At 59.2% G+C, this 57,671-nt stretch carries 43 protein-coding genes and 7 pseudogenes; 25 read left to right on the forward strand and 25 right to left on the reverse strand.

Annotated elements, in window-relative coordinates; translation table 11 throughout:
* The coding region (locus B5E41_RS10185; protein WP_141098757.1) for a PAS domain-containing protein at positions 1 to 451 on the reverse strand (451 nt) is incomplete at its 3' end.
* A gap of 458 nt (positions 452 to 909) precedes the next feature.
* Between B5E41_RS10185 and B5E41_RS10190 the strand changes: the two genes are divergently transcribed.
* Positions 910 to 1,632 (forward strand): LuxR family transcriptional regulator, encoded by a 723-nt coding sequence (locus B5E41_RS10190; RefSeq protein ID WP_088393274.1) that lies wholly within the window; start codon positions 910 to 912, stop codon positions 1,630 to 1,632.
* A gap of 66 nt (positions 1,633 to 1,698) precedes the next feature.
* On the opposite strand, the pseudogene B5E41_RS10195 reads toward B5E41_RS10190, so the two are convergent.
* The 5 genes and pseudogenes from B5E41_RS10195 to B5E41_RS10215 all read right to left on the reverse strand — a co-directional run.
* Positions 1,699 to 2,152: pseudogene (locus B5E41_RS10195) on the reverse strand (DDE-type integrase/transposase/recombinase); the annotation flags it as partial.
* Positions 2,153 to 2,934: 782 nt separating this feature from the next.
* Positions 2,935 to 3,528, reverse strand: coding sequence for a carbonic anhydrase (locus tag B5E41_RS10200; RefSeq protein WP_088393276.1), 594 nt, complete (start codon positions 3,526 to 3,528; stop codon positions 2,935 to 2,937).
* Positions 3,529 to 4,088: 560 nt separating this feature from the next.
* Positions 4,089 to 7,736, reverse strand: coding sequence for a hydantoinase B/oxoprolinase family protein (locus B5E41_RS10205; protein ID WP_088393278.1), 3,648 nt, complete (start codon positions 7,734 to 7,736; stop codon positions 4,089 to 4,091).
* 89 nt (positions 7,737 to 7,825) lie between these two features.
* A complete protein-coding gene (locus tag B5E41_RS10210; protein ID WP_088393280.1) occupies positions 7,826 to 9,100 on the reverse strand; it encodes an MFS transporter in 1,275 nt (424 codons plus the stop codon).
* Between the two features lie 145 nt (positions 9,101 to 9,245).
* Entirely contained in the window at positions 9,246 to 10,055 is an 810-nt protein-coding gene (locus tag B5E41_RS10215) for a putative hydro-lyase (protein WP_088393282.1), read from the reverse strand.
* A 107-nt stretch (positions 10,056 to 10,162) separates the two neighbouring features.
* On the opposite strand from B5E41_RS10215, the gene B5E41_RS10220 reads away from it, so the two are divergent.
* Entirely contained in the window at positions 10,163 to 11,065 is a 903-nt protein-coding gene (locus tag B5E41_RS10220; RefSeq protein ID WP_088393758.1) for a LysR family transcriptional regulator, read from the forward strand.
* 500 nt (positions 11,066 to 11,565) lie between these two features.
* On the opposite strand, the gene B5E41_RS10225 is transcribed toward B5E41_RS10220, so the two are convergent.
* The 5 genes and pseudogenes from B5E41_RS10225 to B5E41_RS32135 form a co-directional block, all read right to left on the reverse strand.
* Positions 11,566 to 12,792: an ATP-binding protein gene (locus tag B5E41_RS10225; protein WP_088393760.1), complete on the reverse strand. Its 1,227-nt coding sequence runs from the start codon at positions 12,790 to 12,792 to the stop codon at positions 11,566 to 11,568.
* Positions 12,793 to 13,355: 563 nt separating this feature from the next.
* The gene (locus B5E41_RS10230; RefSeq protein ID WP_088393284.1) at positions 13,356 to 14,537 is read right to left on the reverse strand and encodes a Fic family protein; all 1,182 of its coding nucleotides are present in this window, start codon (positions 14,535 to 14,537) and stop codon (positions 13,356 to 13,358) included.
* Positions 14,538 to 14,713: 176 nt separating this feature from the next.
* Positions 14,714 to 15,268, reverse strand: a complete 555-nt coding sequence (locus B5E41_RS10235; protein WP_088393762.1) for a hypothetical protein — start codon at positions 15,266 to 15,268, stop codon at positions 14,714 to 14,716.
* 124 nt (positions 15,269 to 15,392) lie between these two features.
* Positions 15,393 to 16,064 (reverse strand): MreC domain-containing protein, encoded by a 672-nt coding sequence (locus B5E41_RS10240; RefSeq protein WP_088393286.1) that lies wholly within the window; start codon positions 16,062 to 16,064, stop codon positions 15,393 to 15,395.
* Between the two features lie 348 nt (positions 16,065 to 16,412).
* A pseudogene (locus tag B5E41_RS32135) lies at positions 16,413 to 16,658 on the reverse strand (sunset domain-containing protein); the annotation flags it as partial.
* Between the two features lie 855 nt (positions 16,659 to 17,513).
* Between B5E41_RS32135 and B5E41_RS10250 the strand changes: the two are divergent.
* The 7 genes from B5E41_RS10250 to B5E41_RS10280 all read left to right on the forward strand — a co-directional run bounded on the left by B5E41_RS10250 (position 17,514) and on the right by B5E41_RS10280 (position 27,095).
* Positions 17,514 to 18,191: a hypothetical protein gene (locus B5E41_RS10250; protein ID WP_141098758.1), complete on the forward strand. Its 678-nt coding sequence runs from the start codon at positions 17,514 to 17,516 to the stop codon at positions 18,189 to 18,191.
* Positions 18,188 to 19,042, forward strand: a complete 855-nt coding sequence (locus tag B5E41_RS10255; protein ID WP_088393290.1) for a Tle-like phospholipase domain-containing protein — start codon at positions 18,188 to 18,190, stop codon at positions 19,040 to 19,042. The genes B5E41_RS10250 and B5E41_RS10255 overlap by 4 nt, the downstream gene beginning before the upstream one ends.
* The gene (locus B5E41_RS10260) at positions 18,946 to 20,799 is read left to right on the forward strand and encodes a hypothetical protein (RefSeq protein ID WP_141098759.1); all 1,854 of its coding nucleotides are present in this window, start codon (positions 18,946 to 18,948) and stop codon (positions 20,797 to 20,799) included. The genes B5E41_RS10255 and B5E41_RS10260 overlap by 97 nt, the downstream gene beginning before the upstream one ends.
* A 135-nt stretch (positions 20,800 to 20,934) precedes the next feature.
* Positions 20,935 to 23,040, forward strand: a complete 2,106-nt coding sequence (locus B5E41_RS10265) for a type I secretion system permease/ATPase (RefSeq protein WP_245303079.1) — start codon at positions 20,935 to 20,937, stop codon at positions 23,038 to 23,040.
* A complete protein-coding gene (locus tag B5E41_RS10270) occupies positions 23,037 to 24,497 on the forward strand; it encodes an HlyD family type I secretion periplasmic adaptor subunit (RefSeq protein WP_088393294.1) in 1,461 nt (486 codons plus the stop codon). Before B5E41_RS10265 ends, B5E41_RS10270 begins: the two co-directional genes overlap by 4 nt.
* Positions 24,498 to 25,242: 745 nt before the next feature.
* On the forward strand, positions 25,243 to 25,692 hold the full coding sequence (locus tag B5E41_RS31240) for a hypothetical protein (RefSeq protein WP_141098760.1): 450 nt from the start codon (positions 25,243 to 25,245) through the stop codon (positions 25,690 to 25,692).
* Entirely contained in the window at positions 25,692 to 27,095 is a 1,404-nt protein-coding gene (locus B5E41_RS10280; protein ID WP_176439370.1) for an ImmA/IrrE family metallo-endopeptidase, read from the forward strand. Before B5E41_RS31240 ends, B5E41_RS10280 begins: the two co-directional genes overlap by 1 nt.
* 201 nt (positions 27,096 to 27,296) lie before the next feature.
* Here the strand turns inward: B5E41_RS10280 and B5E41_RS10285 are convergent.
* Positions 27,297 to 27,770, reverse strand: a pseudogene (locus B5E41_RS10285) (Tn3 family transposase); the annotation flags it as partial.
* Positions 27,771 to 28,063: 293 nt separating this feature from the next.
* Here B5E41_RS10285 and B5E41_RS10290 point away from each other — a divergent pair.
* Positions 28,064 to 29,053: a hypothetical protein gene (locus B5E41_RS10290; RefSeq protein ID WP_088393300.1), complete on the forward strand. Its 990-nt coding sequence runs from the start codon at positions 28,064 to 28,066 to the stop codon at positions 29,051 to 29,053.
* 134 nt (positions 29,054 to 29,187) lie between these two features.
* Here the strand turns inward: B5E41_RS10290 and B5E41_RS10295 are convergent.
* The 4 genes and pseudogenes from B5E41_RS10295 to B5E41_RS32765 form a co-directional block, all read right to left on the reverse strand.
* Positions 29,188 to 30,839, reverse strand: a pseudogene (locus B5E41_RS10295) (ParB/RepB/Spo0J family partition protein); the annotation flags it as partial.
* Between the two features lie 598 nt (positions 30,840 to 31,437).
* A pseudogene (locus tag B5E41_RS10300) lies at positions 31,438 to 32,610 on the reverse strand (IS256 family transposase).
* A gap of 358 nt (positions 32,611 to 32,968) precedes the next feature.
* Positions 32,969 to 33,652: a peroxiredoxin-like family protein gene (locus tag B5E41_RS10305; RefSeq protein WP_088393302.1), complete on the reverse strand. Its 684-nt coding sequence runs from the start codon at positions 33,650 to 33,652 to the stop codon at positions 32,969 to 32,971.
* A pseudogene (locus tag B5E41_RS32765) lies at positions 33,639 to 33,820 on the reverse strand (hypothetical protein); the annotation flags it as partial. The gene B5E41_RS10305 and the pseudogene B5E41_RS32765, both read right to left, overlap by 14 nt.
* Before the next feature lie 348 nt (positions 33,821 to 34,168).
* On the opposite strand from B5E41_RS32765, the gene B5E41_RS32140 reads away from it, so the two are divergent.
* Positions 34,169 to 34,357 (forward strand): hypothetical protein, encoded by a 189-nt coding sequence (locus B5E41_RS32140; protein ID WP_082240411.1) that lies wholly within the window; start codon positions 34,169 to 34,171, stop codon positions 34,355 to 34,357.
* Positions 34,358 to 34,504: 147 nt separating this feature from the next.
* Positions 34,505 to 35,644, forward strand: coding sequence for an ROK family transcriptional regulator (locus B5E41_RS10315; RefSeq protein WP_088393304.1), 1,140 nt, complete (start codon positions 34,505 to 34,507; stop codon positions 35,642 to 35,644).
* A gap of 29 nt (positions 35,645 to 35,673) precedes the next feature.
* On the opposite strand, the gene B5E41_RS10320 is transcribed toward B5E41_RS10315, so the two are convergent.
* Positions 35,674 to 36,720 (reverse strand): Gfo/Idh/MocA family protein, encoded by a 1,047-nt coding sequence (locus tag B5E41_RS10320; RefSeq protein WP_088393764.1) that lies wholly within the window; start codon positions 36,718 to 36,720, stop codon positions 35,674 to 35,676.
* A 339-nt stretch (positions 36,721 to 37,059) separates the two neighbouring features.
* Here B5E41_RS10320 and B5E41_RS10325 point away from each other — a divergent pair, with 339 nt between their 5' ends.
* From B5E41_RS10325 to repC, 9 genes and pseudogenes are all read left to right on the forward strand, one after another.
* The gene (locus B5E41_RS10325; protein ID WP_088393306.1) at positions 37,060 to 38,358 is read left to right on the forward strand and encodes an extracellular solute-binding protein; all 1,299 of its coding nucleotides are present in this window, start codon (positions 37,060 to 37,062) and stop codon (positions 38,356 to 38,358) included.
* Between the two features lie 260 nt (positions 38,359 to 38,618).
* A complete protein-coding gene (locus B5E41_RS10330; RefSeq protein ID WP_064813139.1) occupies positions 38,619 to 39,548 on the forward strand; it encodes a carbohydrate ABC transporter permease in 930 nt (309 codons plus the stop codon).
* Positions 39,545 to 40,387 (forward strand): carbohydrate ABC transporter permease, encoded by an 843-nt coding sequence (locus B5E41_RS10335; RefSeq protein ID WP_064807917.1) that lies wholly within the window; start codon positions 39,545 to 39,547, stop codon positions 40,385 to 40,387. The genes B5E41_RS10330 and B5E41_RS10335 overlap by 4 nt, the downstream gene beginning before the upstream one ends.
* 43 nt (positions 40,388 to 40,430) lie before the next feature.
* On the forward strand, positions 40,431 to 41,669 hold the full coding sequence (locus tag B5E41_RS10340; RefSeq protein ID WP_088393308.1) for an ROK family transcriptional regulator: 1,239 nt from the start codon (positions 40,431 to 40,433) through the stop codon (positions 41,667 to 41,669).
* A 42-nt stretch (positions 41,670 to 41,711) separates the two neighbouring features.
* Positions 41,712 to 42,556: pseudogene (locus B5E41_RS10345) on the forward strand (sugar phosphate isomerase/epimerase family protein).
* A 22-nt stretch (positions 42,557 to 42,578) separates the two neighbouring features.
* Positions 42,579 to 43,640: an ABC transporter ATP-binding protein gene (locus B5E41_RS10350; RefSeq protein ID WP_088393310.1), complete on the forward strand. Its 1,062-nt coding sequence runs from the start codon at positions 42,579 to 42,581 to the stop codon at positions 43,638 to 43,640.
* Between the two features lie 241 nt (positions 43,641 to 43,881).
* A complete protein-coding gene (gene repA, locus B5E41_RS10355; RefSeq protein WP_064813145.1) occupies positions 43,882 to 45,090 on the forward strand; it encodes a plasmid partitioning protein RepA in 1,209 nt (402 codons plus the stop codon).
* A gap of 70 nt (positions 45,091 to 45,160) precedes the next feature.
* Complete coding sequence (gene repB / locus B5E41_RS10360) at positions 45,161 to 46,135, forward strand: plasmid partitioning protein RepB (protein ID WP_088393312.1); 975 nt, start codon at positions 45,161 to 45,163, stop codon at positions 46,133 to 46,135.
* Positions 46,136 to 46,346: 211 nt separating this feature from the next.
* A complete protein-coding gene (gene repC / locus B5E41_RS10365) occupies positions 46,347 to 47,648 on the forward strand; it encodes a plasmid replication protein RepC (protein WP_088393314.1) in 1,302 nt (433 codons plus the stop codon).
* On the opposite strand, the gene B5E41_RS10370 is transcribed toward repC, so the two are convergent.
* Positions 47,641 to 48,120 (reverse strand): ProQ/FINO family protein, encoded by a 480-nt coding sequence (locus B5E41_RS10370; protein ID WP_088393316.1) that lies wholly within the window; start codon positions 48,118 to 48,120, stop codon positions 47,641 to 47,643. The genes repC and B5E41_RS10370 overlap by 8 nt on opposite strands.
* Positions 48,121 to 48,353: 233 nt before the next feature.
* On the opposite strand from B5E41_RS10370, the gene panC reads away from it, so the two are divergent.
* Positions 48,354 to 49,289 (forward strand): pantoate--beta-alanine ligase, encoded by a 936-nt coding sequence (gene panC / locus B5E41_RS10375; RefSeq protein ID WP_088393318.1) that lies wholly within the window; start codon positions 48,354 to 48,356, stop codon positions 49,287 to 49,289.
* Complete coding sequence (gene panB, locus B5E41_RS10380) at positions 49,286 to 50,107, forward strand: 3-methyl-2-oxobutanoate hydroxymethyltransferase (protein ID WP_064812342.1); 822 nt, start codon at positions 49,286 to 49,288, stop codon at positions 50,105 to 50,107. The genes panC and panB overlap by 4 nt, the downstream gene beginning before the upstream one ends.
* Positions 50,108 to 50,153: 46 nt before the next feature.
* On the opposite strand, the gene B5E41_RS10385 is transcribed toward panB, so the two are convergent.
* Positions 50,154 to 51,068 (reverse strand): hydrogen peroxide-inducible genes activator, encoded by a 915-nt coding sequence (locus B5E41_RS10385; protein WP_064812343.1) that lies wholly within the window; start codon positions 51,066 to 51,068, stop codon positions 50,154 to 50,156.
* A 142-nt stretch (positions 51,069 to 51,210) separates the two neighbouring features.
* On the opposite strand from B5E41_RS10385, the gene katG reads away from it, so the two are divergent.
* Together katG and B5E41_RS10395 are read left to right on the forward strand one after the other, a co-directional pair.
* Positions 51,211 to 53,400 (forward strand): catalase/peroxidase HPI, encoded by a 2,190-nt coding sequence (gene katG / locus B5E41_RS10390; protein ID WP_176439371.1) that lies wholly within the window; start codon positions 51,211 to 51,213, stop codon positions 53,398 to 53,400.
* A 327-nt stretch (positions 53,401 to 53,727) separates the two neighbouring features.
* Entirely contained in the window at positions 53,728 to 54,453 is a 726-nt protein-coding gene (locus tag B5E41_RS10395) for an SDR family oxidoreductase (RefSeq protein WP_064812344.1), read from the forward strand.
* 110 nt (positions 54,454 to 54,563) lie between these two features.
* Here the strand turns inward: B5E41_RS10395 and B5E41_RS10400 are convergent, their stop codons facing one another.
* The 6 genes from B5E41_RS10400 to B5E41_RS10425 form a co-directional block, all read right to left on the reverse strand.
* A complete protein-coding gene (locus tag B5E41_RS10400) occupies positions 54,564 to 54,974 on the reverse strand; it encodes a type II toxin-antitoxin system VapC family toxin (RefSeq protein WP_088393320.1) in 411 nt (136 codons plus the stop codon).
* Positions 54,971 to 55,231, reverse strand: a complete 261-nt coding sequence (locus tag B5E41_RS10405) for an antitoxin (protein ID WP_088393322.1) — start codon at positions 55,229 to 55,231, stop codon at positions 54,971 to 54,973. Before B5E41_RS10405 ends, B5E41_RS10400 begins: the two co-directional genes overlap by 4 nt.
* A gap of 75 nt (positions 55,232 to 55,306) precedes the next feature.
* Positions 55,307 to 55,828, reverse strand: a complete 522-nt coding sequence (locus B5E41_RS10410) for a DUF3299 domain-containing protein (RefSeq protein WP_088393324.1) — start codon at positions 55,826 to 55,828, stop codon at positions 55,307 to 55,309.
* A gap of 243 nt (positions 55,829 to 56,071) precedes the next feature.
* Entirely contained in the window at positions 56,072 to 56,251 is a 180-nt protein-coding gene (locus B5E41_RS10415) for a hypothetical protein (RefSeq protein WP_088393326.1), read from the reverse strand.
* 39 nt (positions 56,252 to 56,290) lie between these two features.
* Positions 56,291 to 56,866, reverse strand: a complete 576-nt coding sequence (locus tag B5E41_RS10420; protein ID WP_088393328.1) for a pyridoxamine 5'-phosphate oxidase family protein — start codon at positions 56,864 to 56,866, stop codon at positions 56,291 to 56,293.
* Positions 56,867 to 56,879: 13 nt separating this feature from the next.
* Complete coding sequence (locus tag B5E41_RS10425) at positions 56,880 to 57,584, reverse strand: SDR family oxidoreductase (RefSeq protein WP_088393330.1); 705 nt, start codon at positions 57,582 to 57,584, stop codon at positions 56,880 to 56,882.
* Between the last annotated feature and the right edge of the window lie 87 nt (positions 57,585 to 57,671).

Genomic DNA, 57,671 nt, shown 5'->3' on the forward strand with positions numbered 1-57,671 from the left:
GCGTGAATTCGATAACCGCCTGGGCGCGCGACAGCGCGCTTATCTTGCCGGCATCTTCGGCGCTTTGCATTTTCTGCCTGGTGATATCGGTCGCGAATTTCACCACCTTATACGGCTTTCCGCCACTGAAGACGGGATTGTAGGAGGCTTCGATCCAGATTTCCCTGCCGCCCTTGCCGATGCGCTTGTATTGGCGCTGATCGAACTCGCCTCGGCCGAGCTTTGCCCAGAACTCGCGATACTCGGCCGAGGAAACTTCTGCCGGCTCGACGAACATCCGGTGGTGCTGGCCGACAATTTCGGACAATTCGTAGCCGAGCGCGGCGCAGAAATTAGCGTTGGCCGTCAGAATCTTGCCGGTGAGGTCGAATTCGATGATGGCCTGTGACCTGCTCATCGCCGCCAGTACGGCCTTTACGTCAGATCCGAAGCCCAATGTTATTTTCTTCATGCTGTTCCCCACTCAGGACCAAGAGAGCCACTGCCGCCACCCCCCGACAGGGTGAGCATCTGAAGATAAAATCTCTGAAAAACTTTAAGTATCCATTAACCGGCGCGGCGTCAGATCTGCTTCGTTTCGAATTTCGTGGGCGCCAGGAAATTTGATTAAAATCAAACTCTTAGCGAGTATCACTTATCACATCGATGTGATGCAGGATTTTCCAAAGACGGAGTTTCCTACTGTGCAAGGTATTTTCCCGGCAGTCCTACATTACAAAATCGGTCGAACCGTTTACGAGTTGTTAAGGAGTTAAGCCGCATGAAGACGCGGCCCGAGTTCGCGAATTATCCGCCTCGGAGCATGTTGTATCGTCCCCTATGCGTGTAGACTTCGCCTCAGAGGCGAGTGAATTCTTTAGTCGCATCAGCCGCCGATCGCGCCGATGCGACTGCTGATCGGAGAAGGACATGAAGCTTGAGGCCGAGTTCAATCGAATTGAGGAAGTCGCTGCGGCCTTCAACACGCATTACGAAGTTTTCAAATATATGAAGGGTCTCACTCAGGACCTGGGAATGAATGCTTTTCTGTTAATGACGCTGCCGACCGTCGACAGCGTCGAAATCGGCGCAACCAAGATCATCACCAACTGGCCGGCGGAAATGGTGGATTATTATGACGCCCATAATCTGATGATCGACAGTCCGGTCATCCGCCGGATGCTGAGATCGACCAGCCCGTTCAACTATGATGTCGAGGCGATCAATACCGATCGTGGCGGAGGCAAGAAGTCGACGGTTATTGAGCTATTCAAACGATATGGCATGGAAAAGGGGGCCTATTTTCCCGTTCACGATGCCGCCGGTGGACGCGGTGCGATGTCGGTGTCGGGGCCACGGAATTTCAGCATGATCGAAATGGCGAAGCTCCTGTTTATCGCCACGCTCATCTATGATCGGCTCTCACAGCTGACATTGAACGAGAACCACAAGCCGATTGCCTTTACATCGAGCGAGTTGGACTGCCTGAGGCTGACAGCCGGCGGCCGGAAGAGTGCCGAAATCGCAAAGCTTCTCGATCTCACAGAAAATGCGGTCAACAATCACATCGGCAGCGCGATCAAGAAGCTGGGATGCGCGACCAGGACCCAGGCGGTCGTCAGTGCTCTCCGGCTCAATGTCATACGCGTTTAGAAGTCCACCCGGAGGCTTGTCGCAAGTTAGATTCGCCCCGCAGTTCACTCCAGAATGGGGCGCGCTTCATGCTTTCTTAACTTTTTGAAGTCGGAAGAGGCGCGCGACAGATCGTTCTGATCATTGATGGTCCAATCTCCGGTAAAGCTGAAACCCTTCCGCAGCCAGAGCATCGCTTCGAAACCCGCGATTGTTCTGCAGGCCGTATTGAAGGAGTGAAAGCCACCGATCTTCGGCATGTTCTTCTTCACGCGGAAGTGGTCGTTCTCGATGCCTTGCTGGAGGTGATTGGTGACGTATTGCACGGGATCGGGACGATGTAATCCGTCGCTGATGACTTTATTGCGGCCGGGAATGTGCTGGCGCCATCGGTACCGATCTTCTCCGGCGACATCAAAGGCCCGTCCTTCAACCGTTTGGCGGCATTAAGGTCGCGCTTCGCAGTCAAAAGGAATTCGATCGGGCTCCCGTCCTTATCGATGGCACGATTAAGATAGCGCCACCTGCCGCGGTCGTTTACGAAATCGCGCAAACGTCCGTCATGCGTGGCATCCCGTCAGCGACGCATTGAAAGCGGATTCGCGACTCGAACTTTTGTCGGCCGAAGAAATCGACGCTTTGGCCAATCCGAAGAGCTATGTTGGAGAGTCAAAACGGATTTCTACGCTTTATACGTGCTTACAGGTGGAGACCGCGGAAGCGCACGAAACGTGGCAGGTCGAGAAGCTTTTTCTCGGCACCCACCTACTTGAAGCTCTTGAATGACTCCTGTCATTTGTTTGACCATTCGAATCCTTCACCGCCGTCCGGCGGGCGACGGATGCTGGAAGAGGATCGGCTAAACAATCAAAGACACCATTAGCCGCGCCGGGCCGTCCCACGCTGCGACGGAACGGAGTTTGTCATACTTCTTATCGGATACCGACAAGTCTGAAACGGCGCCGCAGCGGAGCGATCCGTTTTGACCTTGACCTTGCAATCGAGCACGAGGCTGGCGCGAAGCGCATCGGCGAACATCAAATTATGCTCTCTAACTCATTCTTTCCAGAGCGAACCTACCGGCCCCGAAATCGGGCGTAGCAATCGCTACAGGAGCGACCTTACTCACATAAATAGTACGAAGACCGCTTCTCTGACGCGTCCCGGCCACTGTTTGTCAGAGCGATCCTACATCGCCTGCTTTCGAAGTGCCAAGGAAGCCACATGCAGTAAGCTTGGTCGGATCCTGGGAAGGGTGTCCAGTCAAGTTTCAACACACTAAGGCAACTCGACAGCTTCGACCCCGGGGCGAGTAACGTGCTATTAGGGTTTGGTCACTGTACATCCGAGATCGGAAAGCAGTCCGTCCTTCAAGCCGTACACCCATCCGTGAATCGCAACATTTTTTCCGGCCTGCCAAGCCGCCTGCAGGGTCGGAGTACGGGCGAGGCGTTTCACCTGTGCGGCGACAGAAGCCTCGCAGAGCCGGTCGAGATCTTCTTCCGTCCAAACTTCGCATTCCCGACACTCGAATTGCTGCTCCGCGACGTCCCGAACCGGCTGCAGCCAGTGGTCGATTAACCCGAAGCGCTCGTCGCTGACGGCGGCACGAATTCCGCCGCAGCCATAATGCCCGCAGACAATAATATGCCCCACCCCAAGCTGATGGACGGCAAACTCGACAACGGAAAGCATGTTTAGGTCGGCGGGGTGGATGAGATTGGCGACATTACGGTGTACAAAAACCTCGCCCGGCTCCAAGCCCGTGATCACGTTGGCGGGCACTCGGCTGTCGGAGCAGCCTATCCACAGATAATCTGGCTGCTGCAACTGCGACAGCCGCTCGAAGTAATCCGCTTTATCGGCCTTGCGCTCGGCAGACCACCGCCTGTTCCTTACAAAAAGATCTTCAATCATGACTCACCGGAGTTTGACGTAACCGCCATCGAGAAGCTTCTCGCGGCACGACATGGTTCAATGTCACCCAAATAGAATAAATTCCTGGAGATATGTAGGCCTTCTGAGTTTCTAACCACAGATCTCATGTGTTCGTGCCGGTCTATCAAGTACCATCTGCTGGATCTGATTAGCCCTTGAGGAATACCGGTCGAGCGGTCTGTAAGAACGCTGGCGCTGTTTCGAAGTAGCGGCTTTCGATCGGATCGAAGGTAAAGCTGTCCCTGCCCTCTCGTCGGCACGCCGGTCTCTGCTTCCATTCGGGCGGCCAACAGCCGATGCACTTCTGGGCCGTGCGCTCCGCACGACCGTTGTTCGGTCGTGCGGCAGGTCGGTTGTTGCCCGCACACGGCGAGACGGAGCGGACCTTGTCGTCGTCCCGCCGATTTGGATGAATGTTTGGTCATTTATGCCACATCAGGCGTCCTTCACGGACCGGGGCCTTTGGTCATGAGATTCGCCGAGGTCGGCTCTCTCGGGTCTTCAATATGCAATCCTTCGCTGTCCAGCACTCCTTTGCGTCATCGGCCGGCAGGAATTCCGTAGCCGCCACCGGTCGGGGTGACGATGGTAATCGCTTCTCCTTCATCCAGCCGCGTCTGTGCACAGCCTGGCAGCACCTCGATTTTCTGGTCGAGGCGGCGCACGAGGTTTCTGCCGGTTTCGCCCGCTTCACCGCCGGCGAGGCCGAACGGCCTGACGGTGCGGTGCCCGGAGAGAATCGCGCAATCCATCGAGCGCCGGAAACGGATCGTCCGGCTGGTGCCGTCGCCACCGTTCCAGTGCCCTTTGCCGCCCGAGCCTTCGCGTATGTGGAAATCCTCGAGTACGACGGGAAAGCGCAGTTCGAGGATCTCCGGATCGGTCAGTCGCGAATTTGTCATATGGGACTGAACACCGGCAACGCCTGAAAACCCCTCACCTGCCGGAGCGCCCGAGCATAGCGTTTCGTAATATTGGTGTGTTTCATTTCCGAAGGTCAGATTGTTCATCGTCCCTTGCGACGACGACAGCTTACCGAGCGCCCCAAAGAGACAATTGGTGACGGCCTGGCTCACCTCGACGTTTCCGGCGACGACTGCCGCCGGGCGGCGGGGTGCAAGCATCGATCCTTCCGGGACGATGATTCTGATCGGCCGCAGGCAGCCGGCATTCATCGGGATATGGTCTTCCACCAAGACACGGAAGACATAAAGAACTGCCGCGCGCGTGATCGGTTCCGGAGCATTGAAGTTGTCCGGCTGCTGTTGCGATGTTCCGGTAAAGTCGACCGTCGCCTCGCGTTTCGTGCGGTCGATGCTGATGCGCACCTTAATCTCGCATCCCTGGTCCATCGGATAGGTGAATTCGGCATCGTCAAGGCGGGCGATCAGGCGGCGGACACTTTCTGCCGCATTGTCCTGCACATGCGCCATATAGGCTTCGACGACGTCGAGCCCGAACTGATCGACCATCTTTCTGAGTTCGTTGGCGCCCTTTTGGTTGGCGGCGATCTGCGCCTTGATATCCCCGAGGTTCTGGCCGAGATTGCGCACCGGATGGAGTGCTCCCGTCAGCAGTTCGGCAAGTTCGGTTTCCCGAAAACGGCCCCGGTCCAGGAGTTCGAAGTTGTCGATATAGACGCCCTCTTCATCGATGGTGCGGGCACTCGGCGTCATCGATCCCGGAGCGATGCCGCCAATGTCGGCATGATGGCCGCGCGATGCCACCCAAAACAATATTTCATTGCCCTCGGCGTCGAAAATCGGGGTGCAGACCGTGATGTCAGGCAGATGTGTGCCGCCGTTATAGGGTGCATTGATAGCGAAGACATCTCCCTCATGGATGGTCGGATTGCCGGCGATGATCGCCTCCACCGAGCGGTCCATCGAACCCAGATGCACCGGGACATGGGGGGCATTGGCGACGAGAGCGCCATGACGATCGAAGATCGCGCACGAGAAGTCGAGCCGCTCCTTGATGTTGACCGACGATGCCGTGTTTTGCAGCGTGAAGCCCATCTGCTCGGCGATGGACATGAAGAGGTTGTTGAATATTTCGAGCATGACCGGATCGGCCGCGGTGCCGAGCGCCAGCGACCGCGATCTGGGGGTTTTGCGTTCGAGAACAATGTGATCCTTGGCTGTCAGCATGCCTGTCCAACCATCTTCGATCACGATGGTCTGATTGGGCTCGATCAGCAAGGCCGGACCTTCGATGACATTTCCGACGGAAAGTTTCTCGCGGTGATAGACCGGCGCGTCGTGCCACTGTCCCTCGGAAAAGAAGCGCGTTCGGGCGGCGGGATCGAGACGGACATTGTTGGTGACTGCGTTTGCCATGGGCTCCACGCGGCGCCCTCCTCCGACCGCCTCGATGGCGAGCGTCTCGACGATCAACGGTTTGTCATGGTCGACAAAACCGAAGCGGGATTTATGCGCGGCTTCGAAGCTCTGTTTCAGCGCATCGACGTCAAAATGGCTAGCAGCAACGCCAACTTCTGTCGCGATGATCCGGGCAGCGGTGACTTCCAGCGCGGTGTCTGCGCCTGCATAGCGGATATGCAGGCGCAGATGAACCGTGATCTCGGAAGTCTCCATGCCCTGCTCGCTCACCTCGCGGAACGCCTCTTCGGACAAGGGCTGGGCCGCCATGACGATCGCCGGGATGCTCTCAGCACGAAGAGGCAGATCGAGCGAGGCCTGGCGCAGGGCGCGGATCTCCGCAAGCCCCATGCCATAGGCGGACAGCAGGCCCGAGAATGGATGGACGAGGACTTTCGTCATCCCGAGGGCATCAGCCACAAGACACGCATGCTGGCCACTCGCCCCGCCGAAGGCGTTTAAGGCATAGGCGCTGACATCGTATCCCCGTGCGATCGAGATCTTCTTCACGGCTTCCGCCATATTGGCGACGGCGATCCTGAGGAAGCCGTCGGCCACCTCTTCACCGCTCCGTCCGTCACCAATCTCATCGGCGAGCGCGTCGAAGGCGGCCTTGACCGCGAAATAATCGAGAGGCTGGTCCTGGCTTTCACCGAAGATCGACGGGAACATGTCGGGTATCAGCTTGCCGACCATGATATTGGCATCGGTGACGGCGAGTGGCCCACCCCTGCGATAACCCTTGGGGCCGGGATTGGCGCCGGCGGATTCCGGGCCGACACGAAAACGCGCGCCGTCATAGCGCAGGAGCGATCCGCCGCCGGCCGCGACCGTATGGATCTGCATCATCGGGGCGCGCATGCGGACGCCGGCGACGTGGGTTTCGAATGTACGCTCATATTCTCCGTCGTAATGTGCGACATCCGTCGAGGTGCCGCCCATGTCGAAGCCAATCACTTTTGCAAAACCGGCTTCCGCGCCCGTCTGCGCGAGAGCGACCACACCGCCCGCGGGCCCAGACAAAATGGCATCCTTGCCCTGAAACTGGCTGGCGGCAGTCAATCCCCCCGACGAGGTCATGAAGGTCAACCGGGCTCCGGTCCGCTCGATATCGAGTTCGTCCGTCACCTGCGCCACATAGCGGCGCAGGATCGGCGAAAGATAGGCATCGACGACCGTCGTGTCGCCGCGACCGACGAACTTCACCAGCGGCGAGACTTCGTGGCTGACGGAAACCTGCGGAAAATCCATCTTGCGGGCAATCGCGGCAATCGCCTGTTCATGGCTTGGATAGCGGTATGCATGCATCAGCACGATGGCAATGGATTTGAAGCCACGTGCGGCGATCTCTTCGAGGGCTTTGCGGACTTCCGCTTCGTTCAATTCCTTCTCGACTTCACCATCGGCCAGAACGCGCTCGTCGATCTCGGCGACGAAACCATAGAGCAGTTCCGGTTTGACGACGTGCTTGGCGAAAATATCAGGCCGCGCCTGGTAGCCGATCTCCAATGCATCGCGGAAGCCGCGCGTTGTGATGAGGGCAGTCGGCTCCCCCTTGCGCTCGAGGAGGGCGTTGGTCGCAACCGTGGTTCCCATGCGCACCTCGCCGATGGCGCCTGCGGGTATTGGCTCACTGGCATCAAGGCCCATCAATGCCCTTATGCCGGCAACGGCCGCGTCCCGATAGGCGCTGGGATTTTCCGACAGCATTTTGCGTGCATGCAGGCGGCCTTCGGGGTCGCGTCCGATGACATCGGTGAACGTGCCGCCGCGATCGATCCAGAAATCCCAATGTGATTCACTCATGACTTGTCCATCCGCGCGGAAAAGCACGGTCCTTGTTTCATCGATTTGGAAAGAGGCGGATTGCAGCGCGTTGCCGCAATCCAGGGATGTCAGTCGGCTGCCAATTCCTTGCCCTTGGTCTCGGGCAGGATGAAAGCGGCGACAATGACCAGCAGGTAGGCGATGACGGCGAATATGGCGATTGCCTTACCAAGCGGCATGGCGGCCGTTGCAATGCCCACTAGCGTCGGGTTGAGGGCAGCGACGCCGCGGCCGAAATTATAGGTGAAGCCCTGCCCTGCCGCACGCGTGCGGGTCGGCAAATTCTCGGTTAGAAAGGCGCCCATTCCCGCGAAGATGCCGGAAGCGAAGAAGCCCAAGGGGAAGCCGAGAAACAACATCAGCGTGTTGTTGATCGGCAAGTAGGTATAGATCACGACAGTGACCATTGCACCGACCGCAAACAGCATGAATTTCTTGCGGCGGCCGATGATGTCCGACAGATAGGCGCCGGTGACATAGCCGAAGAACGAGCCGATGATGATGACGGCGAGGTAGCCGCCGCTGCCGATGACGCTCAAATGCTTTTCCGTCTTGAGGAAGCTCGGCAGCCAGGTGGCGATTGCATAATAGCCGCCTTGCGCACCGGTGGTCATCAAGGACAGCAGCATGGTGCGGCCGAGCATCGAGGGTGCAAATATTTCAGTGATGCGGACGACCTCTCCGGAGGCTTTCAGCTTCTTCTGCGAAGCGGTGTAGACCTCGGGCTCCTGAATGAACCGGCGCACGATGATGGCGAGAATGGCCGGCGCGAGCCCAGCCCAGAAGAGTCCGCGCCAGGCCTCTTCCTGCGGCATCAGGCTGAACAGGATGGTGGACAGCAAAACCGCTGCACCCCAGCCGACAGACCAGGCACTTTGCACTATGCCGACCGCCTTTCCACGGTGCTTGGCTGCGATAACCTCGGCCATCAGCACCGCACCGGCCGACCATTCACCACCGAAACCAAGCCCCATCAGCGCACGGCATACGACAAGTTGTTCGAAATTTTGGGCAAAGCCGCTGAGGAAGGTGAATACGGCGAACCAAATCACCGTGATCTGCAATGTGCGCACCCGCCCGAAGCGGTCGGCGAGAATGCCGGCAAACCAGCCGCCGAGTGCGGAAGCGAGAAGCGTCACCGTGGCGATGATCCCGACATCGGTGTTGGAAATTGCAAGCGTGGCGATGATCGCCGGTATTGCGAGGCTGTAGATCTGGACATCGAACGCATCCAGAGCGTATCCGGAAAAGCACGCCCAGAATGTGCGTTTCCCCGGCTGCGTCAGTTCACCGTACCAGCTTCGCGGCTCGGCATGCGTCGAGACGGCATAGTTGTCTGTCATGTCATTCCCCTTTCGTTGTTGAGTTGCCATGGCCCCGCGATTTCCCAGTTCTTATTGGCGGGGTGTGGTTGTTCATTCCAGTTCTAAATTAGATAGTTGGGGCATGATGTCGTCCGAAAACCGCCCACACTTTTCGGCATATGCTCTAGAAGGCGACGAGTGCGGCGTTCGGCTTGTCCGTGACCAGCATGCAGCCGGGCGCATGCGTGATCGCGAACTTTGGGCGGGCGGCCTGGATGACGGCTTGCGGCGTCACCCCACATGCCCAGAAGACCGGCATTTCGTCGGGCATGATGCGGGTCGGGTCGCCGTAGTCTGGTCGCTCGAGGTTCATAATTCCAATGGACGCGGGCAAGCCGATATGAATGGGTGCGCCATGAACGGCCGGCATTCTCGAGGTGATCTGAACCGCCCGGATGGCGTCGGCTGGGGCGAGCGGCCGCATGGAGACGACCATCGGGCCGGAAAACGGCCCCGCCGGGACACATTCGATATTCGTCCGGTACATGGCGACATTGTGCCCTTCGGCGACGTGGCGAAGCCCTATGCCATTTGCGATCAGCGCTTCTTCGAACGAGAACGAACAGCCTATGGCGAAAACCACGAGGTCGTCACTCCAAAGGTCGCTGATGTCGGTTGGCTCGGCGGTAAGTTCGCCATCTTCCCAGACGCGGTATCTCGGCACGTCCGTCCGGATGTCGAGATCGACGCCCAGTTCCGGAATGCGCGGCGAACCTTTTTCGGATATGCCGGCGAGCGGACATGCCTTGGGATTGCGGACGCAAAAGCGCAGAAAATCATCCGCCAGCGCGCTCGGCAGGATGGCGAGATTGGCTTGGACATAGCCGGGGGCGGTGCCGCTTGTTTGCTTGGTCCAACTGCCATTCCGGGAGGCGGTTCGCATGGCGAGTGGATTGGAGAAAGCCTGCTCCTGACGGTTCGATACTATGTTCATGGGGACACCTCGTTCTCTTCGGATTAAGCATCGGAAAAAAACGTGATAATTTCAAATTGTCATTTTTCATGACTATCGATCAATTTCATTTATTGGAGGAGGAGTGCATGGTGGATTTCAAGGCGCTGGAAACGGTGTTGTGGATTGCGCAGCTTGAGAGTTTCCGCGCCGCCGCCGAAAAGCTGAACACGACCCAGCCGGCCATTTCCGTCCGGGTGGCGCAGTTGGAGGAGGAACTCGGGACCCAGCTATTCGATCGATCCCGCCGTACGTTGACGATCACGCCCGCCGGACGACAGGTGCTGACCTATGCCGACCGGCTGCTTCGGCTCCGGGCCGAAATGCTCCACGCGGTCGCCGACCGAACCCATCTCAGCGGTACATTCAAGCTAGGTGTGGCAGAGACGATCGTCCACACGTGGCTTCCGAGCTTCCTCGAACAGGTGAGCAACACCTACCCCAAGCTTGCGCTGGAGATCGAGGTCGATATTTCGACCAATCTGCGCGAGCGGTTGCTCCAGCAGAAAATCGATCTTGCGTTCCTGGTCGGACCGCTGAGCGCCCCGGCCGTCATCCAATGCCAACTCTGTCGATTTCCAGTCAGTTTCGTTGCAAGCCCAAAGATCAGAGCGGATATAGAGAGTGGTTCCCTCGACGAGATCGCGCGTTGGCCCCTACTCACTTTTGCACGCAACACGCAGCCCTATGTCCAGGTAACCGAGCTTTTTGCCGATCCTGCTCTGCCGACGCCTAGAATATATGCGAGTTCTTCGCTTGCCACGCTAATACGCATGGCATTGGACAGTTTGGGAATTGCCGTCATACCGCCCGCCATCGTCACAGTCGACCTCGCTGCCGGACGACTGGTGGATCTCAATATCTCCCCTAAACTCCCTGACCTTCAATTCGTTGCCGGTTGGCTTGGGACACCTGATCGCCGCACTTTCGAAGAGGTGGTGGAAATCGCAACTCGAGTTGTACAACAGCCGGAGTTTCGGTCCGATCGCTAGCCGGGGGCGCGGCTCACTGCAATGCAAGTTGCGCCGCGACTCTGTAAATTGAGATGTAAAGACCCCTGTCCGCCCTCAAGGTTCTTGGCTTGATTGGTGCACCGCTGCTTCCACTTAGCGTCGAGTCGAGCCTGATGAAGAGACGGCGCAGTTCTGATTCCTCGATCAAACGTGCGACTGGGCGAAACCAACGCCATTCGGCCGCGTCCTATCATGGTTGATCCCAGCGAAGAAGCGCGTCGTTGGCCAGGACCCGTACTACGTCGGCGCAATAGGCGACCTGATCTGAACCTGACCTGCAGTCAACCATCCTGAAGGCGGCCATCGCCACTGGTTGTGAAACCGCTAACTCACGCCGGAAATATTCGACGATTTACCGAAAGCGATCTCGAACCAAAGGCATCCGGAAACTGCTCGCCTTGATGGGGTTCGAACCTGAGGCCCATTCGTCGCTGTTGAATTTCCAAGAATGCTCGGCTCTGGAGCCTGCAGCGAGGCTGCTAACGCCACAACGCCGAGATTGGCACGGCGGATAGGCGTTCTCCGAACGGGATCACCTTGTCATGGTCGTACAAGACAATGCCCGAAACAAACCGTTCTCTGGATGCTTCGGCCAAAATTCGCAATCCAGAAAAATCGGAATTCGTGACGGATGCCGCCGCTTTGATCTCGATACCGACAATCCGCCCGCGCCTGTCTTCGATGACGATATCGACTTCATTCTGCTGCTTGTCACGAAAATGCGAAAACTCAAATCGGGTATGTGCGGCGCTGGCGAGTTTAAGGATCTCCCCAAAAACAAAAGTCTCCAGCAACGCCCCGAACTGGCCCCTATCATCCCGGAGTCGGTCGAGAGAGAGGTCACGAAGAGATCCGAGAAGACCAGAATCGAGGAAATGTATTTTCGGGGTCTTGGTCAGGCGTTTCAGTTTGTTGGAAAACCAGGGTTGAACGGTTCGGGCGAGGAACAGGCTCTCGAATATCCCGACGTATTTCTGCGTTGTGATGTGGTTCATCCCGATGGCGGCGCCAATTCCGGAGTAGTTCACGAGTTGTCCCGAATGCTCCGCCAGGATGCGCAGTAAGCGCGGCATTTGCGCAATCTGCTCGATTTGCGCGACATCGCGAACGTCGCGTTGAACGATCGCCTGGATATAATCCGCATACCAGTCCTGTCTGCGGCTCAAGGTTTTGCGGCTCAATGCCTCCGGATATCCACCGGCCAGGACCGCAGCCATCAGGTCGTCGCCGACGATGGGTTCTCCGCCCTTAGCTTCATTTTGAAAGGCGTCGCGCAGGAAGCGGCTGCTGCCGGCGGTTCTGATCTCGCTTTGCGCAAGCGGCAGCAATCGAACGACCTCCATGCGCCCTGCGAGCGAATCCGCCACGCGTGGCAGGGTCATCAGATTGGCTGAACCGGTCAGGAGGAAACGTCCTGGACGTTGATCGGTATCCACGCTTTCCTTGATGGCCAGCAACAGCTCGGGGGCGCGCTGAATTTCATCGATAATGGCGCGATCTATACGCCTTACAAAGCCAACCGGATCCTGTCGCGCTGCGTCCAAGGTCGTCGCATTGTCCAGCGTGTAATACTCCATCTTCTCGTTGGCCATCTTCTTCGCCAGCGTCGTTTTTCCTGATTGTCGGGGGCCCACGACCAGCACGACTCGCGTATCTGACATGGCGTCGGCCACGCGTTGCTCGACAAGCCTTGGATAAAGCGCCACAGCCACATTCCTTTGATGACTATTTGAAATTACGGGGATGACTAATTGAAAGTCAAGATGTGACCATTTGAAATCTACATGGCGGCTGATTGAAACGAGAGACCAGAACTAGATGGCATGCCGGATGGCGGCATGAGGTAGGCGAGAGGCTAAGCAGGCGTTGCTGAACCTCTCGCTGATTGATCACTGGAACTGATCTAGCTGATCCTCAACGGAGGAGATATCTGATCAAGAGCGAAGCGAAAGCGAATTTGTTTATACTTGATCACAAAGCAGCTTTTTACAAATGAAAGGAATGCAAACGCCTTAAATGGGTTCGAACCGGCTCCCGGCGCCGTGGGTTAAGTCAAGGCCGAGGTGAACTGCGTTGTGGAGACGGTGTTCCGTTGGACGGCGTATCTGAGCCCCCAACAGTTCGAGGATCAACACATCCGGCAGACTGGCAAAACAGCAGCCTGATCAGTGTCCACTCCGAGGGGCGCACTCCAATACGGGTCAACATTCCGAGCCGATTGACCGCCTTGAAGGGGTTCGAACCGTCGACCCATAGATTATTGGTATGTTCACACAGTTGGGGGCAAAGGATCAGTGCCTTCGCTAAGGATCGCGAGATACCGCCGGTAGCTAAAAACGCGACCTCGCTTGCGGCCAGTGACCTCCTCAACTACACCGAAACGCTCCAGGTCTGTAAGTGCCGCATTGACGGTGGGCGCGGAAAGGCCCGTCTGTTGAACGAGCTGATTGGCCGTCATAAACGGATTTTGCTGAAAAAGGTCGTGGATCCGAAGCGCCGAGCCCGCTCGGTCGCTTTCGGATGTGATGCGCTCGCGGTCTTCCTTAAATACGTCGACGATCTGGGTCGCCGCGTGGAACGCCTGGTTGGCGGTATCGGCAACGCCAGTGAGAAAGAAGTCGAGCCAGGCTTCCCAATTGCCTTGTTCGCGAACCTCCTGAAGCAGTCGATAATATTCCGTCCGATGGGCCTTCAGATAGAGGCTCAGGTAGAGCAGCGGCTTACGCAGCACCCCGTTCGTGCAAAGATACAACGTGACAAGGAGGCGACCGATTCGCCCGTTGCCATCTAAGAATGGATGGATCGTCTCGAATTGGACGTGGAGAAGGCCAGCCTTAATTAGTGCCGGTAGTCTCGACCGATCTTCATGCATGAAACGCTCAAGGGCATCCAGGCAGGCGTCCATTTCCGTGACAGGCGGTGGGACGAAGAGGGCGTTGCCAGGCCGCGTCCCGCCAATCCAATTTTGCGAACGCCGGAATTCTCCCGGATTTTTGGTGCCACCACGCCCACTGTGAAGCAATCGCGCATGCATTTCGCGGATCAAACGCAGCGACATCGGCAGCGCTTCTAGTCGCTCCAAACCATACATCATGGCATCGACGTAATTAGAAACTTCGCGGATATCGTGGATGGGCTGTCCTGCCTGGGCTTCGGTCTCAAAACGCAGGAGATCGGACAGTGTCGACTGCGTCCCTTCGATTTGCGAAGATAGAACAGCCTCTTTCCTGACATACATATAAAGGAAGAGTTCCTGACGAGGAAGCAGCATCGTGATGCCATCTAGCCGTCCGAGAGCTCGCTCTGCCAAGCTAAGGCGTTCCAAGAGTGAAAGCACGTCAATGGCAGGTAGCGGCGGCAACGCAGGTGGTATGAACGCCCGCACTGTTTCGCCGGCAACTGATGTTTCGACAAAGCGGCCGCGCCGCTGATTGGGTCCGGAATCAGACATGACGCGAGTATGGGTTTCGGCCGCTATTTAAGCAAGCGTGGCTTTATTTAAATAAGGAGAAAATTAAGGTAAGCGCTCTTAAATAAGCCTCACCACGTTCGACCGCCTTGACGGGATCTGAAACGGCGAAGGCTTGCAATTGATCCGAGGCTGAATGGGCAGGCAGCGCGCCACGCTCAGCGTTCAAACCGATCTAGCATTTTTCTCAACTGCGCGTTTTGCAGCTTTAGCTTTCTGGTCAACTGAGCCCTCAGCACCTTGATCTCGTCATCGAGGCTCATCTCGTTTGCAGTGTGTATACCCTTGCGACCATTCGCTATCGCCACCGCTTCCTTGCCGCGGCTCCTTTGCTTGCGCGGTGCGACCTCGACAGTTCGCTTGATCCCAGGGGTATCATGTGCAGCGGTGACGTCGATACCAGTCCCACCTGATATAGGCGGATTAGCGTCCTCCGCCATTTTGGCGACATCGCCGTCGACCTTATAGCGGACATCGTTTTCGGCTTCTTCGGAATGCACAGGCACTGCGGAGATTGCAGCGGCATGATCGTGACCATGTAGCTCCTCGCTTGCCGGTCGAGCAGCGCTAATCAGGCTCTCCTCGGCAGGCGTTTCAGTCGGACCCGCAATAGCCAACGCCTCCGCCCTAACCTTCTCGGTCGCGCCGTTTTCTCGCCCCTGTTCGCGTCTGGGTGAGATCAGTCGGACAAGAAGTTTCCAGGGAGACGCCATCTCTCTGACCTCGCTTTTATTCCGCCAGAAGGGTGCGAGTTTGAGTTCCGGCAACAGCATCGCCGCCAAACTGTATGTCTCGATAAGCATAGAAATGCGGCCAGCGGTTGACTGGCTGCTTACATCAATCGAGCTTGAGCCGTTTGCGCAGATCGGCATTTTCAGCGCGAAGTTTTTCAGCCAGAAGCTTGCGCAGCCGCTGATTTTCCTCTTCCAACTGCAAAAGGTCTGCCATCTCATCGCTCGCCGTCACCGGCGCGGCCGGCGCTGTCTGCACAGACTTTCTCGCACGGCGCACAGGTGCGCGTTTGGCGATCGCTGCAGCTTCGACAACTTTTGCCTTGCGCCCTCTCCTCTTCACACCACCGGCGCCGGCCAGAGCAGCTGCTGGCTCTGCCGTAGCATCAGCTGACGAGGTCTCAAGTGCCGCCGCTTTCTTGGCGCGGGGTTTGCGCTGTTTCTTCGGCGCAGCGGGTGTTTCAACAACGGTCGGTCCATCGGCCTTGGTTGCCGTATCAGTCTCGTCGGCCATGCTCATCTCCTGTGTATCTGATACAGTTGTTGACGCCCCGAGAGACGGTGTCAACAACGACTTGCCGTCAGGTTCCGGGAAAGACGTTTCGCCGTCAGATTTGCCACGCTGAGAGCTATCTGATGGATGCGGCGATGTCTCTTCTTCTAGGTCGCGAGCGACTGACTTTAGATCCATGTTGCCCCAGATCGAGTTCGACTTGGGATCGAGTTTTCGCCTGCCGTTCTTGTACTCGACGGCAAAACTGCGTTGCGCTTTTTTCAATATGAGAGGCCTTGGGATAATAAGGGATGATTTGGTGATGTACGGTTACATCACGAATAGCGCCTACCGCACCACCGGTCTATGGGCATGCTCATATCAAATCGACCGCACCATTCCGGGAGCAGAATTGGTGGCCAATCGAATGGGGCCGAGGGCCGTCTATACGCTCAAAGCTCTTGAAAGAAGACGGCACCAATAGTTCGTCCCGAGACATTTTCACAGGGTTCCCGACGATCCATTATGCGATCTCTTTAGCCCAGAACGTGAACATCCTAGCAACAAGCCACGCAGCGGCCTCGAAAGCTCGCGGATGCAACAACGGAATCCGTCGTTACTAATCGCTACTTCGCTTCTTGATTTCCGCCAAACAGCCGCCCAAGCTTCAAATTCTGACCAGAAACTACGCTCTCCATACTGGGGATTGATCTTCGTCCGTGCGTAGTATCGCTGCCCCGGTACGTGGAAGACACGCTCGCGTGTCTCGTCGCTGAGGGTCATGCCGCCGCCTGCACCAAATGCGAGCACGCCGATGAGCAAGCCCGGCGCTTTGAACAGCACTGATGTCTTCTGCGGATTGCGACAACTGTGACGCATGCCCACACGTTATTTCGCGGTAAGATCGTAACCGCATTGAAGGCAAACGCCACGTCCGTGCCTGCGACACGATAGCACAGAGGCACGCAAGCCATTTTTCTTGATAAGCGTTTGATATTAGATGGAAAATGTTAATTCGTTGCTGCATTCGACCGCGCTAGAGCGCTGCTGTTGAGCCACTGAACATGATCAACACCCCAGGCAAACGGCCCTCATGCAATCTCGCCCGATTGACACAAGGCAATGTTGCATCGTAGCGTTAGTTAGTCGCAACATAGTAGCAAAGCAGATTAGGTTGCGGCCGGTTTTTATAGTTTCGTAGCCCATAGATTGCGAAGCTCGAACGACAATATTGCGACACATCAATCGGACAACTAACTTGTCCGGCATTGTAATTTATTGCGTGACTGTTCCTTTACAGAACAGAGCCAGAGAGGGCGCAGACAGACACTGCCGATCCGATCGCGGTGATTTTGAACAAGCGGTATATTTCGTCTATTAAACTCGCGCTGTTGTACAGCGACTATTCAATCTCAATATTCATCTAGGGGCGCACCACGTGTGTATTGCCGTGCCGGAAGGGCTATTTGCCCTTTGTCCGCTGGGGATTTTACGCGTACCAATTCGTGCTTTTTTGAGCACGTTAATTGACTAGGTAGAATTTGGACGCTGGTTCGCGAGGTTCGCGGCATTGGTATCGCTTTCGCAGGCGGTAACCCGTGCTTCCGTTCTTGGTGCACTCGCGAGACCGCAGGATCCCCTGAACTCAAGGGTCGCAGGGACCGGGTCACCCCTCCCCGCGACCGCTGACCACCCAGCCTGCTTGCTTGGCGATCGCCTATGAGGTGGATGGTGATGCGCAAGCTTGTCGTAGCAATCGTGTTAATGCTCGTGGGGGCGACGGCTCTCTTTGCCTGGGTGCTGTCAAGGGACATCTTTTACGTCGTCGACTCCTATCGCTACCGGCTCACCGTCAACTTCGCGATCGACGGCGAGCCGCTGTCGGCTAGCGGTGTCGTGCAGCAAACGATCCACAGGCCACCGTGCATCTTGTTGGAACAGACATGCGGGCGCGTGTCGATAAAGGGCGATGCCATTCCCGTACTGTTTCCCAACGGCAAAATGGCGTTTGTGCTTCTACAAGTTGTTGACGGCCACAGGATTACGACCGGAGAGTATCCAAGCCACGCTCTGCCAATCGACCTTGCCTCCGGCAAAATGAGTGCCCCGAGAGATCAGGAATTCAAGGTTGGCACCGATTTGCTCCCCAACATCGTCTATTTTCCGGACGCCGACGATCCCTCCTCGATGACCATCATCGATCCCGAGAAGATCGACCAGGTCGGCGGGCCAGGCGCAAAGTATGTGGACGCAACCGTTGCGGCGACCGAGGCCCCGATTACACGCGCCATAGGCAGTTACCTTCCCTGGGTTTCCACTTTCAAGTCCCATCTTGACCCCGCGAAAGTGGACTTTTTTCGATACGTGCAGATGCAAAACCTGGTCAGTTATCTAAGGAGAGATGACCTATGACTGATGAGTTGATGAATGCAATTCTAGCTATGAATGCATACGACTTCGGAGCAAGTAAGGCTCTGGACGGCACACAACATATGCAGATTGGCAATTGGACGATTACAAACATCGCCCCGCCTAACGATCATAATTTTAGTGCGGTAGCCTATGTGAATGGATCGAATTACGAGATTTCATACAGAGGCACCACAGATGTCCTCGGAACGAATTTTTTCAACGGGGATCTCTGGAACGGTTGGACTATCGGCAGCGGCTCCGACGAAGCCGCCGATGTCAACTCGGCTATTTCGTTCTATCAGTCAGTATTGCAGACAGTGACCGCAAACGGGGGCACGAGTGCGAACATCACTCTCACGGGGCACTCTCTCGGCGGTGGCCTGACGGGGCTCGTGGGAACGATTTACGGTGTCAAGGGCTATCTGTTTGATAACATGCCGTTCGAACTGGCCGCAGCAAACGCATACACCGACTCCATTCCCGGGAGTGCATACAATCCCGACCTTGCGGCGTTTATTTACGGAGGCTCGACGCCGACACCGAACGATGAATCGAAATTGTCAGCTTATGCCACGATTGGCGAAGCCCTAACTCCTCTGCGCACTACGGGCGGACAAACGTTGCCGGTAACGGGGCTCGATTCCGGCGCCACGGACGAGTTGAATTCGGTTCAACTTCATAGCATGGCACTCGCCGCGATGCTCGTGTACGCGTCCGACAACGGCATTACGGATTGGTCGGCGCGCCTTATTTCATGCCGCAGCTCTGGAATGATGACGTGGCGACTGCGGCCGGCGTTGGAGCCTACAAGACGGAAACTGGGGCAGCTTCAACCGCGCTACAGGAAATGATCGCCTATTCAGCGATCGACGAAGGAACGATGCTCTACGGGGACGTAGCCATCAAGACCATGTTTGACGACGCTGGAGATCTCGCTGATCTGGTTCCGGCAAACATTGCTGATCTCTCCCTCGACAGCAATACCAACAGCTTGATATACCAAGACCTCTCACAGATTGCGGTCCAATATGCGGGTCAGCTCGCCGCGGAAAAATCCATCGACGCGGCCTTGGGCCTCGGCGTTGTACATTCCGATTCCAACATAATCAGCGTTGATTTGACACCGGGCGAATGGTCGAACGGCCAGACGCAAACTCCTGTCGCACCGACCATCGTGGGTGCGAGAAATGCCGTCATCGACGCTATCATGAGCGTCGTGGGGACACCTACCCCTCTCGAGTCCAACCAAGAAGGCTTTACTGCGCTCTTTGGATCTGCTGGAACCAATCTGATTGCTGGCATAGCTGAGATCAAGGCGAGCGCCATGAGTGGTGTTACGCTTGATGGGACCGACTCCGCGCTGACTTACTCGGGAACCGCCGGCGGCGCCCTTCTGATCGGCTCGCCCAATGGCAACACGACATTCGTAGGCGGAATTGGCACTAACATCATGGTCGGTCAGGCCTCAGACACATTCAACGTTGCGGTCGGCAATAATATCATCCTGGAACAGAATGCCGGCACCGCGACTCTTGACTCCTCCACTGTGTCAGACGTAGCCGGCTCGACCAACTGGAATATGATCGAAGGGAACCTGGACATCGCGGAGAACTTTCTGTTCAAGTCGGCCGAACTTGCTCCGCTCACGATCGTCTACGGCGCCAACGGCTCCGACAGCTTCGACTTCGAGGCGGGAACCGACAAAAGTGTCGGCGTTTTTCTCCTGCAAATGAACGATATCAACCAGACCAACTTCCTGTCGCTCGATCCCGAGAAGATCAATGCCTACCTTGATGCCCATCTAATGGACCCCAACAATTCCGGTTACGGCGGGCACTTCGATAACAAGATTGTCATTATCAATCCGACAGCGACCGATATTCTCAAATACAACGGCGAAGTCATCAACGATCCGTCTAAATATGTTTCGATGACGGATGCCGGTCAACTTCACTACGCGGCACACGATCCCAATATAACTACCAATATACGGCGCGTTGATCCGAATAACTATTTGAAGATGGTCGGCGACGCGAACGCGAGCACCGGCATCAAGGCGATCTTTACCGATGCCATCGAGAAAGACAATTTTACGGATCAATATTACGGCCTTGAGTCCGCCGGCAACGACGTTGCCCTTAGCGCTTACAATCCTTCCTATGACCCAGACACCGAAGACGCTATGGCGCCTCTCACGAGACTAACTCTCTCGGCGCTGACGGCAGAGGATGATGCCTCCGACTATGACGCCGAGTCGTGGGACAATAAGACGGGCACCGTGACGACTCACTACATCGTCGCTGATGGCGACCTTTCACTGATCGGCTTCAATGTTGGTGATTTCGGGATCAACCTCGCCAACAACACAACCCAGATGGAAGAGCAGCGGCATAACGAGCTGTTTGCTGTGTCGGAATGGTCGACGGCCGATGTCGGCACGGCCAACGGGATGCCGACAATCAGAGGCATTGAACCCGCGTCCCTTGGGGCGAGCTTCGAATCCTCCGACCAGACCTGGGACTCACCTTACAACATTGTCGGCGATTCCTCTCTCCTGACCAACTATGGGCCGACATTGGCGGCGTCGGACTTTATGCGCGCAGCCTGACAACGTGGAACGAAGGAACCGGCGTGACAGCGCCGGTTCCGCTTCCTGTATCCCTTGGTCGTGATGAAAGCTTCTTCCCCTACCCCGCCCGCAGCGTCGGGTGCCGTCGACAGCGGCCTTGCCGCACTCTGAGCCATCGCCGCATATTACCGCATCGTCGCCGACCCGATCCAGCTTTCGCAGGAACTGGCTTTGGGCGACAAACCGGTGGGGGAATCCGAACTGCTCCGCGCCGCGAACATAGCAGGCCTGAAAGGCCGCCTGATCCAAACGCAAAGCGCAAAACGGCTAGGTTCGATCCCGGTGCCTGCGATCGTGAAGCTTAAGGGAGGTCACTTCAATCTCTTCGGAGGCATTACCGCGGCCGGGGATTATCGCCTCGTCAACCCAGTGAGCCGCATTGCAAGAGAACTGCCCATGGCGGCGTTGCTGGCGGAGATCGAGCCCGGCATCATCCTCCTGCAACGCCGCTTCGCGGGCGGAGGCATTGATCCAAGGGCCTTCGGGTTCAGATGGTTCCTGCCGTCCATCTGGCGCTACCGCAAGCCGCTTGCCCATGTTCTGCTGGCGTCCCTTTTCATCCAACTCTTCGCCTTGGTGACGCCGCTGTTCTTTCAGGCCATCGTCGACAGGGTCGTCGTCCATAAAGGATATTCGACACTTGCCCTGCTTGCCGGCGGACTTGTCGTCCTAGGCTTCTTTGACGTGGGATTGCAGTATCTGCGAAGCTATGCGTTGACTCATACGGCCAACCGCATTGATGTCGAGTTGGGACGCCGGCTCTTTCATCATCTCCTCCGACTGCCTCTGGGTTACTTCGAGATCCGCTCCGCTGGTCAGACGGTCGCCCGCGTGCGTGAGCTCGAGAGCATTCGCTCCTTTCTCACGGTACAAGCGCTTTTTTCGGGCCTTGACCTGTTTTTCGCGCTCATCTTCGTCGCCGTCCTTGCGGCCTACTCCTGGCAACTCACCCTCATCGTTGTCGTTGCCATCCCCCTTTATCTCGTGATTACCCTCCTCATCAGGCCGGTCCTGCGGGACAAGATCAAGGAGAAGTTCAATCGCGGCGCCGAAAGCCAGCAGTTTTTGGTGGAGACGATCGTCGGCATACAGACGCTCAAGGCAGCCGCCGTCGAACCCGCGATGCAGGTTCAGTGGGAGGAAAGACTTGCCGCCTATGTGAAGACGTCGTTCAGCGCCTCGATGTTCTCGGCCGGCGGCCAGAACTCAATCCAATATGCCAACAAGCTGGTCACCGCGGCCACCCTGTTTTTTGGGGCCAGAGCGGTGATGGCCGGAGATTTGACCGTTGGTGGCCTGGTTGCCTTCAACATGATCACAGGTCAGGTCATGCAGCCGATCCTGCGGCTCTCACAGCTCTGGCAGGATTTCCAGCAAGTCCAGGTTTCCGTTGAACGCCTTGGCGATATCCTCAATACGCCGCCTGAGCGTGTCGCTTCAGCCGGCGCCGGCAACCTTCCGCCTCCGAAAGGTGCGATCGAATTCCGTAATGTCGGGTTCCGCTATCGACCAGGGGCACCGGAAGTCCTGAAATCCATCTCGCTAGCTATCAGACCCGGCGAGGTCATCGGCATCGTCGGCCCGTCGGGATCAGGAAAATCTACCCTGACCAAACTGATCCAGCGCCTTTACCTCCCCGAAGAAGGTCAGATCCTGGTCGATCGCGCCGATATTTCTCAGGTCGACCCCTCATGGCTCCGCCGTAACATCGGTGTCGTCCTGCAGGAAAACCTTCTGTTCAACCGCACGATTCACGACAATATCGCTCTCGCAAATCCGACCATGCCGCGTGCTCATGTGATGCAAGTGGCGCAACTGGCTGGCGCTGACGAATTCATCGACAAACTGCCAAACGGCTATGACACGATCATCGAGGAGCGCGGCGGCAATCTCTCTGGCGGGCAACGTCAGAGGCTGGCAATCGCGCGGGCATTGGCGACCAATCCACCCATTCTGATCTTCGACGAAGCGACAAGTGCCCTCGACTATGAAAGCGAGCGCGTGATTCATCGCAACATGAAGAAGATCGTGCAAGGCAGAACCGTGATCATCATCGCGCACAGGCTTGCCGCGGTTCGACCGTGCAACCGCATTGTCAGCATGGCCGAAGGACGCATCGTCGAGATCGGCTCACATGACGAACTCGTGCGGCGTCCCAAGGGCCTCTATGCCCACCTCTGGGCGCTGCAGACCGACCAGTTTCGCGAGGAACCGGTATGAATAAGCCCGTCTCGCCGGACAGCATCAAACATGCCGCCATCGTCCCTGTCGGGCGCCATAGATCCGACAATCAATTCCTGCCGGCAGCACTCGAAATCATCGAAACGCCCGCGTCCCCGGTTCAGATGATGTTGATTGTGATGATTTGCCTATTTGCCACCGCCGCTCTCGGTTTTGGCTATTTTGGTCGAATCGACATCTTCGCGATAGCGACGGGAAAAATCCGACCGACCGGACAGGTGAAGGTTATTCAACCTCTGGAAACCGGTCGAATTCACGCCATGAACGTCATCAACGGCAGCCGCGTCCGCGCCGGTGACATCCTGGTCCAATTGGATGCCACCACCGCCACCGCTGATGCCGAAGGCTTGAAGGCTGGCCTGGCTTCCGATCGAGCCGAGATCCTCCGCCGAAAAGCCGCAATAGTGGCAGCCGAGGCGGAAGATAGCTCTCTTGCCGCCGTCATAGTTTGGCCGAAAGGCATTCCGGCATTTATCTGCGATCGGGAAGAACGCATTCTCCAACACGATTTGAGCAGCTTGCGAGCCGCCCTTCAAAGCCTTCAGTCGCAAAGAACCGAAAGGCTTGCGGAATTGGAGAAACTTCGGGCCACCACTCAGGCCGAGGCCGACTTGATCCAAACTCTGCAGGGACGGGTGGATCTGCACAATACCCTGATTGCGAACAGCGCGGGAACGCGGGCAACATTGATCGACGCGTTGCAGAGCCTGCAGGATGAAAAGGCAACATACGCGTCAGATCATGGGCAGCTCAACCAGGTTGCCGCATCCCTGAACACCATCGAAGCCGAAAGGGTAAAAACGCGGGAAGCCTTCGTCAGCGACAACGCTCAGAAGTTGGCAGATGCGGAACGGCAGGCGGACGAGAAGGCCCAACAACTGGTGAAGGCGCAGGCCGCGATCGAGCACCTAGTGCTCACCAGTCCCATTGACGGCGTCGTTCAGGCTCTCTCGGTGACCACGGTCGGCCAAGTGGTCACGACCGGGCAACAAATGATGCGCATTGTTCCTGAGAACGACTCCCTTGAGATCGAAGCCTACGCCGAAAACAAGGATATCGGATTCCTCCGCGAAGGGCAGGATGCGATTATCAAGGTCGAGTCCTTCCCGTTCACCCGCTATGGAACCATTGACGGAACGGTCAAGCGCGTTGCGAGCGATTCCATCCCGAGCTCGGATGCGCAGGCGTCGGAAAATGATCCGACCCAATTGGCCAAATCAAACACCAGCATCACGCCCATTGGACAGACCCAAAACCTTGTTTATCCGGTAATTGTGGTTCCGTCGAAAATGGCGATCAGCGCCGATGGCCGAGAAGTTCCCCTGTCGCCTGGGATGACCGTCACGGTGGAAATCAAGACAGGCACGCGCCGGTTGCTGGAATATCTCTTCTCGCCGCTCATCGAAGTCGGATCGGAGGCCATGCACGAGCGCTGATTTTCGCCTGCCTTTCTCTGCCACATGATGCGCAGCTTCAATGAACGAAAACGCTTTTGGATGCACAGGTAAACGATGAACCAAGACTTCAAGCCCGATAAGGCCCTTGTCGTTCGCTTAGGCCCAGTCTGAGCGAGGTTTCCCGATGAAAAGCGAGTGCGGCGGCTATCGAAACCGCGAGTGTCCGATCTTAACGCCGTTAGCAAGGATGCTTTGCTGCTTTCGAAGTGGGAGCGCGAACGAGGGTAGCCATAGGAGCTTCAGCATAGTAGTGCGCAGAAGCGGGACCGAATTTCCCACGACTTCGTGTTCCGTTCAGGCACGGCTCGCGATCTCCGCATCTCCGATAACGACGGCCGGCCTTTGCGGCCCTCACCGCCCGGCCGCACGAGCGAATTCGATAATGTCAATCGCGCGAGGCGATCGGGTCTTCCCTACTCCGAGTGACGGCTGGCTAAATTCTGAAATCAACGTCCTTACTCAGCTGAGTCAGCTTGGGCGCCTTGAACGGATACGAACCGCCGGCCCTTCGAAATCGGGCGGATAAACTACTGTTTGTGCTCGCGAAACTGTCGGCGGCAATGAACTGCGGCCGCGAGGCCTCAAATTAGATCTTGCGTACCGTCTGTGCTCACCTGGAGCGAAACATTTCCCCATCCTCGCACAGAGCGCTAATTTAGCTAACCTCGAAAAATTGGCAAAGAATCTCTGGCTCAACGTCTGATTTTCGCCTATCGGCTTTGCCATGCCAAACAGCGAAGATCGAATGATTGGACATTTAACTGGAAGCAGCAGCGTGTCGGTTAGAAAATACGATAAGGGGGAGCGCCGTTTCAAACATGTCGGTTCTGGCGACCTGCCCGAGTTCGAAGTCGAGGACGACAACCCCAAAAAGATTATCGGCAAATGCCCAAGGACAATATCCGAACAGGAACGTGACAGGCTCCTGCAGATCGCTGTCGCCGCGATCAACCCGGATCGCGAGATATCGGTACCAAGCAAGCTCTATTCCGTTCATCAAGGCACGATCTATGAGGCGCAGACGTCCGACCATGGCGAGACCTATCATGCTTATCCATTTCGCGGTAAGCTTGCGGCATCGATCCTTCAGCAATTAAGGGATCTGGCTGACAAAGAAGGATGTCGGGAGGCATTCGAGAAGTTTGTGAAGACAAATATAACAAGGCACGGCTGATGAACGTTGAATTCCGCCTAGTGGATGTCAAAGATAGACGGACGACGCAGAGGCTCGCCCTGTTCGTTGACGGCGCTCCTATTTGGCCTGTTCGCGGATTAAACACCTTTCTGGAAATCCAGATCGATGATCTTTTGTCTCATCTGACAGAATTCTGGAAGCCGCTTATGCTGCGGCAGACCTATCCGCTTGACCTCAATCCTGTCAGGCCATCAACGCTGCTGGCAGTGGCGAAAGACAGCTGGGCGGAAAAGCCGGTGCGAGACGTCGATTGGGAAGATGAACAAGTCTGCTTCTTTCGGGATTGTCACGATCTTTCCAAATGTTTCGGCGGATATTTCGACCTCCCGCCCCTATGGATATTCCGCTCCGGCGATGAGATGTTAATCGACACGGTTGAGGGCGAGGTCGAGCATATCGATTTCGGGGCCGCACGCCTTGCTCTCGAAACTGTGGGCGATGCAATTGCGGCGCGACTAAACGAAGAGGGGCCACGGTGGAGTAAACTTATATCCGCATGGCGGAATCGCGATCAGGGCGGTGAATTCCGATTGCTGAGCTGGGCAACAAGCCTTGACGAGGCTACCGCCCGCGATTTCGCCCAGAAAGGCTACCTAGACATTCCTAAGACCGTCACGGAAGCCGCCAACGACAACAGTGAATTGCGCATCGCGGCACGTATGGCAAGCGCCCTGCCGCGTGAGCAGATCGAGATGATTCTTGATAAGGTCCGATCTATCCCACTGCACCCCTCTAAAACACTGGAAACACTTGCGAGCGAAATCTGGAAACATCTAGAGACGGACGAGCCCTATGCACGGCCATTCGAGCAAGGTGAGGCTGCTGCTCGGTATTTGAGGTCAGCACTAGGCTACTCGCCTGAAGGAAGCATAGATGTTTTTGATGTTGCCAGAGCTCTGGGAATTAACGTTATTCTAGACAACGCAGTGTTGCCCGCACTCGATGGATTAGCTGTTTCGGGTCGACTTCACGGCCCAGCTGCCTGGCTAAATGCGGATAGCGAAAGGCATGCCGGTCATGGCAAAGCCAGTGACCGCGGACAGGTTCGGATCACACTTGCCCACGAACTTTGCCATCTGCTCCTTGACGGCCGTAATGCTTTGGGAGCGGTCGAAGTTCTTCGCAGTAGGATGCCCAAGGCGATAGAACAGAGGGCAAAGGCGTTTGCCGGGGAGCTTTTGCTCCCGACGGAGGCAGCAATGAACGCCTGGCGCGATGCTCATCGCCCGATGAACGCCATCGACCTGGATAAGCTGCTTCAAAAACTCTGCGACGAGTATACCGTGTCGAAAAGCGTGGCATCCTGGAAAGTTCAACATGGTGCTAGAGAGTTAGGAGCCCATCTCGCGCAAACGCTTGATATTGTCGTCCCACGGCGCTGAAGCACCTTGCCAATCGGCGCGGCAGTTCTGCGCGAGCTGGCATGTCGTAGGAGATGGGTATGCCGCGGCCGATCCCTTGGTCTTGAAGGGATGCGAACCACCGACCATGTAATCGATCCACCGCGCTAAGTCTCTTCGTCTACAAGGGGGCAGAACAAGAGCAGTCCGAAATCGTACGCTAAGGGCGAACGGAATGAGAACTTACGCGGCGTCCCTTAGCCTAGCCGGAAGGCGGAGCGATCGGAATCCGTTGGGCATCTGATGTTCCGCATCCCAGGTGTAAATGCCGGTAAGGTTGATATGCTCCCAACTGAGCGGCGAGATGTGCTTCAACAGAGTATCAGGAATATCTCGACCCGCTCGCTTCATCTGTGTGATTGCGCGGTCGAGATAGACTGTATTCCAGTGGACGATCGCACTGACGACGAGGTTGAGACCAGAGGCGCGGAATGCTTGGCTTTCGAACGACCGGTCACGGATTTCGCCGCGCTCGTGGAAGAAGACAGCGCGTTTCAGCTTATGCGCTGCCTCGCCCTTGTTGAGGCCGGCCTGACAGCGCCGCCGCAATGCTGGACTTGAGTACCATTCGATCATGAAGAGCGAACGCTCAATCCGACCGAGTTCGCGGAGCGCCCTCGCGAGATGGCCTTGCTTCGGAGATGCGGCCAGTTTTCTTCAGGATCATAGACGGCAACACGACCGCGTCGTGATCGACGCCGCGAGATAGAGCAGATCGTCCCAATGGTCGAGGATCAGGGCGGTGTTGATCGGCGCCCCGATGTGGTGCGACAGGGTCGGATAGATCGGGCCTATGCTGATGTCCCTGTACCGCGCGAACGGTCCAACGGGACGAAAGGTGGGATAAGGGCAGGGACTTGTTGAGGGCTTGTGAAAGTACGGCAATCGGGCCATTCCTGCGGCAGCATTCGAGGAACGGGTAGGACGTTAGATGACGGATACACATTCAGATGGCGAAGCTGCGAGGCTACCTCGATAGCCTGAGACGCGGCGACCTATCGGCTCTGCTGCTTCCTGCGCAAATCGACATCGGGGTTACTGGCCTCGGTTACGAAGCGCAAATGGTTGTCGTCGTGCGCGCGCCACAGCCATTTGCGGAAGCACTATCGAAGCTACCGGAACATGACCGCAAGAGGATTGCCGAGGCCGCCCTCAGCAAACGGACATATGACGCGTACACAGCCAAGGACATTGTCGTTAAGGTCATTGGTGATCCAGTGGTTGGCCCAGCAACGCTATTGCCCGACCTCATCCTGCACCGGGAAATAATGATCGCCGTCGCGACGGGCCAGCAGCAGATTCAAGAGGTCGACGACTACTACAGCGCTCGCCAATTCCGGCTGACCGAAGGCTGCGCCGCCGCAGGTATCAAATACGAGAACCCGCATGCCTCTCTATGGGACTGGTATAATTTCTGGAAGGCGCAGGGTTGGGAAACTTGGTCGGAGCGGCGGAACTATGTCCGTACCCTTTTCGCTGGACCCGTGGAATCCGCCGTCGGACGTGTTCACAATCCAAGCCCAGTGAACGAACGCGAGCCAACTGGATGGGAGCGCGTTGACCGTTCACTCTGCAAGGCAAAGGCGCAGTTACTCACAGCGTCGACGGAAGAAGAATTGCAAACAATCGGACTGCTCGGCCGCGAAGTCCTGATCAGCCTGGGGCAGGCAGTCTATGATCGTGACGTCCACGGCGAAACTGACGAGGACGGCAAAAGGATCGGCTCCACAGACGCACGGAGACAGCTTTTCGCTTGGCTGCATCACCAGATGGCTGGAGCAGACAACAAGGAAATCCGCGCTCACATAAAAGCCTCGATCGATCTCGCAGTGCACCTTCAGCACCGGAGGACCGCGACGCGCCAGTTAGCCGCCCTGTGCCTGGAGGCGACCTCTTCGGCAGTGAGCGTGGTCGCTATTATCGCTGGACGGCTTGTTTAGCGATAACAGGAACGAGCCCAGATGAGTCGATTCCGCCAGGATGATTGCTGTCCGCTTGGCTTAGATCGCGCATAGAGTTCGCTCGGAAAAGTAGAGTTGTTCCGCAATAATCCTTTCGAGCTTTATAAGCCTTTGGCGCAGTGAGCAAACAATGACAGCCGGCTGACCCCATCGAGGACGATTAGGAAGTCCCCTTCCGAAGGTCCTGACCCCATGCCTCCTGCCGCTGATCGATCTCCTTGGCCCAGACCGTGTCGGCCAACCCTTCGCTTTGGCCGAACCCCGCACTTTGCAGCGTCAGTTCCAGGCACGTGTCGGAGCCATATGGGTAGAAGGTTTTCAGGACAAACGCGTGCAGCACGGCAATGAAGGCCACAGCAGGGTTGTTGGCGAGCGCATTGCGCAGCGCCACCGAGCGGGTCGCCGTCAGATCGACAACCAAGCGGTCGGACAAGGGGCGAGTCACATCGTCTTCCTCATCTGCCTGGTCATTCACATACCGGCTGCCGATCGCTACCCCGAAAGTCGGCAATGATCCGGTCATGTCGTGGGCGACGTCGCTCCTGGATATCACCGCTTCGGCTTCCACCGTCTCCGGCGGCGCTTCGTCCTCGGGTCGGATAAAGCCGCGCTCGATCCTCAGTTCGCCGCCGGCATCGAGTGAGACGAACACGCCGCCACGAGCGACGTCCTGAGGATCGAAGATGTGTGGCCGATCGTTGAACCGATCGAGTTCGCTCCCGAGTTCCTCCAGCCGATGTTCGGTCTCGTCGCAAGGCTCCTCGGCCCTGGCATAGGCTGCATCGAGCTCGTCGTATTCAGCCTTGAGCGCGCCGTACCGAGCAGTCTCTTCCTCGCTCATTTCGACCTGATGGCCATAGAAACGACGCAGCCCCGCCGTATGACCGTAAGGAAAGTCGAAGGCAGCTTCGACCCACTTCCAGCCTTCTGCAGCTTTGAGCGCCTCGGCGTCTGCCGTCAGTTTCTCCAGCGCCAATTGCTCGAGCAGGGCCGGATCCCGAAGCCATCCGCCGTTGTCCTGCTCGAACAGGTCGCGCATGACGACACCGCCTGCGGCTTCATAGGCATCGATCCCGACATAGACGGACCGGCGATCGCTCGCGCGGATCGTCGTTTCCGTCAGAAGCCTGCGAATATAGTAAGGTTCGCGAAGCTGCTGGCGCGAGATCGCGTCCCAGACCTGCTCCTGCCGGACATGGTCGTCGGTGATGGAAAAGGCCATGATCTGTTCGAGTTTCATGTCCTCATTGGCGTAGAGCTCGAGCAGCCGCTGCGAGACCGATGCCAAACGCAGCCGTTGACGGACGGTCGCCGCCGAAACAAAGAAACGGGCGGCGATTTCCTCTTCGCCGATCCCCTGCTCGCGCAAGGCCTGGAATGCGCGGTATTGGTCGAGCGGATGAAGATCGACGCGCTGGACATTTTCGGCAAGAGAATCTTCAGCTTCCGGGGTTTTGCCGCTGCTGACGATGCAGGGAATGCCCACGGTCCTTGCGAGCCGTTTGCGCGAGACAAGCAGTTCAAGCGCACGGTAACGCCGGCCGCCAGCGGAGATACGATAAAAGCCGGTCTCGTTGCCGCCATCATCGACTTGAGGCCGAACATTCAGGCTGGTCAGCAATCCACGGCGCGCTATGTCCTCTGCGAGATCTTCGATCGAGACGCCCGCCTTTACTCGACGCACGTTCTGTTCGCTCAAGATGAGTTTATTAAAAGGGATGTCACGTCCAACGCTGAGCGTGATCTTCCCAATGGCCTGTGCCATGTCGTTTCTCCGTGACGGACCGGCCGGAGCTCTCTCCAGCCTCCAAGCCCGTCGGAAAATCCCCTTCCCTCCTCTCCCTCTTCCCCTCGCTCAACCTTTGAACAGGCCGCCATCAATCACAATGCCGGTCCGGCAGGCAACCGGGCCTTTTATCGAACAGTTCAAATTGCTGCGGCTTGAATCGGACTTGGATCGTATTGCCTCCTCAAGTCCACAACTCACTTTTTTGAACTTAATCGTATCAGCTCAACTGATCAGGTGCGGGAGCATGTTGGCAGAATCTTTAAAACAGCTGGAAAAGGCGTGGGATCAAAACCCTGGCAATCACCTTCGCGGAACGCCGATTCCGGCAGCCAAGCCGGCCAGGCTTTCTTCGGCAGCAACTTCGCGCATCCAATCTCTCAGCAACTCCGCCGCTGGCGACAATGCCCGATGGTCGTTCCGCGTCACACGAATTCTCTTGTAACTAGCGCGAAGAAAGGAATGTGCCGCATAACCTGATGTCATCGGTCGAGACGGCGATTCGACGGTCTGTTTCAAGGAATGATGTCAGCACCCCAGATCATGTCCCAGGGAGTGGTGTAGGTGGCGGCTTTGGTCACCGCGTTCTCCGGCATGGGCCGGGATGATCAGGCGCCACGGCTGGCAGGCTGATGAGCGGATCATCGCTCATTTGGCTGATGGTTTCCAGCGTCATGTATCGGGCGCGTTGGACAGCCCATTCGTCGTTCTGCTCGAGCAGGATCGCGCCGACGAGGCGGACGATGGCGTCACGCTCGATCGGATTGGTGCCGTACAGTTTGGCGCGGTGCTCCTTCGGGAAGGTCATGTAGGCGAGAACGTCTTCTTCGGCATCATTCATAATGGCGGCGAGCTTGGGGACCTTCGGCCGGATCTGGTCGGCGACGGCGCGCCATTGGGCGCTTGCGGCTTCCGGCGTCTCCTGGGCGAAGGCGGTGGCGAAAGGCAGAGACGACACGCCGACCGCTCTTGCCGGCGTGGGCGAGAACGTTGCGCATGAAGTGGACCCGGCAGCGCCGCCAGGTTGCGTTGAGCACCTTGGTGACGGCGGCCTTCAGGCCTTCGTGGGCGTCGGAGACGACCAGCTTGACGCCTCTGAGGCCACGGCGAGTCAGCTTGCGTAGGAACTCGGTCCAGATCGGCTCGGCCTCGGAGGTGCCGACCTCCATGCCCAGCACCTCGCGGCGACCGTCGGTGTTGACACCGACGGCGATGATGACGGCGACGGAGACGATGCGGCCGCCGCGGCGGACCTCAGGTAAGTGGCATCGATCCACAGATACGGCCAGTCGCCCTCGATCGGCCGATCGAGGAAGGCCTTGACCTTGCCGTCGATCTCCTCGCACAGGCGGCTCACCTGGCTCTTGGAGATGCCGCTCATGCCCATCGCCTTGACCAGATCGTCGACCGAGCGGGTCGAGATTCCCTGCACATAGGCTTCCTGGATGACCGCCGTCAGCGCCTTCTCGGCCATTCGCCGCGGCTCCAGGAAGCCCGGAAAGTAAGAGCCCTTCCTGAGCTTCGGAATGCGCAGCTCGACGGTTCCGGCGCGCGTCTCCCAATCCCGCTCGCGGTAGCCGTTGCGCTGGACCGTCCGCAGCGGGTTCTTCTCGCCATAGCCGGCACCGGTGGCGGCGCCCACCTCCAGCTCCATCAGCCGCTCGGCGGCAAAACCGATCATCTCGCGCAAAAGATCGGCGTCGGGGGACTTCTCCACGAGCGCACGCAGGTTCATCATGTCGTCGGTCATCGGTGGTTCCTTCGAATCAGGTTGGTGTCAGCAACCCGACCCTACCGAAGAACATCGATGACCACCGCTTCGCCGCCCGCTCTCTACGGCGCTGTGGAGGGCGCGCTCGCGAGCGGCTTCGCTACCGCCGAGCTACACCACCTGTAGGGACACGACCCAATGAACGATGAACTCGACCCCAAATCTTAATTTTGGCAATGTGACTGTCACGCCTTGATGGGAACTTGGGCCCCTTCATTTCGACGACCGGCGCAGTTGAAAGGATCAGAGCCAACGAGCCTGTCATAGAAAAATTCCCTCTGTGCGAGCTTCCTAAGCTAGCGAAGGACGGTGGTCGTCGAACGAGTTTTTCAGCAGCTTATTGAAGTGCGACTTGGGAAGCTGCTGACATCAATTCTTCGGGACTCGGCGCCCGGCATAGATTTTGGCCTCCCTCTTCGGCTTCTGTGAAACTCCAGCGCACAGTGCCTTCCCGATCCAGCAGGAACTCGCCGATAAGCGGCATGTGACCGGCGATCATAATCTGCTGATCGGCCGCCGTCATTTCATACGGGTCCTTTTTCTCAAGAAAGTCGCCCGCCGCAGCCGGGTTCATCGGCACGGGCAACTCCCCAGGCAAATCGATCCGCATTGTCATGACCGCGTCCATTCCGAGCTTGTGCGGCCATTCGGTTTCATTCTCCGTGAGCTCGATGATGGGTAAACCGAAGGCGCGATGCGAAGCCCCGTCCGGGTCGGATGCGCTAATCAGATTGGGTAGTGGATGGTAACGGAAGTAGAGCCGCGCCCGTTCGACAGGCGTCTTGACGACGGCGAGACATTCGATGCCTTTCTCCTTCAGGGCAAGGTTGAGTTGCGCCATCGCCGAGACATGACGCCGGCAGAACGGACAGTGTAGGCCTCGAAATAAACCGATCAGTAACGGGCTACGGCCTCGAAAATCATCGAGCGCGATCTTGCCTTCGCGCGAGATCGCATCGAGTACAACATTCGGTGCACGGTCGCCCGGCTGCAGCGGGCGGTCGACACTATTCGTGGACATGAACAACCTCCTCCCGATCAGTCAAAAAGCAGCACACCAGCGCTTCGGGGTCGAGCCCGTGCTGGGCGCAAACTCCCTGCGCCGGGGCAAAGTAGCGTTCCGCCTCTGCCATATTGCAGACGTCGAATTGAGCCTTGCAGGCCCATCATAGCATGGAAAAAGCATCTGCGAGCGAACATTCAGGCTGGTCAGCAATCAGCGGCGCACCTATGTCCTCCGAGAGATTTTGGATCGTCCATGATAAGTTTGTCGAAAGCGATATCACTTCCAACACTCAGCGTGATTTTCTCAACGGCCCGCGCCATGTCGTTTCTCCGTGAGGGCCGGCCGGCGCTCTCTCCAACCTCGGAGCTCGTCGGAAAATTCCCTTCCCTCCCTTCTAAGTGGGCGACCATCAGCCGCAAGGAATAACGCGATCTTGATCGCAGGCGACGGTTTCCCCGTCGCAGCATCGACCTATCTGCTTGGCAATCACACTGAAGGCGCTGGCTGTAAGCGAGTGAAGGGGGTTGAGAGATGCTCCGGATTCGGAAATTGCCCGCAGCGATGGCAATGCTCATCGCCATTGCCACGTCGGCGTCGTCCTGCACGACGAGCTCTACCGACCAGGCGCAGACCGGCTCGATTGGATACTCCAGCGCCGACTTCGCACTCAGGCCGGCTTGTCGCGACGGATTCGGCAACGATCGTCCTTGCAGCTATTAGCGATAGAAGACGCAGCGAGGATGATCGGCGTCCCCGTTGCGGTTCTCGAAAGCCGGAGCTCTTCGTTACAACGACTATTGGAAAATCGTTACGAACGCCGATAAACGTGTGTTACACAGCCGAAATGTTGCTCTAGGAAAGACCGTCATGCGGTATCTTCGATCAGGGCCGCGTCGGCTTCACGCTCAGGAGATGGGCGCCGCGCGCGCCAAAACGGTGGGCCTGAGGTCGGGTGAAATTGCCGATCGGAATATCCGCGTCATCCTGGAAGCCATCCGCCGGCACGGGCCGCTGACGCGCACCGAGCTTGGACGCCACAGCGGGCTAACCGGGCCGGGCATCACCAATATCTTGCGGCGGCTCGCCGACGAGAAGCTCGTGACGTCGAACCGTCGCAACGGGCTCGCCGGTGGGGCGACGGCGACGGAATTTGCGCTGCGGCCGGAGGGCGCGTTTTCGATCGGCGTCAAGCTTCGCCGGACGCGCGGCGAGATCGTGCTGATCGATCTCAGCGGCCAGGTGCATGACCGGGTCTATTTCGACGTGGAGCCGGAAGACGGGGTCGGCGCGGTCCATGCGGCAGTCAGGGACATGGTCGATCGGCATGCGACATTGCCGATCGTCGGGCTCGGGATCGCCGCCAACGATTGGAGCGACGCGTGGAGCGAACAGCTTTCCGCCATGTCGACGATCGCACGACCCTGTGTCGAAAACGAATGCACAGCGAGCCTGCTTGCCGAGCGCACGATCGGCAGCGCCATGCCTGAAGGGGGGCTTGCGATGATCATCATCGACGATGACGTTCAGGCGGGTTTCCTCATCCGAGGCATACCCTATTCCGGCGTGCACGGGCGGGCGGGCAGCATCGGCGAAATGCTGACCGGGCCTGACAATGTCCAACTCAACACGGTTGTCGGTTTCGGTTCCCTGCGCTCGCGCATCGGCGACGAGGACTTCGCGCGCCTGCTCAAGGGCGAGGAGTTCTCCTCGCCGTCGCTGTCGCAGTGGATAGGCGAGGCCGCCGGCCATCTGCTCGATCCGATCATCGCCATGGCCGGCTTCATCGCCCCGAGCATCGTCATGATCGGCGGCGACCTGCCGCAGGGCGTGATCGAAGCGCTGATCCATCAGCTTTCCGTCGAGCGGCGCGACACCTCGACCAGGCCGCTGCTGACGCCCTGGATTTCGCCGATGCGACCGGCAAGCTTCAGTGGCGGCGGCGTGGCGCTGGGTGCGGCCCTCCTGCCCTTCCTCAACACGCTGCTGCTGCCGCCCGCCTCAGCTTGAGGCCAAAGGCGCGGCGCGATTTGGCCGGGTCAAGTCAGCGCCTCGTCTGCGTGGCTGAGATCGGAGGCGAGCGCCTTATCGAGCACCTTCTGGATGTTGGCGGCGCGCCGGAAAGAGGGTTCCTGCGTCTTGCCCGCCCGCACCGCCTGGACGAAACGCTGGTAATTCGTCTCCACAGGATCGAACGGCACTTCACGCCATGTCGCCGTGTGCACGTCTTCGCCGAGGCAGGCGCGCAAGCTCGATTTGCCGGTATCGTAGATCATCTCGACAGAGCCGGTTTCGCCATAGACCCTGAGGCGCAGCTGATCCATCTGGCCGGCGGCCGTCCGCGTCGCCTGAATCGTGCCGATCGCGCCATTGGTGAAATCGACATTCATCGTGAAGCTGTCATTGGCGTCGAGATCATATTCGCCGATCCGGTGATCAGGCGCCTTGTCGAAGGTCTTCAGCCGCGCGAAGACATGGGCAATGTCGAGGCCGGAGCCATAAGAGGCGAAATCGACGATGTGGATGCCGATGTCGCCGAGCGCGCCATTCGAGCCGTGCTTTTTGCTCAGCCGCCAGAGCCATTTGCTTTCGCTCTTCCAATCGCCCCAGTGGCGGCCGACAAGCCAGCTTTGCAGATGCGACGCCTCGACATGGCGCACGGCGCCGATCTCGCCGGCGAGCACCATCTGCCGGCCCTTCTGCAGCGCCGGCGAATTGCGATAGGTGAGATTGACCATGCCGACCTTGCCGGCCCGCTCGATCGCCTCGGTCATTTCCATGGCCTTGACGGCGTCGGTGGCGAGCGGCTTTTCGCAGAAGACATGTTTGCCGGCAGCGATCGCCTGGAGCGTCGTCGGGTGGTGGATCCGGTCAGGGGTAACGTTCGCCACCGCATCAAATTCGCCCCAGGCGAGCGCCTCCTTGAGCGTGGTGAAACGGTTGGCTATCCCGTGTTCGGTGCAGAAGGCCGCAAGCCGCTCCGGGACGACATCGACGCCGCCGACGACGCTGACGCCTTCGATCGCCTTGAAGTGTGCGGCGTGCTGATTGGCCATGCCGCCGGTGCCGAGAATAAGTAAACGCATCTTCTCCTCCATGAATTCGGTTTCCGGCTGCCGCTGCGGCCGGGCAAAAACCAACATCATCGCGGCCGTCCGCGATCGATCAGGGCTCTTATTTGGGGAAATTGCGGTTTGGGTGCGCCGCGCGTCCGTAACGCGCGCTCGACAAGTTAATTTGGCGCACATCCCTTCCGAAAACCGGAGCGCGCGCTAGCTGCTGTTGAATGTCGCCAGCATTTCATCCTCCCACGCTCTGGCTTGACATCAAATCAAAGTAACTTAATCTAATTAATGCAGCACGGAAATGAGGAGAGGTCAACCGACCGCCAGGCTGTATTCGTTCAAATGGGGAGGAGACCCATCATGAAGAGCGCAACCGTCAGCGCATTGGCGCTGAGCACTGTCTTATTTTCAGCATTCGCGATTTTTGCCCAGGAACTTGCCACCAAAGACCGGATCGGCACCGCCGATGCGCCGAAGACCCTCGTCGTCCGCCTGACGAACGACAGCCCGAACAACTCCGATCCCGCCATCGCCGAGGGCTACCAGAAGCTGTTCGTCGATTTCATCAAGAAGCATCCGGACTGGAAATTGCAGATGCAATTCATGTCCTCCGACATCGGCACCGAGCAGGCCAAGATGCTGGAGCAGGCCAAGGCCGGCAATGCGCCGGACTGCGCCGCCGTCGACTCCTTCGTGCTGTCACAGTTCATGGTCAATCACGTGCTGGCGGATTTTACGCCCTACTTCTCCAAGGAAGAAGTCGCCGACCTTTTCCCCTTCATCCGCGCCGGCATCACCGACAAGGACCAGACGGTGCGCGCCTGGTGGTGGGATACGGACCTTCGCGTGCTCTACCGCAACAAGTCGATTGTTGCCGATGCGCCTGAGACCTGGGACGACCTGAAGAAGGCGGCGCTGGCCTCCACCAAGGAAGGCATGGAAGGCGTGCTCTTCAACGGCGGGCGCTGGGAAGGCACGACCTTCGACTGGCTCGCCAACTATTGGGCGCTCGGCGGCAAGCTCGTCGACGATTCTGGCAAACCCATCTTCGGCGAAGGCGAGAACAAGGAGAAATTCCTGAAGGCGCTGAACTACTTCAAGGATCTCGTCGATTCCGGCGCGGCCCCCAAGCGCGTCACTACCATCGCCAATTATGACGATATGAACGCGGCCGCCGCTGCGGGCACGACGGCGCTCTTCATTGGCGGCAACTGGCAATATGCGCAGCTGAAGTCAACGCTCGACGAAGAGGAATTCAAGAACTGGACCTTCTCGCCGATCCCTGGCCCCACGGCCAAGGAACGCTCGACCGGCACTGGCGGCTGGACGATCGCTTCCTTCAGCAAGGACAAGGAGAAGATCGAAATGTGCGCCAATCTGGCGCGCGAGGTCTACATGGGCCCGGCAAACGCGCTGCAGCAGCAGCTGCCGACCCGCAAGTCGCTCTTCGACAAATACGAGGTCTTCTCGACGGAAGCCAACAAGACCTTCTCCAATGCGCTCGTCAACGGCCAGGCGCGCCCTGGCGTGCCGATCTATCCCGAGATCTCAAACCAGATCCAGATCATGATGGGCGACGTGCTCTCGGGAACGAAGAAACCGGAAGAAGCCCTGGATGCCGCATTCAGCGCGGCGATGGAGGCTTATAAGCGTCTGTGATGCCACGGCTGAGTTAGGAATTGCGGCCTGCCCCTGGCTGCCGCCGGGGTCGAGCCACTCATCTCGACCCGTCCTTCGGACTCCCGCTTGCGGGGCGAAGGGACAGGCCGCGATCTCTCCGTCCCTCACCAGCGCCTCGCAGGGCACGTCCCCTCTCCCCGTTTTTACGGGGAGAGGGTTAGGGTGAGGGGCAGCATCTGAGCATGACGGCGCCTGTCAGCAGGCGCCGTCGACAGTGCCAAACCCGGACAGAGAAGCCAATGAGCCCTATTGCCATGGAGGCTGACAGCCCGCCTCAAAGCAGAACGTTCATGCGCCGGTTCGCCGGTGCGCCCCTGCCCTGGATCATGCCCGTGATCATCGTCATCGGCATATTCTACCTTTATCCCGTCATCGATGTTTTTCGACTTTCCTTCACCAATGCGACGCTGATCGGCGAAAACCAGCAATATACGTTTGGCTCGATCGCCAATGCGCTGAGCTCGCCGCAGCTGCCCGACATTCTCTGGGCGACGCTGATCTTCGTCGGCGGCAGCGTCATCGGCCAGCAGATCCTGGGCCTTGCGGTCGCGGTCACCGTCATCCGCGGCGAAAAGCGCGGGTTGTTCGGAACCACGATCCTGAGGACCACGGCGCTGGTCGCCTGGGTCGTGCCGGGCATTGCCGGCGGCATCATCTGGCAAATGCTTTTTTCCGAAGCGCCTTACGGCGCGCTGAACAGTATTCTGAGGCTTATGCACATGCCGACCGTCGCCTGGCTCTCGGACCCGGCAATGGCGCCGTGGTCGACGCTGATCTCGAACATCTGGCGCGGCACCGCCTTTTCCATGGTCGTCATGTATGCGGCGCTGAAATCGATTGATCCCTCGCTCTACGAGGCAGCCGAGGTCGACGGCGCCAACGCATCGCAGCAGTTCTTCTTCGTCACGTTGCCGCAGCTGCGCGCCGCCATCCTCGTCAACATGATCCTGATCACCATCCAGACGGTCAACACCTTCGATGCGATCATCACACTGACGGGCGGCGGACCCGGGCGCGCGACCGAGGTGATCTCGCTCTACGTTTTCAATATCGTCTTCCGAAATTACGATCTCTCCGGCGGCAGCGTGCTCTCCGTGCTGATGCTGATCATCAGCCTCGGGCTCGCCTTCGTCTACGCCTCTTTCCTGCCGAAGGAGGAAGAGCAATGAGCGGACGCACCGGAACCCGGCTCGGCGACGCCATGAGCTATTTCTTCATGCTGGTGATGTTCGTCTTCTTCGCCGGCCCCCTCACCTATCTCCTTTCGATGGCGCTACGTGACAAGCGCGAGGTCTATCGCGGCGCGGCGCGCTACATTCCCGACAACCCCACCATCCAGAATTTCATCACCGTTCTCAACAACAGCTATTTTCCGATCTATCTCTGGAACGGCCTGAAGCTTGCGGCGCTGAGCGGGCTCGGCGTGCTGATCGTTGCCTTGCCCGCCGCTTACGCGTTCTCCCGCTTCCAGTTCCGCGGCAAGGGCCTGTCGATGATGGGGCTGCTGCTTTTCCAGATGATTTCGCCGCTCGTCATCATGGTGCCGCTCTATCGCTATATGAACCGCCTCGGCCTGCTGGACACGCATTTCGCCGTCGTCATGGTCTATATCGCGCTCGGCGTTCCCTTGGCGACCTGGCTGTTGAAGAGCACCGTCGACGGCATTCCGCGCAGCCTCGACGAGGCCGCCATGATCGACGGCTGCAACCGCTTCTCGGTCTTCTGGCGCATCATCCTGCCCCTGTCGGCGCCGGGCATCGCCTCTGTCTTCATCATCACCGTCATTGCCGGCTGGTCGCAATTCCTGGTGCCTTTCCTGCTGCTCACCAAAAATGACCTGATGCCGATCGGCGTCGGAATCTTTAACTTCCGGGGCATGCAGACCGACTCGTCCATCCAGCTGCTTGCCGCCGCCTGCCTGATTGCGGTCGTTCCGGCGATCGTGGCCTTCCTGTCGCTCCAGCGGCTGATTCTCGGTGCGATGACCAGCGGCGCGGTGAAGGGATGAAGAGATCTGCTTCACACTTCACGCGCGAGGAAGGATTGAACGCATGAACCAGACGCTCGGTGCCAGACACTCCCCCGATCTGACGGGCGCCAATGTCGAAGATGCGGGGGAGCACAACAGGGCCGTCGTGCTGCGCTGCATCCACCGCGAGGCGCCGATTTCGCGCGCCGAAATCGCCAGGCAGACCGGCTTTACCAAACCGGCGATCGCCCGCATCGTCGACCGCCTGCTCGACGAGGGCCTGATCATGGAAGCCCGCCGTCGGCATGGGCTGCGGGGCCAGCCGGCGATCGAGCTCGAGATCAATCCGGATGCTTATTACGCGATCGGCATCAATATCGACCGCGACCATCTAACGATTCTGGCCGTCGACGCCGTCGGCAATGTGCGCGCCCGGGTGCATCACGAAAAGCGTTTCATCTTGCCGTCGGAATTCATGCAGCTGACATCAGATGCGATCTCGCATTTCCAGCGCAGCCGGCTGATCGACGATGCGCGCCTTGCCGGCATCGGTCTCGCCATGCCGGATTGGCTCGGCGAAATCTCGCTACTCGGCAAGCCCGATGCCTATCAGGAATGGACTGATTTCGACGTGCGCGCCGCACTGGAGAACCTGACGCCGCATCCCGTCTTCACCGAGAATGAGGCCAATGCCGCCGCCCTTGCCGAGCTCAACTACGGCCTCGGCGCGGAAAGCAGCAGCTTCTTCTATATCGCCGTCAATGCCTGCCCGGGCGGCGGCCTCGTTCTCGACGGCAACGGCCATCGCGGCGCCATGGGCCTCAGCGGCGAGATCGGCTGGCTTCCGATTGCCGACGGCCGCGACGGCGAGGCACAGAAGGTTCAGCTTCTCGGTGAGATCTTTTCGCTGTTCTTCCTCTATGAATTCCTCGCCCGGCATGGGATCAAGGTGAGCGTGCCCCAGGATTTGCTGATGCTCGATGCGCGCGGCAAGCGCCTCGTTTCGCAGTGGCTGAAGGAAATGAGCGCGCATCTCGCCGTCGCCGTCAAACATATCGCCATGATCGTCGATCCCGACGCCGTGCTCGTCGGCGGCCGGCTGCCGATCCGCATCGTCGATGAACTGCTGCGTTATGTGCACGAACATCTCGACCCCGAGGATACGAACCTGCCCTCGCTGCATCGCGCCTCGATCGGCGAGGACGCCTCGGCCATGGGTGCGGCGGCGATGCCGATGGCGGCAGCCCTCATGCTCGCATCGGCAGATGTGGCGCAGCGCACGCGCTCGCCGCTGAAATTCATGGATCGCCTGAACAATTGAAACGGCCGCAGGGCCCCGGATTGATGAAGATCGGAGGATATGGTGAAGATCGGCTTCTATACCTCGACTTTCAATGACCGTCCGCTGGAGGAAGTGGTGGATTTCGCCGCATCGGCGGGGTTCGAAGCGATTGAGATCGATGTCGGCGGCCATATCAGGACACCCGACCGGGTGGCCGACGCCGTCTCGTTGGCAAGAAGCCGCGGCCTTTTCGTCTCCTCGATCACTTTTTTTGGCAATCAGCTCGATGCTGGTCGCGACAAGCGCCGCGAGCTCCGGGCAAGGACCTCAGAATTTGCCGAAGCGATCGGCGGCGCCGGCGTTCCGATCTTCGTGATCTTTCCCGGCCGCGACGATACGGCGAACGAGGAAGGCAACTACGACAACTTTGCCGACTTCGCGAACGGGCTGATCGCAGAGACGAGAGACAGCGGCCTCACCTTCGCCATCGAGAACTGGCCGGGGCCGAACGACAATTTCATCGGGACGACGCCTAGGAGATTTTTCGCCGGATCAAGGACCGCCGCTTCGGCCTCGAATTCGATCCCTCGCACCTCATCCGCATCGGCATCGATCCTTATCGGGCGCTGGAGGCGGTCAAGGATCGCATCGCCATTCTGCACGCCAAGGATACGGCGATCGATAAAGAGGCCCTGCAGGCGATGGGCTATCACGCCAAGGGCTGGTGGCAATACAAGCTGCCGGGGCTCGGCCTGCTCGACTGGCCGCGTTTCCTCAGGCAGGCCCGGGGCTACGGTTTTGACGGCACGCTGTCGATGGAGCACGAGGATGCCGCCTATGGCTGGCCGGGCAAGGACTTGGCCGCGCGCCGGCAAGGCGAGCGCCTCGGCCTCGATTATCTCAAAAGTGTCTTGAACGGACTTTGACGGCGAATTCGGGAGGAGTTTCATGGCCCATGTGTCGGTCAGCAATGCGCGCAAGGATTACGGCGCGTTCAAAGCCATCAAAGGCGTGTCGGTCGATATCGGCGACGGCGAATTCGTCGTCCTGGTCGGCCCCTCCGGCTGCGGAAAATCGACGCTGCTTAGAATGATCGCCGGCCTGGAGGGCATCACCTCGGGGAAAATCCAGATCGGCAAGCACATCGTCAACGAGCTTGCGCCCAAGGATCGCGACATCGCCATGGTGTTCCAGAACTACGCGCTCTATCCGCATATGACGGTGGCCAAGAACATGGGTTTTTCGCTGCGGATGAAGCGCATGCCAAGATGGGAGATCGATCAGCGCGTCGGCAATGCTGCAAAAATCCTCGGGCTGGAAAACCTGCTGGAGCGTTATCCGAAACAGCTTTCCGGCGGCCAGCGGCAGCGCGTCGCCATGGGCCGGGCGATCGTGCGCGATCCGGCCGTCTTCCTGTTCGACGAGCCCCTGTCGAACCTCGACGCCAAGCTGCGGGTGCAGATGCGCTCGGAAATCAAGGAACTGCACCAGCGGCTGCAGACGACGACGATCTACGTCACCCACGACCAGATCGAGGCCATGACCATGGCCGACAAGATCGTCGTCATGAAGGACGGGCTGATCGAGCAATCGGGGTCGCCGCTCGAACTCTACGACCGCCCGAACAATCTGTTCGTCGCCGGTTTCATCGGCTCGCCGGCGATGAATTTCATCAAGGGCAGCATGAGCGAAGACGGGTTCAGGACCGTGGACGGCCTGCTACTGCCGAGCGAACGCCGGCCGGGCGATGCGGTGACCTACGGCATTCGCCCCGAACATATCATGCTCGACCCCAACGGCATTGAAGTGACGACTGTCGTCGTCGAGCCGACCGGCTCGGAAACACTCGTCCTTGTTCGGCTCGGAGGGCAGACGCTGACCTGCGTCTTCCGCGAGCGGATCAGGGCCGCCCCAGGCGACGTGTTGAGGATCGCCCCTGGTCACGACACCGTTCACCTGTTCGGCGAAGACGAACAGCGCATCACGACAGGCGAAGCGCCACTGAGTTAAGCCCGCCGAATGACCCCTCCCCTTCGGCCGGGTGCCGCCGGGGGCGCGTTCGCCGCGCCCCCGGCCCGAATCTCCCGGCCCGGCCACGCATCAACCCGCCGGCAACCAAGTGCTTGAACGAGCACCGAAAAGGTTAATATTCGTTAACCTTAAATTTCTTGGCCGGTATCGGAGAATCGCGGATAATAACGGTTACAGGTGCTTTTGATCCCGAAAATCGTTATCCAAGAGATTGCTGCCGATGAACGCTAATTCGAATGCCTTGAAGGCCGCGCCGTTGTATTTCGAGGATCAGATCCTCGAGCACGGCGACGTGATTTCGAAGAAGCTGCATCTCTTGAGCGTGCAGCGCTTTCCGCCGAACGCAAAGAAGACGCTGCGCAGCTTCTCTCTCGCCGAGGTCGCCAATTATGTCGGAGCCTCGCAGAGCACGCTGAAGAAGCTGCATCTGGAAGGCAAAGGCCCCTGCCCGCAGACCTCGCCCTCCGGGCGGCGCTCCTACAGCGCTGAGCAGATGCTGGAGCTGAGGCGTTATCTCGATGCGCATGGCCGCTCCGAGAGCCGCATGTATGTGCCCCATCGCCGCGGCCATGAGAAGTTGCAAGTCATCGCCGTCGTCAACTTCAAGGGCGGCTCGGGCAAGACGACGACATCAGCCCATCTCGCCCAGCATCTGGCACTGACCGGCCATCGCGTCCTTGCCATCGATCTCGATCCGCAGGCATCGCTCTCCTCCCTGCACGGCTTCCAGCCGGAGTTCGACCAGGCCTCCTCGCTCTATGAAGCGATCCGCTATGACGGCGAGAAGAAGCCACTATCCGAGATCATCCACAAGACCAATTTTCCCGGCCTCGATATCGTGCCGGCCAATCTCGACCTGCAGGAATATGAGTACGATACGCCGCTCGCAATGGCCGACAAATCCAGCAATGACGGCAAGACCTTCTTTACCCGCATCTCCCGCGCACTCGCCGAAGTCGACGACCGCTATGACGTCGTCGTTATCGATTGCCCGCCGCAGCTCGGCTACCTTACGCTTACGGCGCTGACAGCCGCGACCAGCGTTTTGATCACCATCCATCCGCAAATGCTCGACGTCATGTCGATGGGCCAGTTCCTTCTGATGCTTGGCGGTATCCTGAAGCCGATCCGCGCCGCCGGCGCCGAAGTGAACCTCTCCTGGTATCGCTATCTCATCACGCGCTACGAGCCGACCGATGTGCCGCAGGCCCAGATGGTCGGCTTCATGTCGACGATGTTCCACGAATTCATGCTGAAGAACCAGATGGTCAAATCCACCGCGATCTCGGACGCCGGCATCACCAAACAGACGCTCTATGAGGTCGAACGCGCCTCGATGAACCGGGGAACCTATGATCGCGCGCTGGAGGCGATGGACGCCGTCAACACGGAGATCGCCGGCCTCATTCACCAGACATGGGGGCGGTAAATTTGTCGGCTGACAAATTCACCGTTTCGTTGAACTGAATCAATGCAATGACCGCAATCGGAGGAAGCTGATGGCACGAAAGAATCTGCTGGAAGGGCTGGCCGATATGCCTGATGAAAACGCAGGCGCGCCGAACTATCCGATGCGCGGGGCAGGCCGGTCGCTCGTCCGCTCGCTGGATGAGCTTGCCAAGCAGGCGGAAAAATTCCTGGAGGGCGAGGCGGTGGTCGATCTCGACCCCGATCTCGTCGAGGCCTCCTTCGTCAAGGACCGCCTGTCCGAGGATGACGAGGACTTCCAAGCGCTCGTCGAAGCGATCCGCGCGCGCGGACAGGATACGCCCATCCTGGTGCGTCCCCACGCCAGGATCGACGGACGTTATCAGGTGGTCTTCGGCCACCGGCGGCTGCGCGCCGCCCGCGAGCTCGGCCGCAATGTCCGCGCCGTCGTCAAGGCGATCGACGACCGGACCCATGTGATCGCCCAGGGCCAGGAGAATTCGGCGCGCGCCGACCTCACCTTCATCGAGCGGGCGCTGTTCGCCAGGCGGCTCGTAGAGCTCGGCTACGACAGGGAGGTCGTCTCGACAGCACTTGCCGCCAATGCGGCTTCAGTCTCGAAGATGCTGTCGGTCATGAATCGTATCTCGCCGGAGCTTGTCCAGGCGATCGGGCCGGCGCCCGGCGTCGGCCGCGAGCGCTGGGTGGAGCTGTCACTGCTCGCCGGCAAGGCAGCGAATGCGGCAAGTATCGCCAAGGTCCTGCAAGACGACGACTTTCATCAGATATCTTCCGACAAACGTTTCGAGGCGCTCTATGCGGCGCTGAACAAAAGCGCCCGGCCGGTCAAGAAAACCGTCGCCGCGAGGAAGGTGACATGGCAGCCGCTTGATAAGGCGGTGCAGGCTGAAATGAAGAATGACGGCAAGGCGTTCTCGCTCTCGATGAAGGCTAGAAATGCCGGTCGCTTCGGAGAATTTCTCTCCGGCAGGCTGGATGCGCTCTATGAGCAATTCCTCGCCGAGGAGGGCAAACAAGGAGACTGAAACCGCAGAAGAAAAAGGCCCCCAAACGAACGAGTCGTGGAAGCCCTTCTCACATCCTTAAGCAAGACAGAGAATCGCATTTTCACGAATCCCAGTCAAGAGTCCTGGAGCGTCCAGCGTCTTTTTCAGACGCACAATGACGTTGTAGCACTCTCAACCCTCGCATCGTTTCGGTGAGCGGATTTCTTTTGCCTGATGCGAGGTGAAGGAAATGGAGATTGATTATGTGACGACGCCCTTCGGGCGGCGGCCGATGACGCTTGCCATGCTGCTGAAACAGCGGCGAGGCGAGGCGATCGCGGCCGGAACGACGCGCAACAAATGGAAACTGTTCCGATCGGTCTGCGAGGCGCGGGCAGGGCTCGACGTGACCGATCGGGCACTGACGGTGCTCGATGCGCTGCTGACATTTTATCCCGAGGACGAACTCTCCAACGAAAAAGGACTGGTAGTCTTTCCCTCGAACGCGCAGCTTTCGCTCAGAGCCCGCGGCATGGCCGCCGCGACCTTGCGCCGGCATCTTGCCGTGCTGGTTGAAGCCGGCCTCATCTCCCGCAAGGACAGCCCGAACGGCAAGCGTTATGTACGCCGCGGCAGGGAAGGCGGGATCGACGAGGCCTACGGCTTCAGCCTCGCACCGCTTCTTGCCCGCGCCGGCGAAATCGAGACGATGGCGGCGCGGATCGCCGCCGACCGGCAGATGCTGCGCGGTCTGAAGGAGCGACTGACGATCTGCCGGCGCGACATCGCCAAGCTGATTTCGGCAGCCGTCGAGGAAGCGGTTCCAGGCGATTGGGCATGCTTGTCATCGATGTTCCAGGCGATCCTGCAGCGCATTCCGAAGGCTGCAAATCTCGAAAACCTCGCGCCGATCCTCGAAGAACTGGAGGCAACACGTGAAAATATCGTCAACCTTTTGGAAATGCATGAGAAAATGCAGATGCCGAGCGCCAGTGAATCCCAGATTGAGCGCCACATACAGAATTCGAACCCTGAATCCATATCTGAATTTGAACCGGGCCTGGAAACCGGGCAGGGGGCGAGGCCGGAGATGCAGGCCGACCGAAGTCATCGATCGAAAACGACGCCGGACGATAAGAGGCTACAAGCGCAAGCGAATGGCGGGGAGGGACCGCGCTTTGCCGGCCGACCGAGGGCCGAAAAACCGAAATCCTTTCCGCTCACCATGGTTCTCCAGGCCTGCCCCGACATTTCCGATTATGGTCCGGGCGGCGCGATCGGCAGTAGGCGGGACCTGATGACGGCGGCGGTGGTCGTGCACCGGATGCTCGGCGTCAGCCCCTCGGCCTATGAGCAGGCGTGCTCGGTGATGGGACCGGAAAACACCGCCACCGTCATGGCCTGCATCCTGCAGAGGGGAGGATGCATCCATTCCCCCGGCGGCTATCTCCGGGATCTCACGCGGCGCGCCGAGCGAGGTGAGTTTGCGCTAGGCCCGATGCTGATGGCGATCCTGCGCGCAAAAGATCCATCTGTCGCCAAGCTCAGCTGACGGCGTTCTTCCTGCCGCGCAGAAGTGCGGCGCGGATCTGGTCGTTCTTGCTGAGCACAGGAGCGGGAACCACGACAGGTTTCGGCTCGGGTTCCTCGGCCTTCGCGGCGTTCTGCTTGAGGCTCAGGAAACGCTTCTGCGCGACCAATCGGTCTTCCTCCGACAGCGGCTCGACCGGTTCGCCGTCGATGCTATGACGCATGGAATCGGGCTGGGCGCTGGCGAAATAATAGCGCCGGCAATGGACATAGGCAGCGGTCGCGCGCCTCAGCGTCGTCACGCCGGCATCGGGCTTCAGAAGCGGGCGCAGCTCGTTGAACAAGCCGACGGCGAAGGGAAGGACCGGATCTCCGGGCTTGGCCGGAAGCACGCCTATCGGCCGGACCAACAGCGTGTTGATCGCGTTCGCCTTTTCCACGTCGAGCTCGGTCGCCGCAATCGGGCCGCGGCTGATCTTCCAGGGTTTGTCCATGCATTCTCCATAACGGCTGACTGTGATGGTATCTTGACGGAGAGGGTAGATAGAGGCGCAGGTCGCACATTGCTAGCCCTGCGACAAGCTGGATGCGGGGCACGATTTCCGAGTCGGGTTTATCGGCCTTCCAGGCATCTAATCGTTTTTTGTCACGGAAGTGCATTGACCTCCCGCTTCGATTACACTTCATATCCGCGCCCAAGATGAGTGACCGGCCGCGGGGAGGATTTATGCGGGTTTTCTCGAACATTGAAGAGCTGCGCCACACGCTGGATGCGCTGAAGCGGCAGGGGCGCACCGTCGGCCTCGTTCCGACCATGGGCTATCTCCACGCCGGACATCTGAAGCTCGTCACGCGCGCCCGGGCCGAGAACGACATCGTCGTCGTCTCGATCTTCGTCAATCCGCTGCAATTCGGCCCCGCCGAAGACCTCGGCAAATATCCGCGCGATCTCCAACGCGATGGCGACATGCTCAAGCAGGCCGGCGTGAATTTCCTCTTCGCGCCCGGTGTCGAGGATATGTATCCCCGCCCGATGAAGACGGTGGTCGACGTTCCCGATCTTGGCGGCGAACTCGAAGGCGCGGTCAGGCCCGGCCATTTTGCCGGCGTCGCCACCGTCGTCACCAAGCTTTTCAACATCGTCCAGCCGCAGACTGCCTATTTCGGGGAGAAGGACTACCAGCAGGTCGTCATCATCAAGCGCATGGTGGAGGATCTCGCCGTGCCGGTGCGGGTGATCTCTGTGCCGACTGTGCGCGACAGCGACGGCCTGGCCTTGTCGTCGCGCAATGTCTATCTCAGCCCCGATGAGCGGCGCGCGGCAGTGATCGTTCCGCAGGCGCTCGACGAGGCCGAGCGGCTCATCGCCGAAGGCATCACGGATGCGCAAGAACTCGAGGCGAAGCTTACCGCCTTCATCGGTCGCGAACCTCTGGCAAAACCCGAAGTCGTCGCCGTCAGGGATGCGGAAACGCTGGCGCCTGTCGCTTCGCTCGAAGACCCCATCGTCGTGGCACTCTTCGTGCGGATCGGCACGACGCGGCTTCTCGACAACAGAGTTGTGGGAGGCAACAGAGTTGTGGGAGGCAACAGCAGCCCGAACAGTAGAATGAGCCGGGACAGCCTAATGAGCGGCCAGCCGGGAAAGGGAGTGACGAAATGAGCGCCACCGGGTCTCAGAAGCGCCTGACGCCGACGCAGATCGCAGCCATGAAGGGCGGGAAGCCGATCGTCTGCCTCACTGCTTATACGACGCCGATGGCGCGCCTCCTCGACGAGCATTGCGACCTGCTGCTGGTCGGGGATTCGCTCGGCATGGTGCTCTACGGCATGGAGACCACGATCGGCGTGACGCTCGACATGATGATCGCCCATGGCAAGGCCGTGATGCGCGGCGTCGCCAATGCCTGCGTCGTCGTCGACATGCCCTTCGGCAGCTATCAGGAATCGAAGGAGACAGCCTTCCGCAACGCCGTGCGCATCATGCAGGAAACCGGCTGCGACGCCGTCAAGCTCGAAGGCGGCGAGGAGATGGCCGAAACCATAGCCTTCCTGACGAAGCGGGGCATTCCCGTGCTCGGCCATATCGGCCTGATGCCGCAGCTCGTCCATACCGCCGGCGGCTATCGCTCCGTCGGCCATTCCGAACATGAGACCTCGAAGATCCGCCGCGACGCGCATGCGATCGGTGGCTCCGGCGCGTTCGCCGTTGTTGTGGAGGGCACGGTGGAGCCGCTCGCCCGCGAGATAACGGCCTCGATCCACATACCGACAATCGGCATCGGCGCCTCTTCCGCCTGCGACGGTCAGATCCTCGTCTCAGACGACATTCTCGGCCTCTTCAACGATTTCAAGCCGCGTTTCGTCAAGCGCTACGACGAACTCGGCAAGAGGGTCGCGGACGCCGCCGCCTCCTACGCCGAGGAAGTGCGCGCGCGCAAATTTCCGGCAGCCGAACATACGTTCAAGCGCCGCAGCTGAGGCGAGGGCCACGGGTCCTTGGCAATAAGCTGGCGGCCGCCGTCGGTCACCAACCCGCATGCTGCGCGCGCATCGTCTCCACCGAGCGGCGCACCGCCTCTGCGACCTCCTGCAGTTGCCTGGCCATCGGCGTCGAATTGCGCCAGACCATGCCGACCGTTCGCGACGGCTGCGGCGAGGGGAAGCGGGAGATCGAGACATGGGCCGAGCGTGTTTCGACCGGAACGGCCATTTCCGGAATCAGTGTGATGCCAATGCCGGCGCCGACCATCTGGACGAGGGTGGAGAGCGAGCTGCCTTCCATGATTTCCCGCGGGCGGGCCGGGCCGACCTTGCAGAAGGACAGCGCCTGATCACGAAAACAGTGGCCCTCTTCGAGCAGCAGCAGCCGCATTTCGCGTAAAGCTTCGCGCTCTGGCACCGGCTTGTCTCCATCCTCCTGCCGCCTGACCAGCACGAATTCTTCCCTGAAAAGCTCGAGTTCGGTGAGCGACGGTTCCGACACCGGCAGCGCGACGATCGCCATGTCGAGCTGACCCTGCGTCAGTTCATGAACCAGCTTGCCTGTCTGCGTCTCGCGCACCTCGATCTGAATTCCGGCGAAGGTTTCGTTGAGATCGTTTATAATTGCCGGCAGCAGATAGGGCGCGATCGTCGGAATGATGCCGATGCGCAAGCGCGTGAGGAAGGATTCGCGCGAGGCGCGGGCGAATTCGCCAAGCTCATCGACGGCGCGCAGGATTTCGCGGACCCTTAGGGCAAAGCTCTGGCCGAACGGGGTAAGCTTGACCTCCCGGGCGCTTCGCTCGAAGAGCTCGCTGCCCAACTCTTGCTCAAGTTCTTTGATCTGCATGGAGAGCGCCGGCTGGGAGATGGCGCAGGCCTCGGCGGCTCGGCGGAAGCGGCCATCCCGCGCCAAGGCTTCAAAATAACGCAGTTGTTTCAGGGTAAGATTCTTCATAACTTCAGCTTATCGCGGCAATCAGTAAATCCAACTTAAAATTATTGAACGCTTCCGATATGAAGACCGCCAGGGAGAGTGGGGCGTCAGCTCGGCTCATCTTTTTGAACCGCAGACAGATCAAGCAATGAAGGAGACGATCATGGACAACCCCACTGACAGCACCGGCAAATGCCCGGTGGCACATGGCAATACGCCGCGCGGCCGGTCCAACCGTGACTGGTGGCCGAACCAGCTGAACGTGCAGATTCTTCATCACAATTCCGGCCGCGCCGACCCGATGGGCAAGGACTTCGACTATGCCGAGGAGTTCAAAAAGCTCGATCTCGACGCGCTGAAGAAGGATCTGCATGCCCTGATGACGGATTCGCAGGACTGGTGGCCGGCCGACTTCGGCCATTACGGCGGCCTCTTCATCCGTATGGCCTGGCACAGCGCCGGCACCTACCGCATCACCGACGGCCGCGGCGGCGCCGGCCAGGGCCAGCAGCGTTTTGCGCCGCTCAACTCCTGGCCTGACAACGCCAACCTCGACAAGGCTCGCCGCCTGCTGTGGCCGATCAAGCAGAAATATGGCAACCGCATCTCCTGGGCCGACCTCCTGATCCTCACCGGCAACGTCGCACTCGAATCCATGGGCTTCAAGACCTTCGGCTTCGCCGGCGGCCGCGCCGACGTCTGGGAGCCGGAAGAGCTCTACTGGGGCCCCGAGGGCACCTGGCTCGGCGATGAGCGCTACAGCGGCGAACGTCAGCTGTCAGAACCGCTCGGCGCCGTCCAGATGGGCCTCATCTACGTCAACCCGGAAGGCCCGAACGGCAATCCCGACCCGGTCGCTGCGGCGCGCGACATCCGTGAAACCTTCGCGCGCATGGCAATGAACGACGAGGAAACCGTGGCGTTGATCGCCGGCGGCCACACCTTCGGCAAGACCCATGGTGCGGGCGATCCGTCCTTTATCGGCCCCGAGCCGGAAGGCGGCGCGATCGAGGACCAAGGCCTTGGCTGGAAGAGCTCGTTCGGCACCGGCGTCGGCAAGGACGCGATCACCGCCGGCCTCGAAGTCACCTGGTCGCAGACGCCAACCAGGTGGAGCAACTATTTCTTCGAAAACCTTTTCGCCCACGAGTGGGAGCTGACGAAGAGCCCGGCCGGCGCGCATCAGTGGCGGGCGAAGAACGCCGAAGCCTCCATTCCGGATGCTTATGAGCCGGGGAAGAAGCATGTGCCGACCATGCTGACCACCGATCTCTCGCTGCGTTTCGACCCGATCTATGAGAAGATCTCGCGCCGGTTCCTCGAAAATCCCGGTGAGTTCGCCGACGCTTTCGCCCGCGCCTGGTTCAAGCTGACCCACCGCGACATGGGACCGAAGGTGCGCTACCTCGGGCCGGAGGTTCCGGCCGAAGACTTGATCTGGCAGGACGTGATCCCGGCCGTCGACCATCCCCTCGTCGACGATAAGGACATTGCCGACCTCAAGGCGAAGGTTCTCGCCACAGGCCTTTGCGTCCAGGAACTGGTCTCGACCGCCTGGGCGTCCGCCTCGACCTTCCGCGGCTCCGACAAGCGCGGCGGCGCCAACGGCGCGCGCATCCGCCTTGCTCCGCAGAAGGACTGGGAAGCCAACCAGCCGGCCCAGCTCGCCAAGGTGCTCGGTGTTCTCGAAGGCATGCAGAAGGACTTCAACGCCGCCCAGACCGACGGTAAGAAGATCTCGCTTGCTGACTTGATCGTGCTCGCCGGTGCGGCCGGTGTCGAGAAGGCGGCAGCGGCCGGCGGCAACGCCATCAGCGTGCCTTTCACGCCCGGCCGCATGGATGCGTCGGACGCTCAGACCGACGCGCATTCCTTCGCCGCACTCGAGCCGCGCATCGACGGCTTCCGCAACTATGTGAACGACAAGCGTCTGCAGTTCATGAAGCCGGAAGAAGCGCTCGTCGACCGCGCCCAGCTCTTGACGCTGACCGGGCCTGAGATGACGGTCCTCGTCGGCGGCCTGCGCGTGCTGAAGGCAGGCAACCCCGAGCACGGCGTCTTCACCTCGCGCCCCGAGACACTGACGAACGACTTCTTCGTCAACCTGCTCGACATGGCGACGCAGTGGGTTCCAGCCGCCGGCAAGGACGGCGTCTACGAAGGCCGCGACCGCAAAACGGGTGCCGCCAAATGGACCGGCACCCGCGTCGACCTGATCTTCGGCTCGCACTCGCAGCTGCGCGCCTTCGCCGAAGTCTACGGCCAGGCCGACGCCAAGCAGAAGTTCGTCAAGGACTTCGTCGCCGCCTGGAACAAGGTCATGAACGCCGACCGCTTCGACCTCGTCCGATAAGGGCAGCCATCTTAGCCCGGGCGCGGTTCGGCCGTGCCCGGTTTTTTTGAGTGCCTTCGGATGGAAGCGTGCCCAGTTCCCTTCGCCGCCAGCGCAGTACGGGTCTCTCCCGAGCGCATCCTTGGCAGTGAATAGCTGACGCGGCAACTCCAACCCTCATCCTTGAGGCCCGCATCCCAAAGGCCGAATCCTCGAAGGACACGCCGCAACGCTTGCGTCTTGCGATCATCAACGGTGCACCAGAGGGTGAGGCACTCTTGGACTACCCGCTCCTAGCCATCACCGATCTCCCATGCGATAAATGATCGACACACGGGAGGAGTTGATATGGACGCTTTGCAGGGTAAGGTCGCCGCCATCACCGGAGCTGCCTCGGGAATCGGGCTGGCATCGACGGAAGCGATCATCGCGGCAGGCGGTTCGGTCGTGATGATCGATCGGGATGAAGCTGCTCTAAACGAGGCCTGCGGCAGGCTAGGAGAGAAGGCGATCGCGTTGCGGCTCGACCTTCTTGATCCCGAGGAGTGCGCAAGCCTGCTCGATGGCATTCTGTCGAAAGCCGGCCAGTTGGACATCTTCCATGCGAATGCGGGCACCTATATCGGCGGAGATCTGGCGGATGCCGGTCTGGATGCGATCGACCGCATGCTCAATCTGAATGTGAACGTCGTCATAAAGAACGTCCGCACAGTCATACCCCACATGATCGAAAGAGGTACGGGAGATATCATCGTGACCAGCTCGGTCGCGGGCCACGCCCCGGTTCCATGGGAGCCGGTCTACTCCCCGTCGAAGTGGGCGATGCACTGCTTCGTCCAGACTATGCGGCGGCAACTCTTCAAGAACGGCATCCGCGTGGGGTCCGTCTCGCCAGGCCCGGTCGTCAGCGCCTTGCTGAAGGACTGGCCGGAGGAGAACCTGCGCAAAGCAAGGGAGGCAGGCGCCTTGATCGAACCGCGAGACGTTGCCGAAGCCGTGCTCTTCATGCTGACCCGGCCGCGCAACGTGACGATCCGCGACATGGTAATTCTGCCGAGCTCCTTCGACATTTGATGTGAGCGGAAGGCAGGGCGGCCTCCTTCCGCATGGGGGAGGACGTGGTATTGATGTGCCGTGTGGCACGCTCATCCACTTTATTCTGAATAGGCTGAAGCTCTCTTGGACTACCACCCGACCGTCCAATCCTCGACGCGCAAGCCTTCGACGCGCTGGAATTCCCCGACATTGTTGGTGACGAGAACCAGATCGCGGCTCCTGGCTTGCGCGGCGATCAGCACATCGTAGGGACCGATCGGCTTTCCCTTGGCCGCCAATGCGGCGCGGATCTCCCCGGCTGCCCGCGCATCCTCGCGCTCGAAACCGACGGCTGGGAAATCCGCCATGAACAGGCGCAGGGTTTCGAGATTGTAGGAAATTTTAGCGCTCTTGTAGGCCCCGTAATAGAGTTCGTGCATGACGACGGTGGAGAGGCCGATCGATCCCTCGTCGCTCTCCATCAGTCGAGCGAGCAGCATGTCGGACTTGCGGCCGATCAAGGCAATCACGGCATTGGTGTCGATCAGATGCGTAATCACTTGAACAGGTCCTGAAGACCAGGCCTCTCCTGATCCTCGGGTTGCTCTCTTCCTTGTGCCATGAAATCGTCGCTGAGGCCGCGCTCCAGGGCGCTGCGCAACGAGGCCCACCGCGCGCCATGATCGGTCCGCGGCCGGAGAATGATCGCATCGCCTTCCCGTGTCACTTCCACCTGATCCACGTCGAAGCGAAACTCCTTCGGCAGCCGGACGGCCTGCGAATTGCCGGATTGAAACACGCGCGCATATTGCGGCATAGAGAACGCTCCACAGCTTGTATATATACGTATGTATATACGCGGCTGACGCCACTCATGCAAGAAGCCGTTCCACTAACGAGGCAGAATGCCGAAAGGCGAGAGCGTCAGCAGATCGGGATCATCAGTCTCCGTCGCTTTCGCCACCTCGGCGTGGCTCATGCTGTAGCCGTAGGCAAGGACGCGCACACCGTCGATCATGAAGAACTGGGCCTGGTCCAGGCCGGGCCGCAGCGTTGCCGTCACAGTGACTGTTTCATACATTCTTTCGAGATGCAGAGGCTCCTGCGGAACGACGCGCACCAGCTGGTTGGGCGGAGGGGAAGGCATATGGCTGCATGCTCCGGCCCAGGGGACCAGCATGAATTCGTAAACGAGATCGTCGTCCTGGTCGACCGGCAGCACGAACCCCGTCAATTCGACCGGCTGGCCCTCGTCATGCCAGGCCAGCGTTTCGCCCTGCGGACCGCTGACCGCCTTGCCCGACAGCGGCACCGTCGCCTTAGCCTGATCGGCCGGCCGCAAAGCGCTCCAGAAAATGGGCTGCGCTGCAGCGAAGGTGTCGGAAACCGGCCATGCGAAACCGAATGCCAGCATCGCAAACGTCAGGAAAAAAGTCTCAGCTTCATCATCGCATCTCCCCGGGCCGGTCGCGGACCGCCTGCCACTGCCGCACGGATGCTACTCCCGATCCCGCTCGCCCGTCCATCAGCCGAGCTCCTATGCGTATTGGCCGTCGGCGAATGCTGACCGAGCAGATCGGCGGCGATCGGCAGAAGCGAGGCCCCCCCGCAAGCCCGGCGGGACTCAAGAGACGCGTCGCTGCGAGCGTCGGCCTGGTCAACGACCGCCGGCCGGCGACGTCGAGGGGCGCTGAGATCGACCCGCGCCCAGCCGCTGCAATATTTTGCACGAGAAAAAACCGACGACGACGATCGCATCGGGATTGAAGAGCTGGACGACGGTTGCGAACGGCTTCGACAGCCTTTCGCTGCCGAGAACAAGTTGCCAGCCTTTCATGTCATGCACTTAACGTGGATTCGCACCGTCATGTCTGGCTCACGCATTGACCCATCGCCGATGGGTGAGGGCGCCGGTTTCATCATAGCTGAACAGAGCTCTTCGGTTGTTCTGCTGGCGCAATTGAAACCAGTCCAGCGCCCGGGCGCGAAAACTCAGGACGCCAAAGCGCGCCTTCCCCTCCACTTCGCCGCGAGGCTCCGGCAATTCGCCCACGGTTTCGAAGGCGCATTCATCTCCCGGCGGCCCGCCGGTATAGGTCATCCGCGTCCGGTTGGGCAGCTTTTCCCAAGCCGCGTCGGCGCCTTCGCTTCCGGGGCCATGGCGTTCGACCGTGCCTTGAAGCCGTAACTGCAGCCGGGCCTGTGGGCAGAAGCCGACGACGGTGACATGAGGATTTGCCGAAAGCTCCAGCCATTTCGGGCTTCGCGTATCGGTGTGAAATTCAAGGCTGCGCGTCGCTCTGTCGGCCGCCTGCAATACCACCATGCGCGCCTGGGGCCTGTTTTCGGCATCAACCGAGCACAGGTTCACATAACGGAAACCCGATTGCGGACCTGCCGCAGCCGTTTCGAGTTCCGCCCATGCCGAGGCGTTGATGTCATGGAGATCCACCGGCAGGCCTCGCTCAGACGGAACGGGCGATGCCGCCGTCAACGCGGATGTTCTGGCCGGTGATGTAGCCCGCACCCTCCGACAGGAGAAAGGCGATGGTGGCGGCGATTTCCTCGCTCGTGCCGTAACGGCGCATCGGAACGCTGTCGCGCCGCTCGTCGGTCGCGGGCAGGCTGTCGATCCAGCCGGGTAGGACGTTGTTCATGCGGATGTTCTTGGCCGCATAGCTGTCGGCGAAGATCTTGGTGAAGCTCGCCAGTCCCGCCCGGGCGACCGCAGAGGTCGGGAACATCGGCGAAGGCTCGAAGGCCCATGCCGTCGAAATGTTGACGATCGCGCCGCCGCCTTGGGCCTGCATGATCGGCGTCACAAGTCGGGTCGGCCGCACGGCGCTGAGGAAATAGACCTCCATGCCCTTGTGCCAGTCCTCGTCGGAGATTTCGAGGATCGGTGCACGCGGGCCGTGGCCGGCCGAATTGACCAGCGCGTCGATCCGCCCCCATCGCTCCATCGCCAGATTGACGAGCCGCTTCACATCGTCGTTCGACTGGTTCGAGCCGGTGACGCCGACGCCGCCGAGTTCGTTGGCCAGCGCCTCTCCCTTGCCGGAGGAGGAGAGAACGGCGACGCGATAGCCGTCGGCTGCAAGCTTCCTTGCGGCTGCAGCGCCCATGCCGGACCCGCCGGCGGTGATGAGAGCGACTTTTACTTCAGACATTGAGACCTCCGACAGCTGATTTTGCGCAGCATTATGACAGATGCCTTCGGGACTTTCGCGCGAGAATGAAAGCTGCCAGACTGTAGA

This window comes from Rhizobium esperanzae, assembly GCF_002204185.1.
Lineage (GTDB): Bacteria > Pseudomonadota > Alphaproteobacteria > Rhizobiales > Rhizobiaceae > Rhizobium > Rhizobium esperanzae.

Bases quoted from the DNA above. Each gene is read 5' to 3' on its own strand.
- B5E41_RS10190 (WP_088393274.1), top strand. From the start codon at position 910: ATGAAGCTTGAGGCCGAGTTCAATCGAATTGAGGAAGTCGCTGCGGCC.
- B5E41_RS10350 (WP_088393310.1), top strand. From the start codon at position 42,579: ATGGCCCATGTGTCGGTCAGCAATGCGCGCAAGGATTACGGCGCGTTC.
- B5E41_RS10315 (WP_088393304.1), top strand. From the start codon at position 34,505: ATGCGGTATCTTCGATCAGGGCCGCGTCGGCTTCACGCTCAGGAGATG.
- B5E41_RS10290 (WP_088393300.1), top strand. From the start codon at position 28,064: ATGGCGAAGCTGCGAGGCTACCTCGATAGCCTGAGACGCGGCGACCTA.
- repA (WP_064813145.1), top strand. From the start codon at position 43,882: ATGAACGCTAATTCGAATGCCTTGAAGGCCGCGCCGTTGTATTTCGAG.
- B5E41_RS10330 (WP_064813139.1), top strand. From the start codon at position 38,619: ATGAGCCCTATTGCCATGGAGGCTGACAGCCCGCCTCAAAGCAGAACG.
- B5E41_RS10260 (WP_141098759.1), top strand. From the start codon at position 18,946: ATGCCGCAGCTCTGGAATGATGACGTGGCGACTGCGGCCGGCGTTGGA.
- panC (WP_088393318.1), top strand. From the start codon at position 48,354: ATGCGGGTTTTCTCGAACATTGAAGAGCTGCGCCACACGCTGGATGCG.
- repB (WP_088393312.1), top strand. From the start codon at position 45,161: ATGGCACGAAAGAATCTGCTGGAAGGGCTGGCCGATATGCCTGATGAA.
- B5E41_RS10410 (WP_088393324.1), bottom strand. From the start codon at position 55,828: ATGCTGGCATTCGGTTTCGCATGGCCGGTTTCCGACACCTTCGCTGCA.
- B5E41_RS10305 (WP_088393302.1), bottom strand. From the start codon at position 33,652: ATGTCCACGAATAGTGTCGACCGCCCGCTGCAGCCGGGCGACCGTGCA.
- B5E41_RS10405 (WP_088393322.1), bottom strand. From the start codon at position 55,231: ATGCCGCAATATGCGCGCGTGTTTCAATCCGGCAATTCGCAGGCCGTC.
- B5E41_RS10395 (WP_064812344.1), top strand. From the start codon at position 53,728: ATGGACGCTTTGCAGGGTAAGGTCGCCGCCATCACCGGAGCTGCCTCG.
- B5E41_RS10250 (WP_141098758.1), top strand. From the start codon at position 17,514: ATGCGCAAGCTTGTCGTAGCAATCGTGTTAATGCTCGTGGGGGCGACG.
- B5E41_RS10220 (WP_088393758.1), top strand. From the start codon at position 10,163: ATGGTGGATTTCAAGGCGCTGGAAACGGTGTTGTGGATTGCGCAGCTT.
- B5E41_RS10235 (WP_088393762.1), bottom strand. From the start codon at position 15,268: ATGGCGTCTCCCTGGAAACTTCTTGTCCGACTGATCTCACCCAGACGC.
- B5E41_RS10215 (WP_088393282.1), bottom strand. From the start codon at position 10,055: ATGAACATAGTATCGAACCGTCAGGAGCAGGCTTTCTCCAATCCACTC.
- panB (WP_064812342.1), top strand. From the start codon at position 49,286: ATGAGCGCCACCGGGTCTCAGAAGCGCCTGACGCCGACGCAGATCGCA.
- B5E41_RS10270 (WP_088393294.1), top strand. From the start codon at position 23,037: ATGAATAAGCCCGTCTCGCCGGACAGCATCAAACATGCCGCCATCGTC.
- B5E41_RS10425 (WP_088393330.1), bottom strand. From the start codon at position 57,584: ATGTCTGAAGTAAAAGTCGCTCTCATCACCGCCGGCGGGTCCGGCATG.
- B5E41_RS10340 (WP_088393308.1), top strand. From the start codon at position 40,431: ATGAACCAGACGCTCGGTGCCAGACACTCCCCCGATCTGACGGGCGCC.
- B5E41_RS10210 (WP_088393280.1), bottom strand. From the start codon at position 9,100: ATGACAGACAACTATGCCGTCTCGACGCATGCCGAGCCGCGAAGCTGG.
- B5E41_RS10370 (WP_088393316.1), bottom strand. From the start codon at position 48,120: ATGGACAAACCCTGGAAGATCAGCCGCGGCCCGATTGCGGCGACCGAG.
- B5E41_RS10230 (WP_088393284.1), bottom strand. From the start codon at position 14,537: ATGTCTGATTCCGGACCCAATCAGCGGCGCGGCCGCTTTGTCGAAACA.
- katG (WP_176439371.1), top strand. From the start codon at position 51,211: ATGGACAACCCCACTGACAGCACCGGCAAATGCCCGGTGGCACATGGC.
- B5E41_RS10385 (WP_064812343.1), bottom strand. From the start codon at position 51,068: ATGAAGAATCTTACCCTGAAACAACTGCGTTATTTTGAAGCCTTGGCG.
- B5E41_RS31240 (WP_141098760.1), top strand. From the start codon at position 25,243: ATGCCAAACAGCGAAGATCGAATGATTGGACATTTAACTGGAAGCAGC.
- B5E41_RS10255 (WP_088393290.1), top strand. From the start codon at position 18,188: ATGACTGATGAGTTGATGAATGCAATTCTAGCTATGAATGCATACGAC.
- B5E41_RS10205 (WP_088393278.1), bottom strand. From the start codon at position 7,736: ATGAGTGAATCACATTGGGATTTCTGGATCGATCGCGGCGGCACGTTC.
- B5E41_RS10200 (WP_088393276.1), bottom strand. From the start codon at position 3,528: ATGATTGAAGATCTTTTTGTAAGGAACAGGCGGTGGTCTGCCGAGCGC.
- B5E41_RS32140 (WP_082240411.1), top strand. From the start codon at position 34,169: ATGCTCCGGATTCGGAAATTGCCCGCAGCGATGGCAATGCTCATCGCC.
- B5E41_RS10320 (WP_088393764.1), bottom strand. From the start codon at position 36,720: ATGCGTTTACTTATTCTCGGCACCGGCGGCATGGCCAATCAGCACGCC.
- B5E41_RS10325 (WP_088393306.1), top strand. From the start codon at position 37,060: ATGAAGAGCGCAACCGTCAGCGCATTGGCGCTGAGCACTGTCTTATTT.
- B5E41_RS10335 (WP_064807917.1), top strand. From the start codon at position 39,545: ATGAGCGGACGCACCGGAACCCGGCTCGGCGACGCCATGAGCTATTTC.
- B5E41_RS10280 (WP_176439370.1), top strand. From the start codon at position 25,692: ATGAACGTTGAATTCCGCCTAGTGGATGTCAAAGATAGACGGACGACG.
- B5E41_RS10415 (WP_088393326.1), bottom strand. From the start codon at position 56,251: ATGAAAGGCTGGCAACTTGTTCTCGGCAGCGAAAGGCTGTCGAAGCCG.
- repC (WP_088393314.1), top strand. From the start codon at position 46,347: ATGGAGATTGATTATGTGACGACGCCCTTCGGGCGGCGGCCGATGACG.